Origin of the sequence: Ectothiorhodospira magna, from assembly GCF_900110965.1 — a bacterium.
Taxonomy (GTDB): Bacteria; Pseudomonadota; Gammaproteobacteria; order Ectothiorhodospirales; family Ectothiorhodospiraceae; genus Ectothiorhodospira; species Ectothiorhodospira magna.
This window is the reverse complement of record NZ_FOFO01000026.1, coordinates 1-42,746: the sequence shown is the minus strand read 5'-3', so window position 1 is coordinate 42,746 and position 42,746 is coordinate 1. Positions and strand designations below refer to the sequence as shown.

Sequence of the window (42,746 nt, the reverse complement as noted above, 5' to 3'; positions counted from 1 at the left end):
GTTCAGGGGCAGAAGACACAAAAATAGGGCCGCTTGCGCGGCCCCCGCTGACCTCCCCGCCCGAGTGGGCGAGGGTTCACGCGGGTTTTTGCTGAGCCTCACCAACGGCCCATTGCTGGTGGTCAATCGGTCAACCGCATTTGCTATCCCCGCAATTGAGGCAGGTCAAACAGTTGTCCATGATGACCACAGCCTTGGTGTGGCATTTTCCGCATAGTTGGGCACCTGGAGGAAAACTTTCCCTGGCCTCAGGATCATCACTGGCCTGATGCACACTGGCTTCGTACTGGGCGCGCTTTTCTTTCAGCAGACGGCGCTGATGCTCGTCCAGATCGTCGTCCTTGATCAGGCCGATCATGCGCATGTGGCTTTCGATGGCATCACCAATCTCGGCCACCAGGGAAGGCATGTACTTGCCACCTTTCTTGAAATATCCCCCTCTGGGATCAAATACCGAGCGCAGTTCCTCGACCAAAAAAGTAACATCGCCCCCTTTTCTGAACACCGCCGAAATGATCCGGGTCAGGGCCACAATCCATTGAAAATGATCCATGTTCTTGGAGTTAATGAAAATTTCAAAGGGACGGCGTAGCTCATGCTCGGTCCCTGGATTGAGAATCACATCGTTGATGGTCACATACAGGGCATGCTCTGAAAGCGGGGTCTTGAGCTTGTAGGTAGACCCCAGCAGCATTTCCGGTCGTTCCAGTTTCTCGTGCATATGCACCACCTTGGGCGCTATTTTATCGGCCATCTCCACCACCTTTGCGGGTGCCGGTGGCGGTTCCTGGGGCATCGACGGTGGCTGGGGTTCATCAGCAGATTCCCGATTGATACCAAAATCCACGATGCGTTTTTCAATTTTGATGGTCATGGTGATGGATGTCCCTGTTCAGAATTTACCGTAATACCCTTCCTTGAGGGCATCGTAAAGATTGGCGGCGTTGTGGGTCTCGCCGTCGTATTCGATATTTTCGTTGCCCTTGGCCAGCACTACACTGCCGTCTTCCAGCACGAAGCGATAGGTGGTGTTCTCCAGATCCTTTTCCTTCACCAGCACCCCCTGGAAGGCTTCCGGGTTGAAGCGGAAAGTGGTGCAGCCCTTGAGCCCCTGCTCATAGGCATACAGGTAGATGTCCTTGAAGTCGTCGAACTGATGGGCCGTGGGCACGTTGATGGTCTTGGAAATGGATGAATCGATCCATTTTTGTGCCGCTGCCTGCACATCCACATGGGCCTTGGGATCGATCTCGTCGGCGGTGATGAAATACTCAGGCAACTGGGCCTTGGGGTCTTCCGCATAGGGCATGGCCTCGGGATTGACCAGGTGCCGGTAGGCCAGCAGTTCGAAGGAGTACACATCCACCTTTTCCTTGGTCTTCTTGCCGGAGCGGATCACGTTGCGGGCATAGTGATGGGCAAACGAGGGTTCGATCCCGTTGCTGGCATTGTTGGCCAGGGACAGAGAGATGGTTCCCGTGGGGGCAATGGAAGTGTGGTGGGTAAAACGACACCCCTGGGCCGCCAGTGCCTCCACCAGTTCCGGGTCCACCTGGGCCACCTGCTGCATGTAACGGCTGTAGCGGGCATGCAGCACCTTGCCCTTGATCCTGTCCCCCACCTTGATGCCATCCTGCGCCATCTCCGGACGCAGGCGCATCAGGGTGGGGGTCACCTCAAACTCTTCTTCCATGATGGGCGCAGGTCCCTTCTCCTGTGCCAGGGACAGACCGGCATACCAGCCGGCCAGAGCCATCTCCCGGGTGACGTCCTCGGTGAAGCGCAGGGATCTTTCCTCGCCGTATTTCATGCCCAGCATGGTGATGGCAGAACCCAGCCCCAGATAACCCATGCCGTGGCGGCGCTTGCGGATGATCTCTTCCCGCTGCTGGGGCAGTGGCAGGCCGTTGATCTCCACCACGTTATCCAGCATGCGGGTAAAGACAGTGGTGGTTTCCCGGAACTGTTCCCAGTCGAACCGGGCCTTGGCGGTGAAGGGCTCGCGCACGAACCTGGTGAGGTTGATGGAGCCGAGCAGGCACACGCCATATTTTGGCAGAGGCTGTTCGCCGCATTGCCCGGTCACCAGGCCGTTGAACACCACCGTGTTGTGATCCGGCTGAGTCGTGTCGTAGACCGGCTCACGACCGCAGTATTCAATTGAAACAATCTTGGTTGTAAAGCGTTGGGTCTTTCTGAGCAACTTGTCAGCGACCCATTGCCGGTATTTATCATTCTTGTAGTCCAGCAGGAATCCGATTTCCTCCATGAAGATCTCCCGGGACTGACCGTCGATAATGAGTTCATGATCCGCCTGACACAGGTATTCCCGTTGCCCACCCTTGCCGTCGGGCAAGGTACGCAACCCCGGCAAACGCCGCTGATGGATGCGGCAGAATATGCCGAAGTTGGCCAATAGCCTCTGCACCTCCTGCAGCAGATCCCTGTGGCTGGAAGCCAACCGGATGGAACAACTCTGACTTTTAACCGAAATATTGATCGTACCGTCCGCCTGGAACAGCCCACGCAGATACCCCCGCACACAGGCCTCTGAACCCCGCCAGATGACCTCGGGCACGGAAAACTTGCTATCGGCATTGAAGCCATAATGGGCCAGTACCCGTTTCAGCAATACCGAACGAATGAATAGATGATTGCGCTCCGGTACCGCCACTGGAGACACCGAATAGGTACGGGCATTCCTGGCAACGCCAGCAATCAGCGTATTGACGTAGGCTGCCATGTCATCGGCAAGCTGCCGGTCATCGTTCCAGAAGTTGATCAGAACGGCCTCTTTACCGTCGCCGCGATGGGTGAAGTGACCATCCCCGGTGATCAGACCCAGCAGTACACCCAGTTTTTCATCGCCCTCTTGTCCAAACTGCCCCTTGCCCGATTGCACCAGCAGTTCATCACCCACGCTCAGATCGCGCAGCTTGATCTTGCCCCGCTGGGTGTAAAAATCATGCCATTCCGTAGCCTTGATATCGTAGCCATCCCGGGTGACCACGCGATAAACATCCGCCTCTCTGGCAGTCATGAATGCCGGCTTGGCCGGCCTTGAGGAAGTACCCATGCCTTCCTCCCCCAGGGCACGACGATCCACCGTCACTTCCAGCGGCACGCCGGAAGCATAAAGGTCGCCGATGCGCACCAGACCGTACTGGGTATGCAGTCGGGTATCGGCAGTCACGCATGGGTTCGTCGCCCGGATCTGCTCGCACCACCAGTTGTTGTTCATCTCATTGACCTTGTCGATGAGCACGAAGCCCGGCTCGGCATAGTCATAGGTGGAGGTCATGACCACGTTCCACAGCTTGCGGGCCGGCAGACGCCGGTAGATGCGGCAGGCCACCAAGCCGTCATTATTGGTGATGTAATCGGCAAGATCGGGCCAGTCGCGCCACAGCACCTGCGCCGGATCATTCAGGTCGATGCCATCCTGCTCCGCCTCCTGCGGAGTCATGGGGAAGGCCAGGGGCCATTCGGCGTCATCCTTCACCGCCTGCATGAAATCAGCGGTAATCAGCAGGGAAAGGTTGAACTGGCGCAGGCTGCCATCCGTGCGCTTGGCGCGAATGAAGTCCACCACATCCGGGTGGCCAATGTCGAAGGTGCCCATCTGCGCGCCACGCCGCCCCCCGGCAGAGGACACGGTGAAGCACATCTTGTCGTAGATATCCATGAACGACAAAGGCCCGGAAGTATGGGCACCAGCCCCGGAGACATAGGCTCCACGGGGACGCAAAGTGGAGAATTCATAGCCGATGCCGCTGCCCGCCTTCAGGGTCAGACCCGCTTCGTGGAGCTTCTGCAGGATATCGTCCATGGAGTCATGGATGGTGCCCGACACGGTGCAGTTGATGGTGGACGTGGCAGGCTTGTGCTCCCAGGCGCCGGCATTGGCAATGATGCGGCCAGCCGGGATCGCCCCCTGACGCAGGGCCCATAGAAACCGCTCATACCACTTCTCCCGCAACTCGGGGGTGGCTTCCACATCCGCCAGGGCTCGGGCAACACGCTTCCAAGTATGGTCCAGCGTATGATCCAGCGCTTCTCCGGTGCGGGTCGTGAGACGGTACTTCTTGTCCCAGATATCCAGGGAAGCCGGCTGCATCGGCACTTCCCGTGAAGATAGAGTCACAAGGGCTTGTTCAGCCTGGGGTTTCATGTAAGGGGATTCCTTTTTGAGCTACAACTTGTTGTGCCCTGCAGAACGCAACAGCACAATATAGGGGAATTTTTTGGGGCAAGACTAGCCCCAAGACGGGAGAAATTCAAGCTGGAAAAATGCTGGGGAATGGGCTATGGGACAGCCGATTGTTAAATCCTTAGTCGTACATTATTCTGTACAGAATAAACATCTTGTACAGGAGCGCCCCCCATGGATGCCATCAGCTACACAGCCGCTAGAACCAACCTGGCAAAAACCATGGAACGGGTCTGCGAAGACCATTCTCCGGTGATCATCACCCGGAGCAAATCCCAGTCCGTGGTCATGATCTCTCTTGAAGATTATGAAGCATTGCAAGAAACCGCATATCTCCTGCGCGCACCAAAGAACGCCCGTCGTTTGCTGGAATCCGTCGCCGAGCTGGAGCAAGGCGGCGGCCAGGAAAGGGGTCTTCTTGAATGAAACTCATCTTCTCCGAAAACGCCTGGGAAGATTATCTGTACTGGCAGAAAACCGACAAAAAGCTCATGAACCGAATCAATAAGCTGATCAAGGAGACGAAACGAGAACCGTTCGAGGGCGTCGGCAAACCGGAGCCTCTCAAACACAGTTTCGCTGGTTACTGGTCCCGCCGAATTAACGACGAGCACCGCATGGTCTACAAAGTGACGGATGACGCATTGCTCCTTGCCCAGCTCCGGTACCACTATTGAGCAATCGTGCTGGCGGAGCCGATTGTCGCCTACGGCGAACAAAAAATGCCCCTCTCCCCGACCGGGAAGAGGGGCGCCAGGCATCACCTTCAGCCGCTGGTGATCAGGGCGTTCAGGCGCCGCACGAAGCCGGCGGGATCTTCCAGCTGACCGCCTTCGGCCAGGATCGCCTGATCCATCAGCAGGCTGGCCCAGTCGGCAAAACGGGCGTCGTCGGTTTCCTCGCCCATGCGCTCGATGAGGCGATGGGCCGGGTTGACCTCCAGCACCGGGCGGGTATCCGGCAGGTTCTGACCCGCCTGCTTGAGCAGCTGCTGCATGTACAGGGCCATGTCGTGCTCGGAGAGGACGATACAGGCCGGTGAGTCGGTGAGCCGGTGGGAGAACCGCACGTCTTCCACCCGTTCCTCCAGGGCTGCCTTGATGCGCGGCAACAGATCCTTGACCTTCTCCTCGGCGGCCTGCTGGGCCTGCTTTTCTTCCTCGGTCTCGGTGTCGCCCAGGTCCAGTTCGCCCTTGGCCACGGACTTGAGGGACTTGCCGTCGAATTCGTGCAGGTGGGACACCAGCCATTCGTCTACCCGGTCGGACAGCAGCAGCACTTCGATGCCCCGCTTGCGGAAGACCTCCAGATGGGGGCTGTGCAGGGCCGCCGTATGGCTGTCGGCGGTGATGTAGTAGATGTGCTGCTGACCTTCCTTCATCCTCGCCACATAGTCCGCCAGGGAGACGGTCTGGGCCGATTCACCGGTGTGGGTGCTGGCAAAGCGCAGCAGACGGGCGATCTGTTCCCGGTTGGCATAGTCCTCGCCGGGGCCTTCCTTCATCACCCGACCAAAGGCATCCCAGAAGGTCTGATACTTCTCTGGCTCGTTGGCGGCCATGTCCTCCAGCAGGCCCAGCACCTTCTTCACCGAACCGGCGCGCATGCCGTCGATGAGTTTGTTGCTCTGCAGGATCTCCCGGGAGATGTTCAGGGGCAGGTCGCTGGAGTCCACCACCCCGCGCACGAAGCGCAGATAGGTGGGCATCAGGTGCTCGGCGTCGTCCATGATGAAGACCCGCTGCACATACAATTTGATCCCGTGGCGACGGTCCCGATCCCACAGATCGAAGGGCGCGCGGGTGGGGATGTACAGCAGGGAAGTGTATTCCTGGCGCCCCTCGACCCGGTTGTGGGTCCAGGCCAGGGGGTCCTCGAAGTCGTGGCCCACGTGCTTGTAGAAAGCCTTGTACTCGTCGTCGGTGATCTCCGATCTGGGACGGGTCCACAGGGCATTGGCCCGGTTCACCGTGTCCCATTCGCCGTTGGGCTCACCCTTGTCGTCGGTGCCGGGCATGGCGATGGGCAGGGGGATGTGGTCGGAATAGCGGGTGATGATGTGACGCAGCCGCCACTGATCCAGGAACTCGTCCTCGTCCGCCTTCAGGTGCAGCACCACTTCGGTGCCCCGCTCGGCCTTTTCCACGGTTTCCACGGAGAATTCGCCACTGCCGTCGGAGACCCAGCGCACGCCGTGCTCCGGGGTCATGCCGGCACGGCGGGTGGTGAGGGTCACCCGATCGGCGACGATGAAGGCGGAATAGAAACCGACGCCGAACTGGCCGATGAGATGGGCGTCCTTCTTCTGGTCGCCGGTGAGCTGGCTGATGAATTCCCGGGTGCCGGAACGGGCGATGGTGCCGATGTTCTGGATCACCTCCTCCCGGTTCATGCCAATACCGTTGTCACGGACGGTAATGGTCCGGGCCTCCTTGTCAAAGCTCACCTGGATCTGCAGTTCCCCCTGCCCTTCCATCAGGGCATCGTCGGACAGGGCCTCGAAGCGCAGCTTGTCGCAGGCGTCGGCGGCATTGGAGATGAGTTCGCGCAGGAAGATCTCCTTGTTGGAGTACAGCGCATTGATCATCAGGTGCAGCAGCTGGCTGACCTCGGTCTGGAACTGTCGGGTTTCCTTGTGGGTATCAACGCTCATGGATGCTCCGCGATTGAAAATTGGCTCTGATCAGGTGAGAGGTATTTGGGGACGATCAGCCGGGTTTCAAGGGGGGATTTCAGCCCGCCTGGGGAGGCACTTGCCATTCCAGGGTACTGGCCCCCTGTCCCTGGGGGTCAAGGCAGGCGTGCAACCAGGGCTGTACGTCGGCCAGCGTCCGATCCAGCTGCCAAGGGGTGTTGATGATGGCCATGCCCGATCCGTTAAGGCCCATGGGGGTCTGGGGCGGGGCAATGCACAGTTCGCTCACCAGCAGGGCCTTGACGCCGCCCCGCGCCAGCCCCTGGACCAGACCCCGGTGCCGCCCGGCAGACAGGATGGGATACCAGATCATCATGACAGCGGTGGGCCAGCGGCCATGGGCCTCCAATATCAGATCCAGGGTCTCCCGGTACTCCCGGTCCCGCTCATAGGGCGGGTCCACCAGGACCAGTCCGCGACGGATCGCCGGCGGCAGCAGGGCCTTGGGGAGTTCACGGGCGTCCCGCTGATGTACCGCCACCCGCGGATCACCGGAGACATTGGCCCGCAGCACCCCATGATCCGCCGGGTGCAGTTCATTGAAAATCAGTCGGTCCTGATCCCGGGTCAGCATCCGGGACACGGTGGGAGAACCGGGATACAGGCTCAGGGCGCCATCCGCCGCGTTCAGGGTGCGGATCATTTCCAGATAGGGTGACAGGGCCTTGGGTGGATGGGGCGCAGACCAGACCCGCATCACCCCATCCCGGTACTCAGCGGTCTTGAGGGCCTGTGGATCGTGCAGGTCATACAGACCGGCCCCGGCATGGGTATCCACCACCACCAGCGGCTTGTCCTTGCGGGTCAGGGCCGCCAGCACACAGGCCAGCAGCACATGTTTGTGAACGTCGGCAAAATTGCCGGCGTGAAAACCGTGGCGGTAACTCAACATGATTGACGACTCAACGCCCTGAAGGCCAATGGATGATAAAGGGGCACCAGACCCATCACAAAAAAAAGCGCTCCGGTTTCCCGAAGCGCTTTGGCATGGCATCTGGCCTGTCCTGCATGACCGATAAGGTCGCGGCCTGGAAAACTTAGTTGATATCTTCCTTGATACGGGCAGCCTTGCCAGTGCGACCACGCAGGTAGTACAACTTGGCCCGGCGCACAGCACCGCGACGCTTGACCTGAATATCGGCCACGATGGGGCTGTAAGTCTGGAATACCCGCTCCACCCCTTCACCGTGGGACATTTTGCGTACCGTAAAGGCAGAATTGATGCCCCGGTTACGCTTGGCGATGACCACGCCTTCAAAGGCCTGCAGACGTTCACGGCTGCCTTCCTTCACCTTGACCTGGACGACAACAGTGTCGCCTGGCGTGAAATTGGGCACCTCGCGGTTCATCTGCTCGGCTTCCAGTTGCTGGATGATGTTGCTCATGTTCGACCCCTGTCAGTCACTGCTCGGTGCGGCCCGTGGGTCCGCCAGCTCACGTTGATATTCTTCCAGCAGGCGGCAGTCCGCCTCGCTTAGTTCCTGTTGTGCCAATAGATCAGGCCGCCGCTCCCAGGTGCGTCCCAGGGCCTGCTTGCGCCGCCAGCCTGTGATCCGTCCATGATCGCCGGACAACAAAACCTCCGGCACAGCCAATCCGTCCACCACTTCTGGCCGGGTGTAGTGAGGACAGTCCAGCAGCCCCTGACTGAAGGAATCCTGGGCGGCAGACAGTGCATCACCCAAAACCCCCGGCAACAGCCGGGCGCAGGCATCAATCAGCACCATGGCTGCCAGCTCACCGCCGGACAGGACATAGTCACCAATGGACCATTCCTCGTCCACTTCCAACTGGATCAGCCGCTCGTCGATACCTTCGTAGCGACCCGCCAGCAGGATGACTCTGGGCAGGGTCGCCAACCGTTGCACCCCGGCCTGATCCAGAGGCCGTCCCTGAGGGCTGAGGTAAATCACCCGGGCCGGTCGTGGATCGGCGTGCCGAGCCGCCTGGATGGCCTGGCGCAATGGATCAACTTTCATCACCATGCCAGGACCACCCCCATAGGGACGGTCATCTACAGTACGATGCCGGTCATGGGTGTAATCCCTGGGATCCCAGCCGTGCAGGGACAGCAATCCGCGATCCCTGGCCCGTCCCGTAATCCCCCAGTCGGCGACCGAAGCCACCCAGCCAGGGAACAGGCTGACCACATCGAATCTCACTGTGGTGACCCTAAAAATCCGGGTCCCAGTCTACATGGATGATGCCTGCCGCCAGGTCGATCTGGTGAATCACCTGCCCCCGAATATAGGGGATCAGGCGCTCCCGGTCGCCACGGACCACCAACACATCGTTGGCACCGGTTTCCATGAGAGACTCAACCTTGCCCAGGCTCACTGCGGCCAGATTGATGACCTCCAGCCCCACAAGATCTGCCCAGTAATATTCTCCCGGCGGTAACGGCGCCAATTGTTCGGCACGCACACCAATGGCGGCATCAATCAGGGCCGCTGCAGCGTCCCGGTCATCAATGCCTGCCAGCTTGGCCACCAGTCCCTTGCCATGGACGCGACCGGCTTCCACCTTGAAGACCTGCCATTCACCGTTGACCTGAAGGTACAACGGATCGTAGTCCATGATGCCTTCCCGTGGCTCGGTGCCGGAAAATATCCTGACCCAGCCTTTGACACCATACACCCCGGCGATGCGGCCCAGGGTGATCCACTCAGGACGGTTCATCGACAGGGTGATCCGGTTGACCGACGCCTTAGGCGGCGGCGACGTTCTGCTTGTTGAATTCCTTGATCAGCCGGGCCGCCCGGTCGGAAGCCCCTGCTCCCTTGGACAGCCAGTGTTCCACCCGCTGGGCATCCAGGTGCAGACGCACCTCCTGGCCACGGGCCACAGGATTGAAATAGCCCAAGCGCTCAATGTAGCCGCTATCGCGGCGGCTGCGGGAATCAGTCACCACAATGTGGTAGAAGGGCGCTTTTTTGGCGCCGCCGCGAGCCAGTCGAATCGTTACCATCTGCTGTCAGCCCTGCTTGTCTGGTATCGTTTGGGGGACAATGCCCCGGAAAAACGCGCCATTATACACGCGCATCGGCAAGGTACAAGCTTGACGTCCTCCCCGCCCTGAAGGGCGAGGTTTGCCGCGCAACTGATCAGAAGGGCAGACGCCCCCCTGGCATGCGGCCCTTGAGGGATTTCATCATTTTGTTCATGCCGCCCTTGGAAAACTGCTTCACCATCTTGCTCATCTGCATGTGCTGCTTGAGCAGGCGGTTGACGTCTTGGACCTGGGTACCAGAACCGGCGGCAATGCGCCGCTTGCGGGAACCCTTGATGATGTCCGGGTTGCGCCGTTCCTTGGGGGTCATGGAATTGATGATGGCCACCATACGCTGCAGTTCCTTGTCGTGGGACTTGTTTTTGACGGCATCGGGCAGTTCGCCAGCCCCCGGCAATTTTTCCAGCAAGGAGGTTACCCCGCCCATCTTGGACATCTGTCCCAGCTGATCCCGCAAATCCTCCAGATCGAATGATTTGCCCTTTTTGATCTTGCGGGCCAGCTTTTCCGCCTTGTCCTTGTCGACCTGCCGTTCTGCCTCCTCCACCAGGCTGAGTACATCCCCCATGCCCAGAATGCGGGAGGCCAATCGGTCGGGGTGAAAGGGTTCCAGGGCAGCCGTTTTTTCGCCCATGCCCAGAAACTTGATGGGCTTGCCGGTGATATGGCGCACCGACAGGGCCGCCCCCCCACGGGCGTCACCATCGGCCTTGGTGAGGACCACACCGGTCAAGGGCAGGGCGTCATTGAATGCCTTGGCGGTATTGGCGGCGTCCTGGCCGGTCATACTGTCCACCACGAACAGGGTTTCGGCAGGATCAAGCCCTTGGTGCAGGCGGCGGATCTCGTCCATCATCTCGCCGTCGATATGCAAGCGCCCGGCGGTGTCCACGATCAAAACGTCCTGATGCTGCCGGCGGGCCTGCTCCAGGGCAGCAGTGGCAATGGCCAGGGGGTCTTGTCCTGCTTCGCTGGGGAAGAAGTTCACCCCCACCTCGCCGGCCAGGGTCTGCAACTGGCGGATGGCGGCAGGCCGGTAAACGTCACAACTGGCCACCAGTACCTTCTTGTCCTGACGTTCCCTGAGCCAACGGGCCAGCTTGGCCACGGTGGTGGTCTTGCCCGCCCCCTGCAGGCCGGCCATGAGGATCACCGCCGGCGGCTGCACATTGAGCTTGAGGCCATCATTGGCCTCGCCCATGACCTTGATCAGTTCATCGTTGACCACCTTGACCAGGGCCTGGCCGGGGGTCAGGCTGGACAGCACCTCCTGGCCCACGGCTCGCGCCTTGACCCTGGCGATGAATTCCCGCACCACCGGCAACGCCACATCAGCCTCCAGCAAGGCCTTGCGGACCTCACGGATGGTGTCCTGAATGTTCTCCTCGGTCAGGCGGGCCTGGCCGCGAAGGCGCTTGATGGTGCCCTGAAGGCGTTCTGATAGACTGTCGAACATAGGCTTGACGACGCCGAAGCGCCCTGTGCAACCGGTTGGAAGGGCTGATGATTATATCTTGATATGCCATGCCCATGTGAACCTTGGCCGTCAACGTTGATCCACCCCACCTGCTGCAACACCCTTCACCGTCAGGGGAATTTGTGCAATGATTCTTGACCAAAAACCAAGGTCTGGTGCCCATCAATGCTCGTAGCCGCCATCGGATTCATCACCACCGTGCTCTACTTCACCGGAGGCGCCCTGCTCATGCAGCGGCTGCGCAAGGCTGCCGGTGGCGCCGCGCCCCCCGCTCGTGGCAAGGCGCTGCTGTTCTCGGTCTGGGGAGGTGCAGTGGCCCTGCATGCCCTGTTGCTCTACCTTCATGTCTTTAGCGTCAACGGCACCGGCATGGGGGTATTTAGTGTGGTCTCCATGGTGGCCTGGCTCATTGCCTTCTTCCTGCTGATGGCCTCCATCCGCTACCCCATCCATGTCCTGGGCATTTTGCTGCTGCCCTTTGCCGGGGTGACCGTGTCCCTGGAGCTGGCTCTGGCGGGGGATTTGCACACGCCCACCGTCGCTGATCCTGGTCTGCGAGCCCATATGCTGCTGGCCATGATTGCCTTCAGCCTGCTGACCATCGCCGCCATCCAGGCCGCCCTGCTGGCCCTGCAAAACCACAGTCTGCACAACCATCGCCCCGGCGGCCTGATCCGCGCCCTGCCGCCACTGTCCACCATGGATACCATGCTGTTCCATGTCATTGGCTGGGGATTTATTTTCCTGACCGCTGCCCTGTTGACCGGCCTGTTTGTGCTGGAGGACCTGTTCGCCCAGCATCTGGCCCACAAGGCGGTATTTGCCATCATTGCCTGGTTGATCTTTGCCACCTTGCTGGTAGGCCGGTTCCGTTTTGGCTGGCGGGGGCGATTGGCGGCCCGTTGGACTCTGATCGGTTTTGCCCTGCTCTTTGTGGCCTATGTGGGCAGCAAGATGGTCCTGGAAATGATCCTGGGCCTGTGACCGGATACACCCGCTTCGGCGACGGGTGAAACCGTCGCCCCTTGACATCCCCCTGATCCGGCCCGTGTAATTCTCCCGGTGTACAATCTCCCCGTGGCACCGGACCCACTTTGGAACACATACCTCTGAGTGTGCTGGCAACGTTGCTGGTAGCACTGTTTTTCTGCTCTGCCTTCTTTTCTGGCTCTGAAACCGCGCTGATGGCGCTCAACCGCTACCGTATGCGCCACCTGGCCCAGGCCGGCCATGGAGGCGCCGGGCGTGCCCAGCGACTGCTGGACAAGCCGGACCGGCTGATCGGCCTGATCCTGCTGGGCAACAACTTCGTCAACATCATCATCACCCAGCTGGCCACCTACATCGGTTTCCGGCTCTATGGGGATGCGGGCATCGCCATCGCCACCGGCCTGCTGACCCTGGCCCTGCTGGTCTTTGCCGAGGTGGCCCCCAAGACCCTGGCGGCCCTGCATTCAGAAAAAGTGGCCTACCCGGCGGCGTATGTTTATACCCCTTTGCTGGCGGTGGCCTATCCCCTGGTATGGACGGTCAATCTGCTGGCCAATGCGGTGCTGCGACTGCTGGGGGTGCGTGCCCAACCCCAGGCCCAGCATGCCCTGTCCAGCGAAGAACTGCGGGTGGCTGTCAATGAAGCCGGCGCCCTGATTCCGGCCCGGCACCAGCGGATGCTGGTCAATCTGCTGGACCTGGAAAAAGCCACCGTGGAAGACATCATGGTGCCCCGCAATGAAATCATCGGCATTGACCTGGAAGACGACTGGGACGATATCACCCAGCAACTTATTCATAGCCAGTACACCCGATTGCCGGTCTTTGAGGGCAATGTGGACAATATCCTGGGCTTTATTCATCTGCGCCGGGTTCTGCCCCTGGTTCACCGCAATGAACTCACCCCGGAACATCTGCGTCAGGCGCTGCGGGACCCCTATTTCATTCCTGAAGGCACCAATCTCAATCGCCAGCTCCTGAATTTTCAGCGGGAAAAACGGCGGATCGGTCTGGTGGTGGATGAGTACGGTGACATTCAGGGACTGGCCACTCTGGAGGATCTGCTGGAGGAAGTGGTGGGGGAGTTCACCTCCGATCCCGGCGCCATCACCCCGGAAATCCTGCCCCAGGCTGACGGCAGTTATCTGGTGGATGCCACCATCCATCTGCGCGAGCTCAACCGGCTGCTGGGCGCCCATTTTCCCCTGGATGGCCCCCGTACCCTTAATGGCCTGCTGCTGGAATATCTGGAAATTATTCCCGAGGCCAATATCAGCGTCCTTATGGACGGCTATCCCATGGAGATCGTACAGGTGAAAAACAATGCCATTCGCACTGTGCGCATCAGCCCCCGTCTGCCAACCCAACAATCGGCGCAGGACTGAACCGGGCATGACCAAAACAAAAACCCGCTATCAATGTACCGCCTGTGGCGCGCTGGCCCCCAAATGGAGCGGTCAGTGCCCGGATTGCGGTGCCTGGAATGCCATGGAAACCGTGGTGGCCCCTTCTGCGCCCCCCGCCGGTGGAGGAGGGCGTTTTGCCGGCTATGCCGGAACGGCGCCCCAGGTGCGACGTCTGGGGGAGGTCAGCAGTACCGAGCAGGCCCGTACCGGCACCGGCATTTCCGAACTGGATCGGGTACTGGGGGGCGGGCTGGTGCAGGGATCGGTGGTATTGATCGGTGGTGATCCGGGTATCGGTAAATCCACCCTGCTGCTGCAGACCCTGGCCACCTTGCCGGATCTACCCAGCCTGTACGTCACCGGCGAAGAATCGCCAGAACAGGTGTCCCTGCGAGGACGGCGTCTGGGACTGCCCTGTGATGACCTGCGTCTGCTGACTGAAACCTGCGTGGAACGGATAACCGCCCACGGGGCACGGGAACAGCCCCAGGTGATGGTGGTGGATTCCATCCAGACCATTTACTCCGAACAGCTCCAGTCTGCCCCCGGCTCGGTGGCCCAGGTGCGGGAAAGTGCTGCCGTCCTGGTGCGCTACGCCAAACAGACCGGAACCGCCCTGTTTATCGTCGGCCATGTCACCAAGGAAGGGCAGATCGCCGGTCCCAGGGTGCTGGAGCATATGGTGGATACCGTGCTCTATTTCGAGGGCGACCCCGGAGGACGCTACCGGGTGCTGCGGGCGGTCAAGAACCGCTTTGGCGCAGTCAACGAACTGGGGGTGTTTGCCATGCTGGATACCGGCCTCAAACCGGTCACCAATCCCTCGGCCATCTTTTTGTCCCGCCATGAAGCCCCCGTCTCCGGCAGTGTCATCATGGTTACCCGGGAAGGTACCCGCCCCCTGATGGTGGAGGTACAGGCCCTGGTAGCCGAAAGCCACGCCCCGCAGCCCCGCCGCATCACTGTGGGGCTGGAACAAAACCGTCTCACCATGCTGCTGGCGGTGCTCCACCGTCATGGCGGACTGGCCCTGTACGACCAGGATGTGTTCGTCAATGTGGTGGGTGGGGTCCGGGTTACGGAAACGGCAGCGGACCTGCCCATGCTGCTGGCGGCCCTGTCCAGCTTCCGCGACCGGCCCCTGCCCCATGAACTGGTGAGCTTTGGTGAGGTGGGCCTGGCCGGGGAAATCCGCCCGGTGCCCAACGGCGAGGAACGTCTGCGGGAGGCGGTCAAACATGGCTTCACCCGGGCCATCGTACCTGCCGGCAATGCGCCAAGAAAACCCATCGATGGCATGGAAGTCATGGCAGCCAGACGCTTGAGTGATGTCCTGGAATGGATTTAAATGCCCTGTGTACCCAGGATCAGCAGCATGGATACACACAGCCCCTGGCTTTAGCTGTGGGGATCTCGTCTTTCACGGGCGCCGAAGATACGTATAATGCTGGGTCTGTGCATGTGACGCGGGCAGGCGGCTCCCCCCCATGCCAATACCGCGACAAACATCCGAGGAAGGAGAGTCCTGAGTGGAGTCCCGCATTTCCGAACTGCAGCAACGGTTTGAAAACGCTCTGGCCGGCTGGTTGCCAGGGGAAAATATCCTGCCGGCGCGCTTGCATGATGCCATGCGCTACTCGGCCCTCAACGGCGGCAAGCGTATCCGCCCGGTACTGACCTATGCCACCGGCATGGCCTTGGGTGTGCCCCTGGAGCGACTGGATGGCCCCGCCTGCGCGGTGGAGCTGATCCATGTTTACTCCCTCATCCACGATGATCTGCCGGCCATGGATGACGACGACCTGCGGCGGGGCAAACCCACCTGTCACAAGGCCTACGACGAGGCCACCGCCATCCTAGCGGGGGACGCCATGCAGGCGCTGGCCTTCCAGATTCTGGCTGCTGATCCGGCCATGGTGGACAATCCATCGGCCCGGCTGCGGATGATCGAACATCTGGCCCGAGCCGCTGGTTCCCGAGGCATGGTGGGTGGGCAAGCCATCGACCTGGGTTTTGAGGGGCAGACCCCGGACATTGCCCAGCTGGAGAACATGCATATCCATAAAACCGGCGCCTTGATCCGGGCGGCGGTGATGCTCGGTTCCAGCAGTTGTCCCGACGTGAACTGGGAACTGGCCGACCGGCTGGACTGCTTTGCCAAGTCCATCGGGCTGGCCTTCCAGATTCGGGATGATATCCTCGACATCGAAAGCGACACCCAGACCCTGGGCAAGACCCAGGGGGCGGATCAGGCCTTGGGCAAGGCGACCTATCCGGCCATCATCGGTCTGGAGGCGTCCCGGCAGCAAGCCCGGGAGCTGGTGGATCGGGCCCTGGACAGTCTCAAGGATCTGGATGAAGGTGCTGATCTGTTGCGCTGGATTGCCCGTTACATCGTCGAGCGCATCCACTGATTACCGCTGGGGTGCATCCGGCCTTGCAGGTTTTGGCTTGCCTGGCCGGGCGCCCCCCGGATAACTCACTTTTGGACGGTCGACCGCGAAATGACACATACCGCTTCGTATCCCTTGCTGTCTCGCATCCATTCACCGGAAGACGTGCGTCAATGTTCGCTCAATGAACTGCCGGTGCTGGCGGACGAACTGCGTGCCTTCCTGCTGGAATCGGTTTCCCGTACCGGCGGTCATCTGGCGGCCAATCTGGGCACTGTGGAACTGACCATCGCCCTGCACTACACCTTTGCCACCCCGGAAGACCGCCTGGTCTGGGATGTGGGGCACCAAAGCTATACCCACAAGATCCTCAGTGGGCGCCGGGATGCCATGCATACCCTGCGCAAGAAGGGTGGCCTGGCCGGTTTCCCCAAGCGGGACGAAAGTCCCTATGACGCCTTTGGCGTCGGCCACTCCAGCACCTCCATCGGCGCGGCCCTGGGCATGGCCCTGGCGGCCCGTCAGAAAGGGGAAAAACGCAAGGCCGTGGCCATCATCGGCGATGGGGCCATGACCGCCGGCATGGCTTTTGAGGCCCTCAATCACGCGGGCGATGAAAAGGCCGACCTGCTGGTGGTGCTCAATGACAACAACATGTCCATCTCCGCCAATGTGGGGGCGATGAACCGCTATCTGGCCCGCCTGCTGTCCGGCCCCATCTACTCCACCATGCGGGAAGGCAGCAAGAAGGTGCTGGAGCACATGCCCCCCATGCGGGAGTTCATGCGCCGCGCCGAGGAGCATGTCAAGGGCATGATCATTCCGGGCACCCTGTTCGAGGAACTGGGCCTGAACTACTACGGCCCCGTGGATGGTCACGATGTGGTGGGACTGGTGAAGATGCTGCGCAACCTGCAGGCCATGGACGGGCCGCTGCTGCTCCATGTGGTCACCCACAAGGGCCGGGGCTACGGGCCGGCGGAGGAAGACCCCTGCACCTATCACGGTGTGGGCAGTTTCGACCCGGAACAGGGTATCCAGAACGGCAAGGGCGGCGGCACCCCCACCTACACCCAGGTGTTCGGCGACTGGCTATGTGATCAGGCCGCCGCCGACGAGCAGCTGGTGGCCATCACCCCGGCCATGTGCGAAGGCTCCGGCATGCGGGCCTTTGCCTGCAAGTACCCGGACCGTTACCACGATGTGGGCATTGCCGAACAGCATGCCCTGACCCTGGCCGCCGGCATGGCCTGCGAGGGTCTGAAGCCGGTGGTGGCCATTTACTCCACCTTCCTGCAACGGGCCTATGACCAGCTGATTCACGACGTGGTGCTGCAGGATCTGCCGGTGCTGCTGGCCATCGATCGGGCTGGCGTGGTCGGCCCCGACGGCCCCACCCATGCAGGCAACCTGGATTTATCCTTCCTGCGCTGCATCCCCGGCATGGTCATCATGACCCCCGCCGACGAAAACGAATGCCGCCGCATGCTGTCCACCGGCTATCTGCTGGATCAGCCGGCGGCGGTGCGTTACCCCCGCAGCAAGGGCACCGGCGTGGCCATCGACGAAGGTCTGCTGCCCCTGCCCCTGGGGGAGGCCCAGGTCCGGCGCAAGGGCAAGGGTGTGGCCATCCTGGCCTTCGGCACCCTGCTCACCCCGGCCCTGGAAGTGGCCGATACCCTGGATGCCACCGTGATCAACATGCGTTTTGTCCGCCCCCTGGACGAAACCCGGGTGCTGGAAGCTGCCCGTACCCATGACCTCATTGTCACCATTGAAGACAATGTGGTTGCTGGCGGCGCCGGCAGTGCCGTGGCCGAGTGTCTGGCACGCCATGACGTGACCGCCCGCCTGCTCCACCTGGGCCTCCCCGACCGTTTCCAGAGCCACGGCACCCGCGAGGAACTCCTCGCCGATGCGGGACTGGACAAGGCGGGCATCGAGGCCGCCATCAAGGCTCGCCTGTGATCAACAGGCTTGTGCCCCCCATGACAGTCGCGTAATATCCGACAAAACTGGTAGACAATAGCCCGCCGTGCCCAAATACACCCTCAAGGTGCTGACCGATTTCGCGTCGGCACATACGCTGCGTAATTATCCGGGAAACTGTTCCCGCCTGCATGGTCATAACTGGAAGGTGGAAGCCGAAGTGGAGGCCACGGTGCTGGATGCCCTGGGCATGGCCGTGGACTTCAAGACCATCAAGTCGCTGGCAAGAGATATTGCCGGCGAACTGGATCACACCTATCTCAACGATCTACCACCCTTCCGGGACGTGAACCCCACCGCCGAGAATATCGCGGCCTGGTTCTTCCATGAGATGGCCGCCCGCCTGAACGCACCGGGCGTCCGGGTCAGCGCCATCACCCTGTGGGAGACCGAGCGGGCCTGTGTCCGCTATACGGAAGAGTCGCCAAAGGACACACCGTCATGAGCACAACCGTCTCCCCGGCCCGCACCTTGGCCATCCCCGATGTGCAGTCCAGCGCCGACACCCGGCGCATCCCCATCAACAAGGTGGGCATCAAGGACATCCGCCATCCGGTACGGGTGCGGGACCGCACCGGCAAGGACCAGCACACGGTGGCCTCCTTCAACATGTACGTGAACCTGCCCCAAGACTTCAAGGGCACCCACATGTCCCGCTTCGTGGAGATCCTCAACACCCACGAATACGAGATCACCGTGGACTCCTTCAAGACCATGCTGCACGAGATGGCGGAGCGCCTGGAAGCCGCCACCGGGCACATCGAGATGCGCTTTCCCTTCTTCGTCAACAAGGCGGCGCCGGTATCCGGCGTGCAGAGCCTGATGGACTACGAGGTCACCTTCATCGGCAAGATCAGTGACGGCAGACCCAGCATGAACATTCAGGTGGTGGTGCCGGTCACCAGCCTCTGCCCCTGCTCCAAGGGCATCTCCGAGTACGGCGCCCACAATCAGCGTTCCCACGTCACCGTCAATGCCCAGGTGGAACAGTTCGTCTGGGTGGAGGAACTCATTGATCTGGTGGAATCCCAAGCCTCCTGCGAGCTCTACGGCCTGCTCAAGCGGCCAGACGAGAAATACGTGACGGAGCGGGCCTACGATAATCCCAAGTTCGTGGAAGACCTGGTGCGGGACATCGCCATTTGCCTCAATGACGACGCCCGGATCAGTGCCTATTCCGTCTCCTCGGAGAACTTTGAATCCATTCACAACCATTCTGCCTATGCCCTGATCGAGCGGGACAAGACGGCAGAGCGTTAAACAGGCAACGCTACCTTTGGCTGCTGTCGGGATCGAGTTCCTGCTCGATCCGCTCCAGTACCGCAGCAGCCTCATCCGCTGACAAGGCTTCCCCGGTCTGGGATCGGGGAATCACCTGCACCCAGTCTTCCACCTGCCGCACATGAATCTGGTACTGGGTATCGGGCCGCAGTCTGGCGCCCTCATGGGTACCGAACAGGCGACTGAAGACACCACCCCGGCGCTCATGGGCCTCGGGCCGGAAGGTCACGTAATACACCCCTTCACTGCGATCCTGGTCATCCACCAGCAAGGCAGCCCGATCCAGCAATACGCCCAGGCGGCGCCACATTGGCGTGAACTCACCCCGAATCTCCAGGGCGGTTTCCCCGTTCACCGGGGTCAGTCGCAGATTGGGGGCAAGGTCGGGGGTCTGCCTCAGGGCAGCAGCAGCCTGCTCAGGCTCCAACCCCAGATAGGCCATCAGACGCACCAGCATCTCGGCCTCCGCCTCCGGGTCGGCAGGACGCAGGCGCCAACGCACCACATCCGATCCCTCGGCCACTTCCGCCACACTCCGATGGCTGATAAACACGGCGGTTCCCCCTTCTCCCTGGGACTCCAGTCGCAGCCGGTACTGGTCCCGGCTGGTGGCGTCGTGGACATCACCAAATACCCGGCTCAACAGGCGCCGGATGCCTCCCTCCACCGGGGCATGGGCACGGGCCTGGAGCCATTCGGTTTCCAGAATACCCAGGGTGGGCTCTTCCCGGGCCAGGGGCATGTCCTGGGCCTGGAAAAACGTCTGTAACCGGGGCCACAGTGCCGCCGGCGGCAAGTTGTGCACCTCCAGCCAGCGCACATGCCCCTCCCGACGCAGCACCAGATGTTCTGCGGTCACCAGTACCGCCTCATCCCGCTGCTCGGTTGCAGCGCCCTGAGGCCCCCGGCCTTGATCCAGGGCGCTGACCCGGTCAGGGATACGGAAACTGGGGTCCACATCGGGGGCCACCAGATCCGGCGGCACTTCCAGAGCACGGGTTTCACCCCCGTCCTGACCGGCACGGGAACCAGGGGCAAAGGTGCCGCAGGCAGAAAGCAGCAGGGCTGTGATCATCACCCCCGGCAACAGCAAACCAGGGGGGACCGAAACAGGGATGATGTTCATTGGCAGGAACCCAACGGTATACCCGCAGCCTGCAGCGCTTCCCGCAGGGGAGCGTGCAGGGCGGCGGACAGGGGCGTCAGCGGCAGGCGAATGCCCGGCGGGATCAGTCCCATGTCATGCAAGGCCCATTTCACTGGAATTGGGTTGGATTCCACAAACAGGGCCTGATGCAGCGCCTTGACGGGGGCGTCAGCTGCGATGGCTGCTGCCCGGTCACCCGCCAGTGCGGCGGCACACATACGGTGCATGGCCTCGGGAGCCACATTGGCGGTCACAGAAATGATCCCCTTGCCCCCCGCCAGCATGAACTCCAGACTGGTGGCATCATCGCCACTGTAAAGATCAAGCCGGTCACCACATCGCTCCAGCAACAGGCGGGCGCGGTCCAGATCGCCGGTGGCCTCCTTGAGGCCGACGATGTTGGAAATATTGGCCAGACGCTCCACGGTCTCTGGTAGCAGATCCACGGCGGTGCGGCCAGGCACATTGTAGAGAATCTGAGGAATGGGCACAGCCTCGGCAATGGCCCGATAGTGCCGGTACAGCCCTTCCTGGGTCGGCTTGTTGTAGTAAGGGGTCACCAGCAGACAGGCATCCACCCCCATCTGCATGGCCACCCGGGTGAGGTCGATGGCCTCGGCGGTAGAATTGGCGCCGGTGCCGGCAATCACCGGCACCCGACCGGCGGCAAATTCCACCACCAACCGTAGCACCCGACAATGCTCGTCCACATCCAGGGTGGCGGATTCCCCGGTGGTCCCCACGGCAACAATGGCATCTGTCCCCTGGCTGACATGAAATTCCACCAGGCGCTCCAGCGCTGACTCACAGATAAAGCCGTCTTCCTCCATAGGGGTGACCAATGCCACCATGCTGCCGTGAAACATCAAAACCTCCGGGCTAAATGCAAACCTGTTGGGCCTCACCTCGACCCATGGTCGGGGACGCCCTGCGCCTGCCGATAATATGCCATCTTGTCATACCGAGAAAGATCAGAGCCGGCTCGATAGGCGTAGCCGCCGGAAACTGATACCCTTCGGGTTTGTCGTCATTGCCCCTCCGTGATCATGTCCCAACCCGTCAAACACCCCCGCACCACACATCTGGTTGTTTCCGCCATGGGCGAGGACCGTCCGGGTCTGGCGGAGCATCTGTCACGGGTGATCCTGGAAAGCGGCTGCAACATCCAGGACAGTCACATGTCAGCCCTGGGGGGCACCTTTGCCGCCCTGATTCTGGTATCGGGCAACTGGAATACCCTGAGCAAACTGGATGGGGCACTGACCATCCTGGGGCGGCAGGCAGAGCTGGAAATCCTCTCCCGGCGCACCGGACCACGCCAGAATACCGGCCCCAGCCTGCCCTATGCCGTGGACGTGATTGCCCTGGACCAGCCAGGGATCGTACATCAGCTGGTGGGGTTCTTCACGGCCCGTGCCGTGGGTATCCGCGAGTTGAACAGCCATGCCTATGTGGCCTCCCATTCCGGTACCCCCATGCTCAACGCCCATCTGTCGGTGGAAATTCCCACCACGGAACACATCGCCTCCCTGCGGGAAGACTTTCTGGATTTCTGCGATGAACTGAACCTGGATGGCGTCATCGAGCCGGTCAAGGGCTAACGCCGTCAGGACAGCATCCATCATGGTCAGACAGGACATTCACGGCAAACGCCTGTTCGTACTGGATACCAACGTGCTCATGCATGATCCAGCCGCCCTGTTCCGTTTCCAGGAACATGATGTCTTCCTGCCCATGGTGGTCCTGGAGGAGTTGGACAAGGCCAAGAAGGGGGTCTCGGAAGTGGCCCGCAATGTGCGTCAGGTCAGCCGCTTCATCGACGCCCTGATGGCGGGGGCCGACCATGACCGCATTGCTCAGGGTCTGCCCCTGAACGGCGCCCACATGGAGGAAAGCGGTGGTGGGCGGCTGTTGTTCCAGACCCGCGCCCTGACCTCCCCCCTGCCCGCCAGCCTGCCAGGTCACACCCCGGACCATACCATCCTGGGCATTGCCCTGGCCCTGCAGGGAGAGCGGCCAGAGACCACCGTCACCCTGGTCTCCAAGGACATCAACCTGCGCATCAAGGCGGCAGTCCTGGGTATCCATGCAGAGGATTACTACAACGATCAGGTGCTCGATGACGTGGACCTGCTCTACCGGGGCACCTTCGAACTGCCGGCGGATTTTCCCGCTGGTCATCAGCTGGAAACCTGGCTGGAAGGCGGTCACACCTTCCAGCGCATCACCGGCCCCCTGGTGGCCCAATGGCATCCCAACCAATGCCTTTACCGGGAAGATGATCCTGATTTCATGGCCCTGGTGCGCCACCGGGAACACACCACGGCGCTGGTGGAAACAGCCAGGGACCATACCGGAACCCAACACCCGGTCTGGGGCATCCAGGCCCGCAACCGGGAACAGAATTTCGCCCTGAACCTGCTCATGGACCCGGCGGTGGATTTTGTATCCCTGGTGGGTACAGCAGGCACCGGCAAGACCCTCCTGGCCCTGGCAGCGGGCCTGGCCCAGACTCTGGAGGACAACCGCTACCGGGAAATCATCATGACCCGGGTCACCGTGCCGGTGGGGGAGGATATTGGTTTTCTGCCGGGCACCGAGGAAGAAAAGATGACCCCGTGGATGGGCGCCCTGATGGACAATCTGGAAGTGCTCACCCCCTCGGAAACCGGCGGCGACTGGGGGCGGGCAGCGACCCAGGACCTGATTGGTGGCCGCATCAAGATCCGATCCCTGAACTTCATGCGCGGGCGAACCTTTCTGGATCGCTTCATCATTCTGGATGAGGCCCAGAATCTCACGTCCAAGCAAATGAAGACCCTGATTACCCGGGCCGGGCCAGGCACCAAGGTGGTCTGCCTGGGCAACGTGGGACAGATTGACACCCCCTACCTGACGGAAACCACCTCGGGGCTGACCTATGTGGTGGACCGCTTCAAGGCATGGCCCCATGGAGGTCATGTCCTGCTGCAGCGGGGCGAGCGCTCACGACTGGCGGATTTTGCCGCCGAATTCCTGTAAGCCGCGACTCAGTCTGTTTCCCTGTCGGGAGACGACAACGCCTCAACGTCGGGGATATGACCGTGGCGCGGCCAAGAACGGATCACCGCCTGAATCAGGGTGGCCAGGGGAATGGCAAAAAAGACCCCCCACAATCCCCACAGCCCCCCGAACAGGATCACGGCGGTGATAATGGCCACCGGATGCAGGTTCACCACTTCAGAAAATAACAGGGGCACCAGCACGTTGCCGTCCAGAAACTGAATCACTGCATAGGCCACCAGCAAATAGGCAAACTCACTGCTCACCCCGAACTGGAAATAGGCCACCATGGCCACCGGGATGGTGACCAGGGCCGCACCAATGTAGGGAATAATGACCGACAGGCCCACCATGAAGGACAGCAACAGGGCATAGTTGAGATCAAAATAGATGAACGTCAGGTAGCTGACCGCCCAGACAATGAGGATTTCCACGAATTTGCCCCGCACATAACTGGCAATCTTCATGTTCACTTCGGCCCAGACTTCGTTGGCCAAGCCCCGGTCTCTGGGCAAAAATCCGGTGATCCAGCCCAAAATGGCCTCCTTGTCCTTGAGCAGGAAGAACACCATGATGGGCACAATCACCAGATACACCAGGATGGTGACCGCATGCATGGCCGAGGTCAGGGTCAGGTTGACCACCCGCTGGCCCAGGGCGATGGATTCGGCGCGAATGGCCCCCATGATCTCCCGCACCTGCTCCTCGGTGATGAACTGGGGATAGCGCTCGGGCAGTTGCAGCAGGATGTTTTGTCCCTGCACCACCATATTGGGCAACTCCCGTACCAACTGGGTAATCTGCTGGCTCAACACCGGCACCACCACCAGCAAGGAGGCCACCAGCACCGCCATGAACACCAAAAAGACCAGGGTCACCGCCGCCATACGGGGAATGCGCCACACCACCAGACGCCGCACGGCCCCCTCCAGCAAATAGGCAATGATGATACTGGCCAGCAACGGGGCCAACAGCCGCCCGGCAAACAGCACCACGGCAAATCCCACCAGCAGCAAAAAAGCCAGAATCACCACCTGGGGATCGGAAAAATGGCGTTCATACCAGCGCCGCAGGACCGGAATCATTCCACGGCCTCGCATATACGCTGGTCATGGCGGGCAAACACTGCCTCCAGTTCGTCAATCACTGCCACTGCCGGGCGCCCCTCTATCATGACCTGTTGCAAACGTAGCGGACGTTCACCGCCGCCCCAACGCCAACTGCTTTCACAATGTTGGATCAGGAGGACAGGCCCGGCTCTTTGGCGGTGAACCGGGTGTTGCAATAATCCCGGGCAAAGGCCAGCAGCTCTTCCATCGCCCGCAAGCGAAATTTATGGCGCTGATGCACGAAGGAAAACTGACGGGTCAGGGGAGGGTCCAGGGGAATCCCCACCAGACGTTTCAGGGCCAGTTCCTTGTCGATGGTGGAGCGGGACAAAATCGATATCCCCATGCCGGCCTCAACCGCCCCCTTGATGGCCTCAAGGCTCCCCAGTTCCAGACAGATCGTCAGGGCATTGCGATCCACCGCTCGCGCCGCCAGGTAATCCATGATGACCTCCCGGGTACCTGATCCCTCTTCCCGGCAGATGAACGGGAACGGGATGATCTCCTCGATGGCCAGCTGCTTTTTCCCTGCCAGGGGATGATCCGGCGGTAAAATGACCACCAGCTGATCCAGACGGCACATTTCTACCTGCAGATGGCGGTTGGACACCGACCCCTCCACCACCCCCAGGTCAATGACGTTGTTTTCCACCATGGCGATGATGCCTTCGGAGTTGGAGACCTTCAGACGCAGGTTCACATCCGGGTATTTCTGCTTGAAGTTGCCCAGCAAGGTGGGAAGCATGTACTCGGCAATGGTGGTACTCCCCCCCAGGGTCAGCGCCCCGGTGACATCGCCGGTGATTTCGCGGATGGCGTTGTCCATTTCCCCGTAGGCTTCAAAGATCCGCTCGGCATAGCCATAGGCAATCCGACCGGCTTCGGTCAGGCTGACCCGGTTGTGGGTGCGGTCAAACAGGCGGGTGTTGAAATGCTCTTCCAGCTGACGGATCTGAAAGGTGACCGCCGGCTGGGTCATGTGCAATGCTTCGGCCGCCTTGGTAAACGACAACAATCGCGCCACCGTGTAAAACACCTGCAAGCGTCGATCAGCCATGGATCTACGAGTCTCCCGGTCGCCAGATGCCAAAGGCTTCCAGGGGCGTCTGGGCCGGTTCCGGGGGCACCTGGCGCTGCTGGGCCACCACGTCATCAAAGACACTGGCCATAAACTCCTGAAGCTGGCCCAAAAACTGCTGGCGCCGGTCATCGGGCACCTGCTGGCAAGCCAGCAGATACCCGGTCACGGCGGCCATGTACTGAACCGCAACCAGGGGGTCGCCACAGCGTGGATCATGGCTTGCCAGCACGTCCTGCAGTTGCTGAACCAGCGTTCCGGATAATTGCAATGTTTCGCTCATGGCGAAAGGATATGACGAAATGACCGGATGGGAAAGCCCATGGGCCATTTGCCGGCCTTAATCGGCGTGACCCCCGGTAAACATCAGGCCATCGGTGCTGCAATCCACCGTGACCACGGCGCCCGGACCATACTCGCCCCGCAGGATGCGCTCGGCCAACGGATTTTCCAGTTGCTGCTGGATGGCCCGCTTGAGCGGCCTTGCCCCGTAGACCGGATCAAACCCGGCTTCTCCCAGACGGTCCAGAGCCGGCTGAGACACTGACAACTGCAAATCCCGCTCTGCCAGTCGCTGGCGCAGGTATTCCAGCTGAATGGTGGTGATGGCCCGGATCTGCTCCCGCCCCAGGGGATGAAAGACCACCACCTCGTCCACCCTGTTAATGAACTCAGGACGAAAATGGCTGCCCACTTCCTCCATCACCGCGGCCTTCATTTCCTCGTAATGTTCCTCGCCGGCCATCTCCTGAATCAGTTGCGATCCCAGGTTGGACGTCATGACGATGACACTGTTGCGAAAATCCACGGTGCGCCCCTGACCATCGGTGAGACGGCCATCATCGAGCACCTGTAACAGCACGTTGAACACATCCGGATGGGCCTTTTCCACCTCATCCAGCAGGATCACCGAATAGGGCCTGCGCCGGACTGATTCGGTCAGATAGCCCCCTTCCTCGTAGCCCACATACCCTGGAGGCGCACCGATGAGCCGGGCCACGGCGTGTTTTTCCATGAATTCCGACATGTCGATACGCACCATGGCCTCCTCGGTATCGAACAGGAACGCCGCCAGCGCCTTGGTCAATTCGGTCTTGCCCACCCCGGTAGGCCCCAGAAACAGAAACGAACCATTGGGACGGTTGGGATCGGAAAGCCCCGCCCGGGCCCTGCGGATGGCATTGGCCACGGCCCCCACGGCTTCGTCCTGCCCCACCACCCGGCAGGTGAGCACGGCTTCCATGCGCAGCAGCTTGTCTCGCTCCCCTTCCAGCATTTTGGCAACCGGGATGCCGGTCCAACGGGACACCACCTCGGCAATCTCTTCGTGGGTGACCTTGTTGCGCAACAGTCGCATCTCGTGCATTTCTGCCTGGGCCGCCATGTCCAGTTGCCGTTCCAGCTCAGGAATCCGGCCATATTGCAATTCGGACATGCGCCCCAGATCTCCGGCCCGGCGGGCGGTTTCCAGTTCCAGCCTGGCCCGCTCCAGTTCTTCCTTGATGGCGGCGGTGCCGGAAAGGGCAGCCTTTTCCGCTTTCCAGATCTCGTCCAGGTCCAGATATTCCCGTTCCAGACGGATGATTTCCTCTTCCAGTGCCTCCAGACGCTTGATGGACCCTTCATCAGACTCCTTTTTCAGGGCCTCCCGTTCGATCTTGAGCTGGATCATGCGCCGCTCCAGACGGTCCATGCTTTCCGGTTTGGAGTCGATCTCCATGCGGATGCGACTGGCAGCTTCGTCCACCAGGTCGATGGCCTTGTCCGGCAGTTGACGATCGGAAATATAACGATGGGACAAGGTGGCGGCGGCCACAATGGCCGGATCGGTAATTTCGACCCCATGATGCACCTCATAACGCTCCTTGAGGCCCCGCAAAATGGCGATGGTGTCCTCCACGTTGGGCTCTTTGACCATCACTTTTTGAAAACGCCGCTCCAGGGCCGCGTCCTTTTCCACATACTTGCGGTATTCATCCACAGTGGTGGCGCCAATACAGTGCAGTTCTCCCCTGGCCAGGGCCGGTTTGAGCATATTGCCCGCATCCATGGACCCCTCTGCCTTGCCGGCGCCCACCATGGTATGCAACTCGTCGATGAACAGGATCACCCGCCCCTCCTGCTTGGCCAGATCACTGAGTACCGCCTTGAGCCGTTCTTCAAAATCGCCCCGAAACTTGGCACCAGCAATGAGCGACCCCATATCCAGGGACAGCAGACGGCGTCCCTTGAGTCCCTCAGGCACCTCACCGTCCACGATACGCTGGGCCAATCCTTCCACGATGGCGGTTTTGCCCACCCCCGGCTCGCCGATGAAAACCGGGTTGTTCTTGGTCCGCCGCTGCAATACCTGGATCGCCCGACGAATTTCCTCGTCCCGCCCGATCACCGGGTCCAGCTTGCCCTGTTCAGCCCGCTCGGTGAGGTCGATGGTGTATTTTTCCAGGGCTTTGCGTTGATCCTCCGCATTGGGATCATCCACCCGCTGACCGCCCCGCAGGTCATCAATGGCCTGATCGATACGCCCCTTGACAGCCCCGGTCCGGCGCAGCAATTCCCCCAGTTGCCCCTGATGATCCAGGGCCGCCACCACAAACAGCTCCGAAGAAATAAACTGATCCTTGCGATCCTGGGCCAGTTTGTCACACAGGTTCAACAGGCGGCCCAGGTCATTGGAAATATGCAAATCGCCGGCAGCCCCCTCCACCCTGGGCAGGCGCTCCAGAGCCTCCCCCAACTGGGAACGGAGCATATTCACATTGACACCGGACTGGGCCAGCAGGGGGCGAACCGATCCACCGTCCTGATCCAGCAGGGCGATCATCAGGTGAACCGGCTCAATCATCTGATGATCCAGACCCACCGCCAGGGACTGGGCATCGGCCAGGGCCAACTGAAACTTGCTGGTAAATTTGTCCATGCGCATGGTGGCAAAACCCCTTGGTAATATGTCAGATTAATCCGGGATATTGGGCTGGCGCGGTGGGCTTTCAAGCGCGCAAGTCCATATAAGCATATACACGGGCGTAGCCCTCCCGTCTCGTGAGAAAATCACCACATGCTCCACCCGTGGCATCATTGAGATCGATCAGTCATGACCCGCCTTCATCCAGGGCCGGTCATTTGTGCAGGGGACGTGCCGTGTCATCAGTCAGTCAATATCCGGTATCACTCCACCAGCCTCCCGGCACCGCCGGGCCAGGCCGGGATACCGGGTGCGACCGCGATGACGCCACCGCTCCCCTTTACGGCCCGATAAAATCCCTGCTGAACCGGATCAAGCACTGGTCCTTTCCCGGTGACCGGCTACTGCATGTGAGTGTCCCGGTGCCCGCCACCCATCCATTTCGCTGGCTGCAGTCGGCTCCGGCGGGCAGCCGGGGATTCTGGCAGGCCCGCAATGGGGACGAAACCATCGCCGGGGTCGGCGTGGCCGCCGATCTGAGCAGTTGCCGGGCCGATGACCATGCCGCCCTGTGGCAGCGCATCTACGACATCATCGGCGATCAGGACACCGCCTTCATCGGTGGATTTTCCTTTGATGGACACTCCGGTCGGGAGGACTGGACAGGGTTTCCGGCGGCCCGCTTTGTCCTGCCAGCCATCGAACTGAACCGGCGGGCAGGGCAGTACCACCTGGGGGTCAACCTGCTGGCGGACTCACGGCGGGACTTCATGGCCCGCAAAACCCGGCTGATCACGATGCTGGACCGCCTCAGCCAGAGGCTGGCACAGCCCATGCTGGCCCCGACGGTCTCCATCGCCCAGCGCATCGATCACATGGATTTTGACACCTGCTGCCAGCAGATCGACGCCATTTTGGCCCTGATTGCCCAGGGTCAGTTGCACAAAGTGGTTCTGGCCCGACGGGTGGACCTGTTGCTCAATGCCCCTTTGCCCGCCTTTCTTGTCCTGGAACGCTGGCACCAGAGCAACCCAGGCAGTTTCTGCTTTGCGCTGGAAAACGGGGAACGGCTGTTCATGGGCTGTTCCCCGGAGCGGTTATTCAGTCGTACCGGTGACCGTGTATTTACCGAGTCCCTGGCCGGCACCGTGCGCCGGGGCGTCACCGACCAGGAAGATGCCGCCCTGGAGCGCATTCTGCGCCAGAATCCCAAGCTGATCCATGAACATGAACTGGTGACCCGCTACATTCGCACCCAGCTTGCCCCCTGGGTCACCCGGATCGATACCGGCCCGGATCAGGCGAGCATCTTCAAGCTGGACCGTATCCAGCACCGCTACCTGCCCATCCGGGCCACTCTGCGGCAAGGTGTGCGTGACGATCAACTGCTGGCGGCCCTGCATCCCACTCCGGCAGTGTGTGGCTTTCCCCGAGACCCGGCCAGGGCGCTCATCAGCCGCCAGGAAACCACCCGGCGGGGCTGGTACAGTGGTGTGGTGGGCCGGGTCTGTCCCCGTCGCTCGGAGTTTGCCGTAGCCATCCGCTCCGCCCTGCTCCACCGGGACCGGCTGCTGTGTTATTCCGGTGTCGGTATCGTGGAAGGCTCCGACGCCGAGGCAGAATGGAACGAGCTGGAAGCCAAGATTGAATCCCTCCTTGCTGCCCTGGAGTCCTGATCCCTCATCATGCAGGCCACATTCACCCATATCAATGAAGCCTGGGCCCAATTGCTGATCACTCGCCTGTATCAGCACGGCGTCCGCGACATCTGTCTGGCACCGGGCAGCCGCAGTGCGCCCCTGACCCTGGCGGCCATCCGGCTGCAGGATACTTACCCCCAACTGCAGCTGCATACCCACTTCGACGAACGGGGTCTGGCTTTCATGGGGCTGGGGCTGTGCCGGGCGCGACGACGGCCAGTGGCGCTCATCACCACCTCGGGCACTGCCGTGCCCAATCTGCATCCGGCGCTGGTGGAAGCCTTCCAGACCCATCAGCCCCTGGTGGCAGTCACCGCCGACCGGCCAGAAGAACTGGTGGGTTGTGGCGCCAATCAGGCCATCGTCCAGCCGGGTATCTTTTCCCACCATGTCCGTGCCGCCCTGAACCTGCCGACACCGGATATCACCCTTTCCGGCGGCTGGCTGGCCCAGCAGCTGGATCTGGCCCTGGCCCGCCTGCATGGCCCCGGACGGGGGCCGGTGCACCTCAATGTACCCTTTTGCGATCCCCTCTACGGCACCCCGGAATCTGCCGATTTTGGCCCCTGGATGTCCGATGTGGCACCTGTAGTGACGGCGCCGGATCCCTTTCCCGGTTTCACCATGCACCGTATCCGGGAGCCGGTGATTTTCGTGGCCGGACAGCTGGACCCCGAAGAAGCAGAAGCGGTGCTGATGGTGGCAAGGGATTACCATGTGCCAATTCTGGCGGACATCGGCAGCCAGCTGCGATTGCAAGACCACCCCTGCATCCTGCCCCACCCGGATCTGCTGCTGACGGTGACCCACATCAGACGCCGGCTCAAGGCCATGAATCAGGTGATTCAATTCGGTGGCCGCCTCACCAGTCGCCGTCTGAATCAATGGCTGGCGGATTTTCAGGGCCGGCACTGGCTGGTGAGTCCCCATGAGGACGGTCTGGACCCGGAGCGTCGGGCGCTACAGATTCAGGCTTCGATCCCGGAATTTTGCAGTCAGCTCAAAATACCCGTTCAGGGGGATCTGGGTATTGCCCCCCTGCAGGCCCAGGTGATCGAACAACTGGAACTGGCCCTGACCTACCCCTTCTCGGAACCGGCTGCCGCCCGGGTCATCACCGACACCATCCCCGACGACATGCTGCTGCTCCCCGGCAACAGTCTGAGCATCCGTCTGCTGGATATGGTGGCCCGACCCGGTCGGGGCAATCGCTGTATCACCAATCGGGGAGCCAGCGGCATTGATGGCCTGGTGGCCACGGCCGCCGGACTGGCCACGGGGCATCCCGCCGGGGCCACCCTGCTGCTGGGGGATCTGTCCCTGCTCCATGACCTCAACAGCCTGGCCCTGGCCGCCCGCAGCCCTCATCCACTGGTGATCGTGGTGCTCAACAATGATGGTGGCGGTATCTTCAACCTGCTGCCGGCTGCAGCACACAAGGATCATTTCCAGTCCTTCTTCCAGCTCCCCCACGGCCTGACGTTTCGCAATGCCGCCACCCTGTTCGGACTGATCTACGCCAATCCCGACTCTGCCGGCGCATTCCAGAAGGCTTACACCGAGGCCTGTCGTCGGGGAGATGCCACCCTCATTGAGCTGAACTTCCCCTCCAATCAAAGCAGCCGGATTATCCGGGGATTGATCAAGACTCTGGAAGAAGTCCGCTTTGAGGAATAAGGCCCCTGCTCCCTCCTCCTGGCATCAGCGCCCGGTTCTGGTGCTGCTCCACGGTTTCATGGGCAGTGGGGACGACTGGGCATCCACGGCGCAATATCTGTCGGACCAGTATCACTGCCTGCGGCCTGATCTACCGGGTCATGGGGGACAGCCACTCCCACCCCGGCTGACCTTTACCGATTACTGTCACTGGTGCTGGCAACAGCTGGCCCCCCAACTGCCTCCACGGTTTATCCTGGCCGGCTACTCCATGGGGGGGCGTATTGCTGCCCGGCTGGCGATTGAACATCCTGAGCGCATTGCCGCCCTGATTCTCGAAGGCGCCCATCCTGGACTGGAAACCCGGTGGGCACGGCGAACCCGCCGCCAACAGGATGCCCTCTGGGTCAAACGGTTCACCCAGGATCCCTGGCCCGCAGTGCTGGCAGACTGGTATCAGCAGCCTGTATTTGCCGACCTGACGCCCCAACGTCGAGCAGATTTCATCCGTGTCCGGTCCCGGCAAGATCCCACGGCCCTGGCCCAGGTACTACAGGCCGCCGGACTGGGCAGACAGCCGAACCTGCGGCCCGGCCTGGCCCGGCTGAGCTGTCCTTGTGTCTTTATTGCCGGCAGTCGGGATACCAAATTTACCGCATTGGGCCAGGATTTAACCCGGACCTGCCCCAGGTTTGAACTTGTTAAACTGGACGGTCTGGGGCATAACTGCCACGCTCAGGCGCCCCATCGGGTGGCCGCCGTCATCCGGCGCCATGACTGCCCTGGACTTTTTTCAACGAGCATGAATCCATGACCACAACATCTACCGACACCATCATCCCCGCCCTGACCTGGGAGGACCATTCGATCCCTGATGCGGACATCCTCTATCACAAGGCCGAAGGCATTGCCAAAATCACCATCAACCGGCCTGAGGTTCGCAATGCCTTTCGTCCACGCACCATCAAGGAACTGCGTCAGGCTCTGGCCGATGCCCGTTTTGACGAAAATATCGGCGTGATCATTCTCACCGGCCAGGGCGATCTGGCCTTTTGTTCCGGTGGTGACCAACGGGTCCGGGGGGATTCGGGCTATCAGGATGAACAGGGGGTACATCACCTCAATGTGCTGGACCTGCAAAAGGAAATCCGCTCCTGTCCCAAGCCGGTGATTGCCATGGTGGCTGGCTACGCCATCGGCGGCGGCCATGTGCTGCACCTGATCTGCGATCTGACCATTGCCGCCGATAATGCCCGCTTTGGCCAGACCGGCCCCAAGGTGGGTTCCTTTGATGGCGGCTTTGGTGCCAGCTACATGGCCAGCGTGGTGGGGCAGAAAAAGGCACGGGAAATCTGGTTCCTGTGCCGGCAGTACGATGCCCAGGCGGCACTGGACATGGGACTGGTCAATACCGTGGTCCCGCTGGCACAACTGGAGCAGGAAACCGTGACCTGGTGCCGCCGGATTCTGGAGCATTCCCCCATTGCCCTGCGGATGCTCAAATCTGCGTTCAATGCCGGTGTGGATGGACAGGCCGGTATTCAGGAACTGGCGGGCAATGCCACCATGCTTTTCTACATGACCGAGGAGGGACAAGAAGGCCGCAATGCCTATCTGGAAAAGCGTCCCCCGGATTTTAGCAAGTTCAGACGCCAGCCCTGATGCAGGCCGCCATCGCCTGCCACCCTGATATCCGGCTGTGGCGGTTTTCCCTTGCCCTGCGTCAGCCCCTGATCCTGCCGGGACACCGCCTGACCCGACGGGAGGGGCTGCTGCTGGAATGGTGTCACCCGCAGCACGCCAGCTGCTGGTCCGAGATCAGCCCCCTGCCCGGTTTTAGTGCTGCGACCCTGGATCAGTGCCTGGACCAGCTTCGGAACATCATGGCCCGGCGGCAGCCGTTACCGCAACGGCTGCACGACCTGCCGCCAGACACGGCCCCGGAAGTCTGCTTTGGCCTGGAAAGTGGTCTGCAACAATGGACCCGGACATTGCCGCCCCCCACGGCGGTGCCCCGCTGTCGACTGATCCGTCACAATGATGACCTGGATATCACCCCATCCCCGGATTGCACCTGCCTCAAGCTCAAGGTAGGACAGGATGACCCGGCAACGGACATCCAGCGGATTCGTCAGATCACCGCCCGGCTCGGCGAGCACCAGTGGCTGCGTCTGGATGCCAACCGTTCCTGGACCCTGGATCAGGCGGTGATGATCTGTGGCACCATCGACCGGCGGCGGATACAGTTTGTGGAGGAACCCCTGCGGGCTGGCAGTGACTATCGACACTGGTGGGCCAGTACCGGCGTCCCCTTCGCCTGGGATGAAACCCTTCGGGAACACCCGGATCCTGATCTGCATACCCCCGGTCTGGGGGCACTGGTCATCAAACCCATGCTCACAGGCTTCAAGCGCTGCCAGTCCTTACTGCGCCAGGCCAGAAGCCGACGCCTTGCCGTGGTCCTCAGTGCCGCCTATGAAAGCAACCTCACTCTGGACCTTTATGCCCGACTGGTTCATCACTGGGGCCTGGAAGGTGCGCAAGGGCTGGATACATTCGCTATATTCGGTGAGGCATTACTACAGCCCATTGCCAGTCAGCCTGAATGGCGCAACCTGCCCGTAGTCAAGGCCTCCCGCCTTGGGTCATTTGGTCATTTTCCATGAGTCACATCTCTTCCCACCCCGACCTGCCTTGCCTGCTGCACCAGGCCAGTGGCCAGCACCCCCAGGCACCGGCAATACTCACCCCCGGAATGAGGGTCACCTTTGCCGAGCTGGAAACCCAGGTTTCACGACGGGCCGACATCCTGCGGCTGGCCGGCATCCGGCCTGGAGACTGGGTGGCCCTGCGTACCCGTTCCAGTCTGCCCGGCATCATCGACCTGCTGGCCATCATGCGCAGCGGCGCCTGTCTGTTGCCGGTCAATCCAGCCCTGCCCATGGGGACCCTGACCCATATACTCGAGCACCAGGGCATCGGCTGGCTGCTCCAGGAACCGGGGCAACACCCCTGCCCCACAGGACAGCCCAGGGTCCACACCGACCCGGACAGGGCTGATCATGGCACTTGCCTGCAGTTTCCAGCCCATGCGCCCTGCAGCGGGATCTTCACCTCCGGCTCCACTGGCCAGCCCAGGATTGCCGTACACCGTTACCCCAACCATGTCTACAGTGCCGCCGGATCAGCAACCCAGATCCCGCTGGTGCCGGGGCACCGTTATCTGCTGTCCCTGCCCACCTACCATATAGGGGGGCTGGCCATCGTATTCCGCTGCCTGATGGGAGGCGCCGCCCTGGTGCTGGATGGCCGGGCCGAGGATGCGGGCTTTTTGCTGCACATGGCAGTCACCCATGTCTCCATGGTGGAAACCCAACTTTATCGGCTACTCCAGCAAAGCGCCCCGCTTCCCCGCCTTGAATGTCTGCTGCTGGGTGGAGGACCAGTCCGGGAAACCTTGCTGGCAACCGCCGCTGAACACGGACTGCCCTGCTGGACCAGTTATGGCCTGACGGAAATGACTGCCCAGGTCATCACCCAGCCTCCACAGGCGGCGGCCCGGATTCTACCCCACCGGGAATGTCACCTGAACCATGACCAGGAAATCCTGGTCCGTGGCGATACCCTGTTCATGGGATACCGGCAAGGGGGTCATCTGGTCCCGGCCACCGATGCAGATGGCTGGTTTCATACCCGTGATCTGGGCCGTTGGGACCGGGGGCAGTTTACCGTGACAGGTCGCCTGGACAACCAGTTCATCAGCGGCGGGGAAAATATTCAGCCGGAAATCATCGAACAGCATTTACATGACCATCCCGATATTGTTCAGGCCGTGGTGGTCCCTCGCCAGGACCCGGAATTCGGGCAGCGTCCGGTGGCGTTCATCCAGTCCACCGGCCCACTGAACACAAAAGCCCTGCAGGGGTGGCTGCGGGAACGGCTCAACCCCTTCATGGTACCGGTGGCCTTTTTGCCCCTGCCCCCCAGCGCTGATCTCAAGGCCCGGCGCCGGGATCTGATCCGGCTGGCCAACGCCCAGCATCAACGCACCTTGTGAAACCATGTCCCTCTGGCAACGTCCCATTGATCTGCAGGCCATCAATGCCGCACATGACAACACCCTGATGGAAACCCTGGGCATTGAGATCACCCATGTCACTGACAGCGCCCTGTACGGCACCTTGCCGGTGGATGGGCGCACCCGCCAGCCCCAGGGCCTGCTCCACGGTGGCGCTTCTGTAGCCCTGGCTGAAACCCTGGGTAGTGTGGCGGCCAATCTGGCAACACCGCCGGGCTGGGTGGCTGTCGGCATGGAGATCAGCGCCAGTCATCTCAGGCCGGTTCGCCACGGCCAGATTCTGGGCTGTGCCCGGCCCCTGCATCGGGGACGCAGCACCCAGGTCTGGGACATTCAGCTGGAGGACGAGGCCGGTACAGTCATCTGCGTCTGTCGTCTGACGGTACTGCTCAAGGAAAAAAACCCCGTATAGTACGGATATTCCCCTACCGGAGATCTCCCATGGCGACACCCGGCTCCTCGACTTCCCCCACCCTCAAGGCCGATGACCTCACTTTGGTGTTCGGCGCCAGTGGCTACATCGGCAGCCATCTGGTCCCCCATCTGCTGGCCCGTGGCGTCCGGGTCAGAGCCTGTTCCCGCAACCTCAATGTACTGGAAGCCAGGGGCTGGACCGGAGCCGAGCTGGTGTCCGCCGATGCCCTCAAGCCCGATACCCTGGGACCGGCCCTTGAGGGGGTTCAGGTGGCCTACTATCTGGTTCACTCCATGGGCGCCGGCAAGTCCTTTGGCCGTCTGGACCTGGAAGCGGCAGGGCATTTTGCCCGGGCCGCTGCTGCAGCTGGCGTCCAGCGTATCGTTTATCTGGGCGGGTTGGCCCCGGAATCAGCCCGTAGCGAGCATATCGTTTCCCGCCGCCTGACCGGGGACGAACTGCGCAAGGGCACTGTACCGGTGACCGAACTGCGGGCCGGGATCATTGTTGGCCCCGGTTCGGCGGCCTTTGAAGTCATGCGTGATCTGGTGCTGCATCTGCCGGTGATGGTCACCCCCAAATGGGTTTCCCGCACTTCTCCCCCCATTGCCCTGGAGAATCTGCTCCATTACCTGGAGCAGGTGCCCCGGATTCCCGAAGCCGCCGGCCAGATCCTGGACACCGGCGGCCCCGAATACCTGACCTATGCCCACATGATGCGCATTCTGGCTGAGGAGGCCGGTCACAGGCCGCCCCGGATCATTCCGGTGCCCTTGCTCTCCCCCAAACTTTCCTCTTACTGGCTGCGTCTGGTCACTGCAGTGCCCACCCCCATTGCCCAGGCCCTGATCGAAGGTCTCAAGGAAGATTATGTGGCTGATGACGCATTGGCCCGCCGTCTGGTACCCCAAACCCTGATGGACTTTCGCACTGCGGTACGTGCCACCTTCGAGGCGGAAAAATCCCACGGCATTGCGGCCCGCTGGACTGAAGGGGCGTTCATGTTCCGGGATTACCGGCTGGACTACGCCTATTACGCCAAACAGGCCTCTGGCAGTACCGTGGTGGACGCCTCTACGGCGCAGGTCTGGGCGGTGGTCCGTCGTATCGGTGGAGAAAATCGCTATTTTGCCTATGACATGCTCTGGAAGATTCGGGAAACCATAGACTGGCTGCTGGGAGGACCGGGGCGCAATTATGGTCGCCGTCACCCCACGGAACTGCGCACCGGTGACATGGTGGATTCCTGGCGGGTCATGGCCATTGAACCAGAACGCCGCCTCACCCTGGGGTTTGGCATGAAGGCGCCAGGGGCCGGTGTACTGGAAATTGAACTATCACCCCAGGACTCAGGTACCCGGATCACTGTCACCAACCATTGGCATCCAGCCGGGGTATGGGGTCTGCTGTACTGGTATCTGATGGCGCCGGCCCATGCCTTTATCTTCAAGGGGCTGGCCGAAGGGATTGCCCGCCGGGTCCAATCCACTTGAGTGGCCCATGTACATACGGTCATACGGGGTCTTTTGGCCCCGTTTCAATAGGAGAGAATGATCAAATGCCGGTTGTTGATCATGACATGCTGTTTCCCGCACCTCAGGAAGAAGTTTTTGGAATGATCCGGCGGGTGGATGAATTCCCCCGCTATGCCGATGCGGTGGAATCGGTCACGCCACTGGATGATAAAACCTACCGCTGGCAGGTGCGTGCCAACGGCATGGTCTTTCACTGGGACGTGACCATCATCGACGAGGATCCCCCCCACATGATCCGCTGGCAGTCCCTGAGCGGCATTCGCAATACGGGCCATTATCGGTTTTCCGCCGTCCCTGGCGGCACCCGGGTGCAACTGACCATCGAGTATCATCTGCCCACCCGGTTGCTGGACAAGACCGTGGGCCGGGTGGCCAAACCGATCATCCATCACATCAGTCGCCAGGCCTTTGAACGTATCCGTCGTTCCGTGACTCATACCCAGGCATTGGCATCCAGCAACACCCCGGTAGACCCAAAACCCTGACGCTTCCCATGACCTCAACCGGCCATGGCTTTGACTGGAACCCCGAATGGACAAACAGCAGCGCATCATTCAGATGTTCAACGACATCTCCCCCACCTATGACCGGCTCAATCGTATTCTCAGCTTCGGGGTAGACCGGCGCTGGCGCCGCAACGGCTGCCAGGCCGCCATGAAGATCCATGGCGGGCCGGTACGTCATCTGGTGGATGTGGCTACCGGCACCGGGGATTTGATTCTGTTCTGGCGCCAGGCCGCAGCATCCCAGGGCATCACCATTGAACGCATCACGGGTGTAGACCCGGCCAGAGGCATGCTGGAACTGGCGCAAGAGAAAGTCAATGATGTGACATTCCTGGAGGCGCCGGCCACGGCCTTGCCTCTGGCGGATGGTCAGGCTGATCTGGTGAGTATCAGCTACGGCATTCGCAACGTGGTAGACGTGGATGGCGCCCTGAAAGAATTTTACCGCATCCTGGCCCCTGGCGGCCTGGCGGTGATCCTGGAATTCATGAGCCGGGAAAAACTCACCCTGATGGACCGGATGAACCGCCTGTACATGCATCAGGTGCTGCCCCGTGTGGGCGCCCTGATTTCCAGGGACAAGGCGGCGTACACCTATCTGCCAGAATCCATTCAGGACTTCATGAGCCGGGAACAACTGTGTGACAAACTCTCTCAGGCTGGATTTGAGCCGGTGATGGTGCGCGATGAATTCCTGGGTATTTCAACATGCTTCATCGTCCGCAAGCCCGCCAGTGCGGCGACACCGTGACCCATCCAGCAGCGGCACAGACAACCTGACCAGCATCCATCCATGCAGGCTAAAAACACCGCCTGCATGACCATTTTGATATAGCACAACAAGGGAGATCCCCATGCGGGTAGCCATTATCGGGACCGGAATCAGCGGTCTGGCCACAGCCTTTTATCTGCAACGCGCCCGAAGCGATGCAGACATCATCATGTATGAAGCCAACCCTCATGTGGGTGGCACCCTGCACACCATCGACATCGAAGGCTTTCGCTTCGAGGAAGGGGGCAACGGCTTTTTGAGCAACAAGCCAGATATGCTGCAACTGGTGGCCGACAGCGGTGCCAGCGACCTGCTGATGCGCAGTCAGGATGCCTCCCGGCGCCGGTTCATCTATACCGACCGTATGCACCCCATGCCAGACTCGCCGGGCAAGTTCCTCAAAACCGAACTGCTCAGCTGGCCGCAAAAACTGCGGGTGATGGGGGAAGTATTCATCCGTCCCAAGCGAAATGACGAAGATGAAACCCTGCAGTCCTTTGGCTACCGGCGTCTGGGCAAGGCCTTCACCGATATTTTTCTCGATGCCATGACCGCTGGAATCTACGGCACCACTGCCGACCGGGTCTCGGTAAAGGCCGCCTTTCCTTTGGTGACCGAACTGGAACGCAAGCATGGTGGCTTGTTCAAGGGCATGATCGCCCGGCGCAAGCAAAGCGCCGGCCCCGGTGGTGTATTGATGAGTTTCAAGGGGGGTATGAATACCCTGACCGAACATCTTCACAAGACCATCAAAGCCCAATGGCATCTGGACACACCGGTCACCGGAGTGGTTCAGGAGGGTCAGGGATTCAGGGTGGAGGCCGGTGACAGGTCCAGCACCGTGGATCAGGTGATTCTGGCAGTACCCACCTACGCCGCGGCCCGCATCCTGGCCGGGCTGGATCAGTCACTGGAACAGCAGCTGGATGCGGTCAACTATGCCCCCATCGCTGTGGTGGGCTTTGGCTGGAAGCAGTTGGATCATCCTCTGGATGGTTTTGGTGTGCTGACCACCGCCGCCGCCCGGATGCCTTTTTTGGGCGTTCTATGGGACAGCGCCATCTTCCCTGACCGCGCCCCGGAAGGAATGAAATGTGTACGGGTGATGCTGGGAGGGCAGCGGGACCCCCATATGGTGGACCTGGACGACGAGGCCCTCATTGCCCATGCCAGGGACGGTGTGGCCAGGGCGCTGGGGATTGATGTTACACCGGATGTCCAGTTCGTAAAAAAATGGCCCCGAGGTCTGCCAGGGTATCCGGTGGGTCACATCGAGGCCATGGACACACTGATGGCCCATGTGGAGCGGTATCCGGGACTGCATCTGACCGGCAACGCCTACCGGGGCATTGCCATGAACGACTGCGCCCGCAATGGCCGCCTCACCGGCGAGGCTGCGGCCCTGCTGGGAGAAAAAACAGCGTGACTGCTCCCCGCCCTAAGCGCTAACGCGCCACGGGCGAGGCTTCCCACTTCTCAGGCAGCAGCCGGCGATGTGCCGGGCTTATGCAAGCCTCCATGGGCAGAGACGGACAGCCCTTCCGCCTTCAACTAGTACCGTGCCCCGGAAATACTCTGGATAATTTATGCCATCAGCGGTTTCCCGATGTAGGTCCAGAGAAACGGCTTGGCGAGCGTCTGGTTAAAGAGGGCGATGAAGTCGAGGTGGTGGCGATGTGGGCCACGAAGTCAGCTTCGGTGCGGGTGTCGCCGATGGAGGGGGTGATCACGCGCCCGGTGGCGGCCTCGAAATTGGCAATCAGGGCCTGGGTTCCGTGGCGTTTGTACTCGAACTCCATGGCCTCGGGATGGCCGGCCCGCATCGGGTGAGACGGGTGGATCGCCCCCAGGGCCTGGATGCCGGTTTTCTCGTCCACCGAGATGAGATGAATACCTTGTTCATGCAGCTGCGTTGCCTGATGGTACAGCGTACAGACCGTGCGAACCTCCTGACGGAAAGTGGCCTCATCGGGGCAGGTGGACCTCTGCTGGTCCGCGCCCAACATAACCGACGGCTCGCCGCCGATGGGCGTCGCCTGTTTGACACCGTTTACGACACCGCCCAGCAATCGCCCTGATCGCCTTGCCGACGCGGTGCACGAGATCGCCATCCTGGGTGGCTACCTCAACCGCAACACGGATCCCCCGCCGGCCACCAACTCATCTGGCATGGCTACACCCGGCTCGCCAGCATGAGCTTTGCCTATTCATTGCGGGACAAAATCGAACGATCATGGTCGGCAAACATGACTGGTCTGCGACACTTGTCGGTATAGGACAGGCCTGGGCCGGAGAGCCAGAACGTGAAGCATGGACAGCAGGTTGAGCCATGAATCCGACAAGTGAGGGGAAGAGTATGGCGTGATATTATGTGGCCAGTGAGTTTATAAATGAAGATATCATAGAGGCGTAGATGCTCGACCTGAGCCGGGAAAATGGAATGTCTGAATCTATTCAGCGGAACGAAGTCAACTACCCCCGACTGAAGTCGGGGGCTTGCCTGCCTGCCGCGTCGCAGGTGAGAGCAAGCCAGGTTGACCAGCCTGAGCAGGACGCTCGAAAGGGGCTACGTTTGCAACAGGTCGTCAAGACCCACCGGCAGATGCTTCCTCAGTCTGCCGCTCTGGAAGGTTGGGATCATGCTGGCGAAAGGTAAAGCACCGAAGGTTCCAGTCGCCGCGCAAGCGGGAGCCGGTTGCAGACATTGGCGAGGGGAGACAGGGCCAAAGCCCTGCGTTACTGGTGCCCTTTACGGGGCAGAGCCTTGCGGCCCTGTGGGTGTAAGGCCCACACCCTTTTTCGGCGACTGCAAGACCGCAGCCGCCATTCCTCCCGCGATTGAAATCGCGGGTTTCCTTGCGGAGAGGTTATGACGTCTGCCCGTGCGAAGAAGATCCCGGTGGTGGATGTTTTCGCTGGACCTGGTGGTCTGGGAGAAGGTTTCGAAGCTTATCGTGGAAGCCCTGATTTCAAGGTTTCGTTGTCGGTGGAAAAGGACGGGTGGGCCCACAGGACATTGGAGCTCCGGAGTTTTTTTCGCCAGTTTCCGGATGGCTTGGTGCCGGAGCTGTACTACGATTATGTTCGTGGCGATGCCGGTGTTACAAGGGATAAGCTTTGGGCAGAGTTTCCCGAGCAGGCGTGTGCCGCAGCAAGGATTGCATGGCAGGCCGAGCTGGGTAAGGCTTCCCTGCCAGAAGTCATGGATCGAATTGGAAAGGTGATTGACGGGCAGAGGCACTGGGTAGGCCCCCCATGTCTGTGGTCAATGCACGACAGGCTGCACTGCTGAATCCATTCATGGCGCCAAGGACGTGAACGACACCACCCATTACTACAACCAGCACGCCGG

At 61.0% G+C, this 42,746-nt stretch carries 40 protein-coding genes; 24 read left to right on the top strand and 16 right to left on the bottom strand.

All coding sequences use genetic code 11. The features are described from left to right. Window positions 1-130 precede the first annotated feature (130 nt). Both BMX62_RS10855 and BMX62_RS10850 read right to left on the bottom strand, forming a co-directional pair. Window positions 131-874 (bottom strand): TSCPD domain-containing protein, encoded by a 744-nt coding sequence (locus BMX62_RS10855; protein WP_090208693.1) that lies wholly within the window; start codon window positions 872-874, stop codon window positions 131-133. Window positions 875-892: 18 nt separating this feature from the next. Next, complete coding sequence (locus BMX62_RS10850) at window positions 893-4,117, bottom strand: LAGLIDADG family homing endonuclease (RefSeq protein ID WP_090208691.1); 3,225 nt, start codon at window positions 4,115-4,117, stop codon at window positions 893-895. A 267-nt stretch (window positions 4,118-4,384) separates the two neighbouring features. On the opposite strand from BMX62_RS10850, the gene BMX62_RS10845 reads away from it, so the two are divergent. After that, window positions 4,385-4,636: a type II toxin-antitoxin system Phd/YefM family antitoxin gene (locus tag BMX62_RS10845; protein WP_090208688.1), complete on the top strand. Its 252-nt coding sequence runs from the start codon at window positions 4,385-4,387 to the stop codon at window positions 4,634-4,636. After that, window positions 4,633-4,887, top strand: coding sequence for a Txe/YoeB family addiction module toxin (locus BMX62_RS10840; protein ID WP_090208685.1), 255 nt, complete (start codon window positions 4,633-4,635; stop codon window positions 4,885-4,887). The genes BMX62_RS10845 and BMX62_RS10840 overlap by 4 nt, the downstream gene beginning before the upstream one ends. Before the next feature lie 89 nt (window positions 4,888-4,976). Here the strand turns inward: BMX62_RS10840 and htpG are convergent, their stop codons facing one another. The 7 genes from htpG to ffh form a co-directional block, all read right to left on the bottom strand. Next, window positions 4,977-6,863: a molecular chaperone HtpG gene (htpG, locus tag BMX62_RS10835; protein WP_090208682.1), complete on the bottom strand. Its 1,887-nt coding sequence runs from the start codon at window positions 6,861-6,863 to the stop codon at window positions 4,977-4,979. Between the two features lie 79 nt (window positions 6,864-6,942). After that, window positions 6,943-7,797, bottom strand: coding sequence for a 23S rRNA (adenine(2030)-N(6))-methyltransferase RlmJ (locus tag BMX62_RS10830; protein ID WP_090208679.1), 855 nt, complete (start codon window positions 7,795-7,797; stop codon window positions 6,943-6,945). A gap of 145 nt (window positions 7,798-7,942) precedes the next feature. Continuing rightward, complete coding sequence (gene rplS, locus BMX62_RS10825) at window positions 7,943-8,290, bottom strand: 50S ribosomal protein L19 (protein ID WP_090208676.1); 348 nt, start codon at window positions 8,288-8,290, stop codon at window positions 7,943-7,945. A 12-nt stretch (window positions 8,291-8,302) separates the two neighbouring features. Next, complete coding sequence (gene trmD / locus BMX62_RS10820) at window positions 8,303-9,067, bottom strand: tRNA (guanosine(37)-N1)-methyltransferase TrmD (protein ID WP_090208672.1); 765 nt, start codon at window positions 9,065-9,067, stop codon at window positions 8,303-8,305. Between the two features lie 10 nt (window positions 9,068-9,077). Beyond that, the gene (gene rimM / locus BMX62_RS10815) at window positions 9,078-9,584 is read right to left on the bottom strand and encodes a ribosome maturation factor RimM (protein WP_090208669.1); all 507 of its coding nucleotides are present in this window, start codon (window positions 9,582-9,584) and stop codon (window positions 9,078-9,080) included. Window positions 9,585-9,612: 28 nt separating this feature from the next. Continuing rightward, window positions 9,613-9,873, bottom strand: a complete 261-nt coding sequence (gene rpsP, locus BMX62_RS10810) for a 30S ribosomal protein S16 (protein ID WP_090208667.1) — start codon at window positions 9,871-9,873, stop codon at window positions 9,613-9,615. 136 nt (window positions 9,874-10,009) lie between these two features. Then, on the bottom strand, window positions 10,010-11,371 hold the full coding sequence (gene ffh, locus BMX62_RS10805) for a signal recognition particle protein (RefSeq protein WP_090208665.1): 1,362 nt from the start codon (window positions 11,369-11,371) through the stop codon (window positions 10,010-10,012). 186 nt (window positions 11,372-11,557) lie between these two features. Between ffh and BMX62_RS10800 the strand changes: the two genes are divergently transcribed. From BMX62_RS10800 to folE2, 7 genes are all read left to right on the top strand, one after another. Continuing rightward, window positions 11,558-12,376, top strand: a complete 819-nt coding sequence (locus BMX62_RS10800) for a cytochrome C assembly family protein (RefSeq protein WP_090208662.1) — start codon at window positions 11,558-11,560, stop codon at window positions 12,374-12,376. A gap of 110 nt (window positions 12,377-12,486) precedes the next feature. Then, the gene (locus BMX62_RS10795; RefSeq protein WP_090208659.1) at window positions 12,487-13,767 is read left to right on the top strand and encodes an HlyC/CorC family transporter; all 1,281 of its coding nucleotides are present in this window, start codon (window positions 12,487-12,489) and stop codon (window positions 13,765-13,767) included. A gap of 7 nt (window positions 13,768-13,774) precedes the next feature. Next, window positions 13,775-15,136 carry a DNA repair protein RadA gene (gene radA, locus BMX62_RS10790; protein WP_090208656.1) on the top strand — a complete coding sequence of 454 codons (1,362 nt, stop codon included), beginning with the start codon at window positions 13,775-13,777 and terminating at the stop codon, window positions 15,134-15,136. A gap of 181 nt (window positions 15,137-15,317) precedes the next feature. Next, window positions 15,318-16,202 (top strand): (2E,6E)-farnesyl diphosphate synthase, encoded by an 885-nt coding sequence (gene ispA / locus BMX62_RS10785; RefSeq protein ID WP_090208652.1) that lies wholly within the window; start codon window positions 15,318-15,320, stop codon window positions 16,200-16,202. A 90-nt stretch (window positions 16,203-16,292) separates the two neighbouring features. Next, window positions 16,293-18,149, top strand: a complete 1,857-nt coding sequence (gene dxs / locus BMX62_RS10780) for a 1-deoxy-D-xylulose-5-phosphate synthase (RefSeq protein WP_090208650.1) — start codon at window positions 16,293-16,295, stop codon at window positions 18,147-18,149. 67 nt (window positions 18,150-18,216) lie between these two features. Beyond that, window positions 18,217-18,615: a 6-carboxytetrahydropterin synthase QueD gene (gene queD, locus BMX62_RS10775; protein ID WP_090208647.1), complete on the top strand. Its 399-nt coding sequence runs from the start codon at window positions 18,217-18,219 to the stop codon at window positions 18,613-18,615. Next, window positions 18,612-19,430, top strand: coding sequence for a GTP cyclohydrolase FolE2 (gene folE2, locus BMX62_RS10770; RefSeq protein WP_090208644.1), 819 nt, complete (start codon window positions 18,612-18,614; stop codon window positions 19,428-19,430). The genes queD and folE2 overlap by 4 nt, the downstream gene beginning before the upstream one ends. Window positions 19,431-19,440: 10 nt before the next feature. Here the strand turns inward: folE2 and bamC are convergent, their stop codons facing one another. Together bamC and dapA are read right to left on the bottom strand one after the other, a co-directional pair. Then, window positions 19,441-20,577 carry an outer membrane protein assembly factor BamC gene (gene bamC, locus BMX62_RS10765; protein WP_090208641.1) on the bottom strand — a complete coding sequence of 379 codons (1,137 nt, stop codon included), beginning with the start codon at window positions 20,575-20,577 and terminating at the stop codon, window positions 19,441-19,443. Next, on the bottom strand, window positions 20,574-21,464 hold the full coding sequence (gene dapA / locus BMX62_RS10760) for a 4-hydroxy-tetrahydrodipicolinate synthase (protein WP_090208638.1): 891 nt from the start codon (window positions 21,462-21,464) through the stop codon (window positions 20,574-20,576). The genes bamC and dapA overlap by 4 nt, the downstream gene beginning before the upstream one ends. 180 nt (window positions 21,465-21,644) lie before the next feature. Between dapA and BMX62_RS10755 the strand changes: the two genes are divergently transcribed. Together BMX62_RS10755 and BMX62_RS10750 are read left to right on the top strand one after the other, a co-directional pair. Continuing rightward, window positions 21,645-22,199 carry a glycine cleavage system transcriptional repressor gene (locus tag BMX62_RS10755; RefSeq protein WP_090208704.1) on the top strand — a complete coding sequence of 185 codons (555 nt, stop codon included), beginning with the start codon at window positions 21,645-21,647 and terminating at the stop codon, window positions 22,197-22,199. A 22-nt stretch (window positions 22,200-22,221) separates the two neighbouring features. After that, a complete protein-coding gene (locus BMX62_RS10750; RefSeq protein ID WP_090208635.1) occupies window positions 22,222-23,619 on the top strand; it encodes a PhoH family protein in 1,398 nt (465 codons plus the stop codon). Window positions 23,620-23,627: 8 nt separating this feature from the next. On the opposite strand, the gene BMX62_RS10745 is transcribed toward BMX62_RS10750, so the two are convergent. The 4 genes from BMX62_RS10745 to clpB all read right to left on the bottom strand — a co-directional run bounded on the left by BMX62_RS10745 (window position 23,628) and on the right by clpB (window position 28,753). After that, on the bottom strand, window positions 23,628-24,725 hold the full coding sequence (locus BMX62_RS10745; protein ID WP_090208633.1) for an AI-2E family transporter: 1,098 nt from the start codon (window positions 24,723-24,725) through the stop codon (window positions 23,628-23,630). Between the two features lie 154 nt (window positions 24,726-24,879). Then, complete coding sequence (locus BMX62_RS10740; protein WP_090208630.1) at window positions 24,880-25,806, bottom strand: selenium metabolism-associated LysR family transcriptional regulator; 927 nt, start codon at window positions 25,804-25,806, stop codon at window positions 24,880-24,882. Window positions 25,807-25,810: 4 nt separating this feature from the next. After that, on the bottom strand, window positions 25,811-26,110 hold the full coding sequence (locus tag BMX62_RS10735) for a hypothetical protein (RefSeq protein ID WP_090208702.1): 300 nt from the start codon (window positions 26,108-26,110) through the stop codon (window positions 25,811-25,813). A gap of 57 nt (window positions 26,111-26,167) precedes the next feature. Continuing rightward, window positions 26,168-28,753: an ATP-dependent chaperone ClpB gene (gene clpB / locus BMX62_RS10730; protein WP_090208628.1), complete on the bottom strand. Its 2,586-nt coding sequence runs from the start codon at window positions 28,751-28,753 to the stop codon at window positions 26,168-26,170. A gap of 215 nt (window positions 28,754-28,968) precedes the next feature. Here clpB and BMX62_RS10725 point away from each other — a divergent pair, with 215 nt between their 5' ends. The 11 genes from BMX62_RS10725 (at window position 28,969) to hemG (ending at window position 40,820) form a co-directional block, all read left to right on the top strand. Next, on the top strand, window positions 28,969-30,408 hold the full coding sequence (locus BMX62_RS10725; protein WP_238375965.1) for an isochorismate synthase: 1,440 nt from the start codon (window positions 28,969-28,971) through the stop codon (window positions 30,406-30,408). 9 nt (window positions 30,409-30,417) lie between these two features. Further along, window positions 30,418-32,109, top strand: coding sequence for a 2-succinyl-5-enolpyruvyl-6-hydroxy-3-cyclohexene-1-carboxylic-acid synthase (gene menD / locus BMX62_RS10720; protein ID WP_090208625.1), 1,692 nt, complete (start codon window positions 30,418-30,420; stop codon window positions 32,107-32,109). Beyond that, entirely contained in the window at window positions 32,099-32,902 is an 804-nt protein-coding gene (menH, locus tag BMX62_RS10715; protein WP_238375964.1) for a 2-succinyl-6-hydroxy-2,4-cyclohexadiene-1-carboxylate synthase, read from the top strand. Before menD ends, menH begins: the two co-directional genes overlap by 11 nt. Next, window positions 32,899-33,750, top strand: coding sequence for a 1,4-dihydroxy-2-naphthoyl-CoA synthase (gene menB, locus BMX62_RS10710; RefSeq protein WP_090208621.1), 852 nt, complete (start codon window positions 32,899-32,901; stop codon window positions 33,748-33,750). The genes menH and menB overlap by 4 nt, the downstream gene beginning before the upstream one ends. Further along, the gene (gene menC / locus BMX62_RS10705) at window positions 33,750-34,754 is read left to right on the top strand and encodes an o-succinylbenzoate synthase (protein WP_090208618.1); all 1,005 of its coding nucleotides are present in this window, start codon (window positions 33,750-33,752) and stop codon (window positions 34,752-34,754) included. The genes menB and menC overlap by 1 nt, the downstream gene beginning before the upstream one ends. Then, window positions 34,751-36,145: an o-succinylbenzoate--CoA ligase gene (menE, locus tag BMX62_RS10700; protein ID WP_090208614.1), complete on the top strand. Its 1,395-nt coding sequence runs from the start codon at window positions 34,751-34,753 to the stop codon at window positions 36,143-36,145. Before menC ends, menE begins: the two co-directional genes overlap by 4 nt. Window positions 36,146-36,149: 4 nt before the next feature. After that, a complete protein-coding gene (locus BMX62_RS10695; RefSeq protein ID WP_090208611.1) occupies window positions 36,150-36,578 on the top strand; it encodes a hotdog fold thioesterase in 429 nt (142 codons plus the stop codon). A gap of 29 nt (window positions 36,579-36,607) precedes the next feature. Continuing rightward, on the top strand, window positions 36,608-38,074 hold the full coding sequence (locus BMX62_RS10690; protein WP_090208609.1) for an SDR family oxidoreductase: 1,467 nt from the start codon (window positions 36,608-36,610) through the stop codon (window positions 38,072-38,074). Window positions 38,075-38,139: 65 nt separating this feature from the next. Continuing rightward, a complete protein-coding gene (locus tag BMX62_RS10685; protein WP_090208606.1) occupies window positions 38,140-38,601 on the top strand; it encodes an SRPBCC family protein in 462 nt (153 codons plus the stop codon). Between the two features lie 46 nt (window positions 38,602-38,647). Continuing rightward, window positions 38,648-39,373: a bifunctional demethylmenaquinone methyltransferase/2-methoxy-6-polyprenyl-1,4-benzoquinol methylase UbiE gene (ubiE, locus tag BMX62_RS10680; protein WP_090208602.1), complete on the top strand. Its 726-nt coding sequence runs from the start codon at window positions 38,648-38,650 to the stop codon at window positions 39,371-39,373. A gap of 103 nt (window positions 39,374-39,476) precedes the next feature. Continuing rightward, window positions 39,477-40,820, top strand: coding sequence for a protoporphyrinogen oxidase (gene hemG, locus BMX62_RS10675; protein ID WP_090208598.1), 1,344 nt, complete (start codon window positions 39,477-39,479; stop codon window positions 40,818-40,820). Window positions 40,821-40,986: 166 nt separating this feature from the next. On the opposite strand, the gene BMX62_RS10670 is transcribed toward hemG, so the two are convergent. Beyond that, complete coding sequence (locus BMX62_RS10670) at window positions 40,987-41,271, bottom strand: transposase (RefSeq protein WP_238375963.1); 285 nt, start codon at window positions 41,269-41,271, stop codon at window positions 40,987-40,989. Between the two features lie 9 nt (window positions 41,272-41,280). Between BMX62_RS10670 and BMX62_RS12915 the strand changes: the two genes are divergently transcribed. Next, on the top strand, window positions 41,281-41,472 hold the full coding sequence (locus BMX62_RS12915) for a hypothetical protein (protein WP_162273536.1): 192 nt from the start codon (window positions 41,281-41,283) through the stop codon (window positions 41,470-41,472). 791 nt (window positions 41,473-42,263) lie between these two features. Then, window positions 42,264-42,686, top strand: coding sequence for a hypothetical protein (locus BMX62_RS10655; protein ID WP_090208590.1), 423 nt, complete (start codon window positions 42,264-42,266; stop codon window positions 42,684-42,686). Window positions 42,687-42,746: the final 60 nt, after the last annotated feature.

Coding starts and splice junctions, on each gene's coding strand:
- BMX62_RS10855 (WP_090208693.1), bottom strand. CDS start 874: ATGACCATCAAAATTGAAAAACGCATCGTGGATTTTGGTATCAATCGG.
- BMX62_RS10850 (WP_090208691.1), bottom strand. CDS start 4,117: ATGCAGCCGGCTTCCCTGGATATCTGGGACAAGAAGTACCGTCTCACG.
- BMX62_RS10845 (WP_090208688.1), top strand. CDS start 4,385: ATGGATGCCATCAGCTACACAGCCGCTAGAACCAACCTGGCAAAAACC.
- BMX62_RS10840 (WP_090208685.1), top strand. CDS start 4,633: ATGAAACTCATCTTCTCCGAAAACGCCTGGGAAGATTATCTGTACTGG.
- htpG (WP_090208682.1), bottom strand. CDS start 6,863: ATGAGCGTTGATACCCACAAGGAAACCCGACAGTTCCAGACCGAGGTC.
- BMX62_RS10830 (WP_090208679.1), bottom strand. CDS start 7,797: ATGTTGAGTTACCGCCACGGTTTTCACGCCGGCAATTTTGCCGACGTT.
- rplS (WP_090208676.1), bottom strand. CDS start 8,290: ATGAGCAACATCATCCAGCAACTGGAAGCCGAGCAGATGAACCGCGAG.
- rimM (WP_090208669.1), bottom strand. CDS start 9,584: ATGAACCGTCCTGAGTGGATCACCCTGGGCCGCATCGCCGGGGTGTAT.
- rpsP (WP_090208667.1), bottom strand. CDS start 9,873: ATGGTAACGATTCGACTGGCTCGCGGCGGCGCCAAAAAAGCGCCCTTC.
- ffh (WP_090208665.1), bottom strand. CDS start 11,371: ATGTTCGACAGTCTATCAGAACGCCTTCAGGGCACCATCAAGCGCCTT.
- BMX62_RS10800 (WP_090208662.1), top strand. CDS start 11,558: ATGCTCGTAGCCGCCATCGGATTCATCACCACCGTGCTCTACTTCACC.
- radA (WP_090208656.1), top strand. CDS start 13,775: ATGACCAAAACAAAAACCCGCTATCAATGTACCGCCTGTGGCGCGCTG.
- dxs (WP_090208650.1), top strand. CDS start 16,293: ATGACACATACCGCTTCGTATCCCTTGCTGTCTCGCATCCATTCACCG.
- folE2 (WP_090208644.1), top strand. CDS start 18,612: ATGAGCACAACCGTCTCCCCGGCCCGCACCTTGGCCATCCCCGATGTG.
- bamC (WP_090208641.1), bottom strand. CDS start 20,577: ATGAACATCATCCCTGTTTCGGTCCCCCCTGGTTTGCTGTTGCCGGGG.
- dapA (WP_090208638.1), bottom strand. CDS start 21,464: ATGTTTCACGGCAGCATGGTGGCATTGGTCACCCCTATGGAGGAAGAC.
- BMX62_RS10755 (WP_090208704.1), top strand. CDS start 21,645: ATGTCCCAACCCGTCAAACACCCCCGCACCACACATCTGGTTGTTTCC.
- BMX62_RS10750 (WP_090208635.1), top strand. CDS start 22,222: ATGGTCAGACAGGACATTCACGGCAAACGCCTGTTCGTACTGGATACC.
- BMX62_RS10745 (WP_090208633.1), bottom strand. CDS start 24,725: ATGATTCCGGTCCTGCGGCGCTGGTATGAACGCCATTTTTCCGATCCC.
- BMX62_RS10740 (WP_090208630.1), bottom strand. CDS start 25,806: ATGGCTGATCGACGCTTGCAGGTGTTTTACACGGTGGCGCGATTGTTG.
- BMX62_RS10735 (WP_090208702.1), bottom strand. CDS start 26,110: ATGAGCGAAACATTGCAATTATCCGGAACGCTGGTTCAGCAACTGCAG.
- clpB (WP_090208628.1), bottom strand. CDS start 28,753: ATGCGCATGGACAAATTTACCAGCAAGTTTCAGTTGGCCCTGGCCGAT.
- menD (WP_090208625.1), top strand. CDS start 30,418: ATGCAGGCCACATTCACCCATATCAATGAAGCCTGGGCCCAATTGCTG.
- menB (WP_090208621.1), top strand. CDS start 32,899: ATGACCACAACATCTACCGACACCATCATCCCCGCCCTGACCTGGGAG.
- menC (WP_090208618.1), top strand. CDS start 33,750: ATGCAGGCCGCCATCGCCTGCCACCCTGATATCCGGCTGTGGCGGTTT.
- menE (WP_090208614.1), top strand. CDS start 34,751: ATGAGTCACATCTCTTCCCACCCCGACCTGCCTTGCCTGCTGCACCAG.
- BMX62_RS10695 (WP_090208611.1), top strand. CDS start 36,150: ATGTCCCTCTGGCAACGTCCCATTGATCTGCAGGCCATCAATGCCGCA.
- BMX62_RS10690 (WP_090208609.1), top strand. CDS start 36,608: ATGGCGACACCCGGCTCCTCGACTTCCCCCACCCTCAAGGCCGATGAC.
- BMX62_RS10685 (WP_090208606.1), top strand. CDS start 38,140: ATGCCGGTTGTTGATCATGACATGCTGTTTCCCGCACCTCAGGAAGAA.
- ubiE (WP_090208602.1), top strand. CDS start 38,648: ATGGACAAACAGCAGCGCATCATTCAGATGTTCAACGACATCTCCCCC.
- hemG (WP_090208598.1), top strand. CDS start 39,477: ATGCGGGTAGCCATTATCGGGACCGGAATCAGCGGTCTGGCCACAGCC.
- BMX62_RS12915 (WP_162273536.1), top strand. CDS start 41,281: ATGAATACCTTGTTCATGCAGCTGCGTTGCCTGATGGTACAGCGTACA.
- BMX62_RS10655 (WP_090208590.1), top strand. CDS start 42,264: ATGACGTCTGCCCGTGCGAAGAAGATCCCGGTGGTGGATGTTTTCGCT.